General features: G+C 32.7%; 53 protein-coding genes (1 of these 53 running past the window's edge). 12 read left to right on the top strand and 41 right to left on the bottom strand.

Annotated elements, in window-relative coordinates:
* Positions 1-590 precede the first annotated feature (590 nt).
* The 3 genes from perR to KA893_RS12010 form a co-directional block, all read right to left on the bottom strand.
* Positions 591-1,037 (bottom strand): peroxide-responsive transcriptional repressor PerR, encoded by a 447-nt coding sequence (gene perR, locus KA893_RS12020; protein ID WP_002482869.1) that lies wholly within the window; start codon positions 1,035-1,037, stop codon positions 591-593.
* Between the two features lie 95 nt (positions 1,038-1,132).
* Complete coding sequence (locus tag KA893_RS12015) at positions 1,133-2,083, bottom strand: phosphoglycerate dehydrogenase (RefSeq protein ID WP_002482868.1); 951 nt, start codon at positions 2,081-2,083, stop codon at positions 1,133-1,135.
* 6 nt (positions 2,084-2,089) lie between these two features.
* Positions 2,090-2,545 (bottom strand): peroxiredoxin, encoded by a 456-nt coding sequence (locus KA893_RS12010; RefSeq protein WP_002482867.1) that lies wholly within the window; start codon positions 2,543-2,545, stop codon positions 2,090-2,092.
* Between the two features lie 82 nt (positions 2,546-2,627).
* On the opposite strand from KA893_RS12010, the gene KA893_RS12005 reads away from it, so the two are divergent.
* Both KA893_RS12005 and KA893_RS12000 read left to right on the top strand, forming a co-directional pair.
* On the top strand, positions 2,628-3,917 hold the full coding sequence (locus KA893_RS12005) for a glutamate-1-semialdehyde 2,1-aminomutase (RefSeq protein WP_210125843.1): 1,290 nt from the start codon (positions 2,628-2,630) through the stop codon (positions 3,915-3,917).
* A 75-nt stretch (positions 3,918-3,992) separates the two neighbouring features.
* Positions 3,993-5,087 carry an FUSC family protein gene (locus tag KA893_RS12000; protein WP_002482865.1) on the top strand — a complete coding sequence of 365 codons (1,095 nt, stop codon included), beginning with the start codon at positions 3,993-3,995 and terminating at the stop codon, positions 5,085-5,087.
* A gap of 283 nt (positions 5,088-5,370) precedes the next feature.
* On the opposite strand, the gene KA893_RS11995 is transcribed toward KA893_RS12000, so the two are convergent.
* From KA893_RS11995 to mutY, 3 genes are all read right to left on the bottom strand, one after another.
* A complete protein-coding gene (locus KA893_RS11995) occupies positions 5,371-7,107 on the bottom strand; it encodes an ABC transporter ATP-binding protein (RefSeq protein ID WP_037538138.1) in 1,737 nt (578 codons plus the stop codon).
* Positions 7,108-7,301: 194 nt separating this feature from the next.
* Positions 7,302-7,844, bottom strand: a complete 543-nt coding sequence (gene ntdP / locus KA893_RS11990; protein ID WP_002482863.1) for a nucleoside tri-diphosphate phosphatase — start codon at positions 7,842-7,844, stop codon at positions 7,302-7,304.
* Between the two features lie 70 nt (positions 7,845-7,914).
* The gene (gene mutY, locus KA893_RS11985; RefSeq protein WP_037538136.1) at positions 7,915-8,961 is read right to left on the bottom strand and encodes an A/G-specific adenine glycosylase; all 1,047 of its coding nucleotides are present in this window, start codon (positions 8,959-8,961) and stop codon (positions 7,915-7,917) included.
* Between the two features lie 119 nt (positions 8,962-9,080).
* On the opposite strand from mutY, the gene KA893_RS11980 reads away from it, so the two are divergent.
* Positions 9,081-10,058: a metal-dependent hydrolase gene (locus KA893_RS11980; RefSeq protein WP_002482861.1), complete on the top strand. Its 978-nt coding sequence runs from the start codon at positions 9,081-9,083 to the stop codon at positions 10,056-10,058.
* A gap of 74 nt (positions 10,059-10,132) precedes the next feature.
* Here the strand turns inward: KA893_RS11980 and KA893_RS11975 are convergent, their stop codons facing one another.
* The 7 genes from KA893_RS11975 to KA893_RS11945 all read right to left on the bottom strand — a co-directional run bounded on the left by KA893_RS11975 (position 10,133) and on the right by KA893_RS11945 (position 15,708).
* Positions 10,133-10,966: a sugar ABC transporter permease gene (locus tag KA893_RS11975; RefSeq protein ID WP_069825938.1), complete on the bottom strand. Its 834-nt coding sequence runs from the start codon at positions 10,964-10,966 to the stop codon at positions 10,133-10,135.
* Between the two features lie 9 nt (positions 10,967-10,975).
* Positions 10,976-12,508 (bottom strand): ATP-binding cassette domain-containing protein, encoded by a 1,533-nt coding sequence (locus tag KA893_RS11970; protein ID WP_041079974.1) that lies wholly within the window; start codon positions 12,506-12,508, stop codon positions 10,976-10,978.
* A 14-nt stretch (positions 12,509-12,522) separates the two neighbouring features.
* A complete protein-coding gene (locus KA893_RS11965; RefSeq protein WP_011302789.1) occupies positions 12,523-12,837 on the bottom strand; it encodes a YfhH family protein in 315 nt (104 codons plus the stop codon).
* On the bottom strand, positions 12,815-13,633 hold the full coding sequence (recX, locus tag KA893_RS11960; protein WP_115340508.1) for a recombination regulator RecX: 819 nt from the start codon (positions 13,631-13,633) through the stop codon (positions 12,815-12,817). The genes KA893_RS11965 and recX overlap by 23 nt, the downstream gene beginning before the upstream one ends.
* A 213-nt stretch (positions 13,634-13,846) precedes the next feature.
* On the bottom strand, positions 13,847-14,659 hold the full coding sequence (gene sgtB / locus KA893_RS11955) for a monofunctional peptidoglycan glycosyltransferase SgtB (protein WP_115338455.1): 813 nt from the start codon (positions 14,657-14,659) through the stop codon (positions 13,847-13,849).
* Between the two features lie 262 nt (positions 14,660-14,921).
* Positions 14,922-15,440, bottom strand: coding sequence for a type 1 glutamine amidotransferase domain-containing protein (locus KA893_RS11950; protein WP_011302786.1), 519 nt, complete (start codon positions 15,438-15,440; stop codon positions 14,922-14,924).
* A 91-nt stretch (positions 15,441-15,531) separates the two neighbouring features.
* Positions 15,532-15,708: an SE1561 family protein gene (locus KA893_RS11945; protein ID WP_002482854.1), complete on the bottom strand. Its 177-nt coding sequence runs from the start codon at positions 15,706-15,708 to the stop codon at positions 15,532-15,534.
* Positions 15,709-15,910: 202 nt separating this feature from the next.
* On the opposite strand from KA893_RS11945, the gene yfkAB reads away from it, so the two are divergent.
* The gene (gene yfkAB, locus KA893_RS11940) at positions 15,911-17,050 is read left to right on the top strand and encodes a radical SAM/CxCxxxxC motif protein YfkAB (protein ID WP_210125841.1); all 1,140 of its coding nucleotides are present in this window, start codon (positions 15,911-15,913) and stop codon (positions 17,048-17,050) included.
* 75 nt (positions 17,051-17,125) lie between these two features.
* Here the strand turns inward: yfkAB and KA893_RS11935 are convergent, their stop codons facing one another.
* The 3 genes from KA893_RS11935 to KA893_RS11925 form a co-directional block, all read right to left on the bottom strand.
* Positions 17,126-17,647 (bottom strand): acyl-CoA thioesterase, encoded by a 522-nt coding sequence (locus tag KA893_RS11935; RefSeq protein ID WP_037538134.1) that lies wholly within the window; start codon positions 17,645-17,647, stop codon positions 17,126-17,128.
* 213 nt (positions 17,648-17,860) lie between these two features.
* On the bottom strand, positions 17,861-19,099 hold the full coding sequence (locus KA893_RS11930) for an aminopeptidase (protein WP_041079969.1): 1,239 nt from the start codon (positions 19,097-19,099) through the stop codon (positions 17,861-17,863).
* A 13-nt stretch (positions 19,100-19,112) separates the two neighbouring features.
* On the bottom strand, positions 19,113-19,316 hold the full coding sequence (locus KA893_RS11925) for a DUF1128 family protein (protein ID WP_002482850.1): 204 nt from the start codon (positions 19,314-19,316) through the stop codon (positions 19,113-19,115).
* 134 nt (positions 19,317-19,450) lie between these two features.
* On the opposite strand from KA893_RS11925, the gene KA893_RS11920 reads away from it, so the two are divergent.
* From KA893_RS11920 to KA893_RS11910, 3 genes are all read left to right on the top strand, one after another.
* A complete protein-coding gene (locus KA893_RS11920; protein WP_037538133.1) occupies positions 19,451-19,915 on the top strand; it encodes a low molecular weight protein-tyrosine-phosphatase in 465 nt (154 codons plus the stop codon).
* 6 nt (positions 19,916-19,921) lie between these two features.
* A complete protein-coding gene (locus KA893_RS11915) occupies positions 19,922-20,206 on the top strand; it encodes a hypothetical protein (RefSeq protein WP_002482848.1) in 285 nt (94 codons plus the stop codon).
* Positions 20,207-20,617: 411 nt separating this feature from the next.
* Positions 20,618-21,790 carry a YihY/virulence factor BrkB family protein gene (locus tag KA893_RS11910; RefSeq protein ID WP_002482847.1) on the top strand — a complete coding sequence of 391 codons (1,173 nt, stop codon included), beginning with the start codon at positions 20,618-20,620 and terminating at the stop codon, positions 21,788-21,790.
* 156 nt (positions 21,791-21,946) lie between these two features.
* Here the strand turns inward: KA893_RS11910 and vraR are convergent, their stop codons facing one another.
* The 5 genes from vraR to map form a co-directional block, all read right to left on the bottom strand.
* Positions 21,947-22,576 carry a response regulator transcription factor VraR gene (gene vraR, locus KA893_RS11905; RefSeq protein WP_002482846.1) on the bottom strand — a complete coding sequence of 210 codons (630 nt, stop codon included), beginning with the start codon at positions 22,574-22,576 and terminating at the stop codon, positions 21,947-21,949.
* The gene (vraS, locus tag KA893_RS11900; RefSeq protein WP_011302781.1) at positions 22,566-23,609 is read right to left on the bottom strand and encodes a sensor histidine kinase VraS; all 1,044 of its coding nucleotides are present in this window, start codon (positions 23,607-23,609) and stop codon (positions 22,566-22,568) included. Before vraS ends, vraR begins: the two co-directional genes overlap by 11 nt.
* On the bottom strand, positions 23,606-24,307 hold the full coding sequence (gene vraT, locus KA893_RS11895) for a cell wall-active antibiotics response protein VraT (protein WP_011302780.1): 702 nt from the start codon (positions 24,305-24,307) through the stop codon (positions 23,606-23,608). Before vraT ends, vraS begins: the two co-directional genes overlap by 4 nt.
* Before the next feature lie 16 nt (positions 24,308-24,323).
* The gene (locus KA893_RS11890; RefSeq protein WP_041079966.1) at positions 24,324-24,710 is read right to left on the bottom strand and encodes a hypothetical protein; all 387 of its coding nucleotides are present in this window, start codon (positions 24,708-24,710) and stop codon (positions 24,324-24,326) included.
* Between the two features lie 103 nt (positions 24,711-24,813).
* Positions 24,814-25,566: a type I methionyl aminopeptidase gene (gene map, locus KA893_RS11885; RefSeq protein WP_210125839.1), complete on the bottom strand. Its 753-nt coding sequence runs from the start codon at positions 25,564-25,566 to the stop codon at positions 24,814-24,816.
* Positions 25,567-25,740: 174 nt separating this feature from the next.
* Between map and KA893_RS11880 the strand changes: the two genes are divergently transcribed.
* Entirely contained in the window at positions 25,741-26,727 is a 987-nt protein-coding gene (locus tag KA893_RS11880; protein WP_002482841.1) for an FUSC family protein, read from the top strand.
* A 138-nt stretch (positions 26,728-26,865) separates the two neighbouring features.
* Here KA893_RS11880 and gatD read toward each other — a convergent pair whose 3' ends face one another.
* Both gatD and murT read right to left on the bottom strand, forming a co-directional pair.
* Positions 26,866-27,585: a lipid II isoglutaminyl synthase subunit GatD gene (gatD, locus tag KA893_RS11875; RefSeq protein ID WP_002482838.1), complete on the bottom strand. Its 720-nt coding sequence runs from the start codon at positions 27,583-27,585 to the stop codon at positions 26,866-26,868.
* Positions 27,582-28,901 carry a lipid II isoglutaminyl synthase subunit MurT gene (gene murT / locus KA893_RS11870; RefSeq protein WP_041079965.1) on the bottom strand — a complete coding sequence of 440 codons (1,320 nt, stop codon included), beginning with the start codon at positions 28,899-28,901 and terminating at the stop codon, positions 27,582-27,584. The genes gatD and murT overlap by 4 nt, the downstream gene beginning before the upstream one ends.
* 166 nt (positions 28,902-29,067) lie before the next feature.
* Here murT and ftnA point away from each other — a divergent pair, with 166 nt between their 5' ends.
* On the top strand, positions 29,068-29,571 hold the full coding sequence (gene ftnA, locus KA893_RS11865) for an H-type ferritin FtnA (RefSeq protein ID WP_002482836.1): 504 nt from the start codon (positions 29,068-29,070) through the stop codon (positions 29,569-29,571).
* Positions 29,572-29,743: 172 nt separating this feature from the next.
* On the top strand, positions 29,744-30,298 hold the full coding sequence (locus KA893_RS11860) for a 3'-5' exonuclease (RefSeq protein WP_002482835.1): 555 nt from the start codon (positions 29,744-29,746) through the stop codon (positions 30,296-30,298).
* Positions 30,299-30,358: 60 nt separating this feature from the next.
* On the opposite strand, the gene dinB is transcribed toward KA893_RS11860, so the two are convergent.
* From dinB to gatC, 7 genes are all read right to left on the bottom strand, one after another.
* Positions 30,359-31,429 carry a DNA polymerase IV gene (gene dinB, locus KA893_RS11855; RefSeq protein ID WP_069821653.1) on the bottom strand — a complete coding sequence of 357 codons (1,071 nt, stop codon included), beginning with the start codon at positions 31,427-31,429 and terminating at the stop codon, positions 30,359-30,361.
* 195 nt (positions 31,430-31,624) lie between these two features.
* Positions 31,625-32,185: a DUF3267 domain-containing protein gene (locus KA893_RS11850; RefSeq protein WP_002482833.1), complete on the bottom strand. Its 561-nt coding sequence runs from the start codon at positions 32,183-32,185 to the stop codon at positions 31,625-31,627.
* A 224-nt stretch (positions 32,186-32,409) separates the two neighbouring features.
* The gene (gene rlmD, locus KA893_RS11845; protein WP_041079962.1) at positions 32,410-33,771 is read right to left on the bottom strand and encodes a 23S rRNA (uracil(1939)-C(5))-methyltransferase RlmD; all 1,362 of its coding nucleotides are present in this window, start codon (positions 33,769-33,771) and stop codon (positions 32,410-32,412) included.
* A gap of 85 nt (positions 33,772-33,856) precedes the next feature.
* Positions 33,857-34,774, bottom strand: coding sequence for a diacylglycerol kinase (locus KA893_RS11840; protein ID WP_002482831.1), 918 nt, complete (start codon positions 34,772-34,774; stop codon positions 33,857-33,859).
* Between the two features lie 158 nt (positions 34,775-34,932).
* On the bottom strand, positions 34,933-36,360 hold the full coding sequence (gene gatB, locus KA893_RS11835; protein ID WP_037538122.1) for an Asp-tRNA(Asn)/Glu-tRNA(Gln) amidotransferase subunit GatB: 1,428 nt from the start codon (positions 36,358-36,360) through the stop codon (positions 34,933-34,935).
* Positions 36,361-36,372: 12 nt separating this feature from the next.
* Positions 36,373-37,830, bottom strand: a complete 1,458-nt coding sequence (gene gatA, locus KA893_RS11830) for an Asp-tRNA(Asn)/Glu-tRNA(Gln) amidotransferase subunit GatA (RefSeq protein WP_210125837.1) — start codon at positions 37,828-37,830, stop codon at positions 36,373-36,375.
* 1 nt (position 37,831) lies between these two features.
* Positions 37,832-38,134 carry an Asp-tRNA(Asn)/Glu-tRNA(Gln) amidotransferase subunit GatC gene (gatC, locus tag KA893_RS11825; RefSeq protein ID WP_002482828.1) on the bottom strand — a complete coding sequence of 101 codons (303 nt, stop codon included), beginning with the start codon at positions 38,132-38,134 and terminating at the stop codon, positions 37,832-37,834.
* Positions 38,135-38,510: 376 nt separating this feature from the next.
* On the opposite strand from gatC, the gene putP reads away from it, so the two are divergent.
* A complete protein-coding gene (gene putP / locus KA893_RS11820; protein ID WP_210125835.1) occupies positions 38,511-40,046 on the top strand; it encodes a sodium/proline symporter PutP in 1,536 nt (511 codons plus the stop codon).
* A 122-nt stretch (positions 40,047-40,168) separates the two neighbouring features.
* Here the strand turns inward: putP and KA893_RS11815 are convergent, their stop codons facing one another.
* From KA893_RS11815 to KA893_RS11765, 11 genes are all read right to left on the bottom strand, one after another.
* Complete coding sequence (locus KA893_RS11815) at positions 40,169-41,377, bottom strand: CamS family sex pheromone protein (RefSeq protein WP_011302765.1); 1,209 nt, start codon at positions 41,375-41,377, stop codon at positions 40,169-40,171.
* 12 nt (positions 41,378-41,389) lie between these two features.
* On the bottom strand, positions 41,390-43,393 hold the full coding sequence (gene ligA / locus KA893_RS11810) for an NAD-dependent DNA ligase LigA (protein WP_210125833.1): 2,004 nt from the start codon (positions 43,391-43,393) through the stop codon (positions 41,390-41,392).
* Positions 43,394-43,396: 3 nt separating this feature from the next.
* A complete protein-coding gene (gene pcrA, locus KA893_RS11805) occupies positions 43,397-45,613 on the bottom strand; it encodes a DNA helicase PcrA (protein WP_037538117.1) in 2,217 nt (738 codons plus the stop codon).
* Positions 45,613-46,302 (bottom strand): heptaprenylglyceryl phosphate synthase, encoded by a 690-nt coding sequence (gene pcrB, locus KA893_RS11800; RefSeq protein ID WP_011302762.1) that lies wholly within the window; start codon positions 46,300-46,302, stop codon positions 45,613-45,615. Before pcrB ends, pcrA begins: the two co-directional genes overlap by 1 nt.
* A 118-nt stretch (positions 46,303-46,420) precedes the next feature.
* A complete protein-coding gene (locus KA893_RS11795) occupies positions 46,421-47,095 on the bottom strand; it encodes a M15 family metallopeptidase (protein ID WP_145437480.1) in 675 nt (224 codons plus the stop codon).
* Between the two features lie 248 nt (positions 47,096-47,343).
* Positions 47,344-47,646: a YerC/YecD family TrpR-related protein gene (locus KA893_RS11790; RefSeq protein WP_002482821.1), complete on the bottom strand. Its 303-nt coding sequence runs from the start codon at positions 47,644-47,646 to the stop codon at positions 47,344-47,346.
* Between the two features lie 86 nt (positions 47,647-47,732).
* A complete protein-coding gene (gene purB / locus KA893_RS11785) occupies positions 47,733-49,028 on the bottom strand; it encodes an adenylosuccinate lyase (protein WP_041079959.1) in 1,296 nt (431 codons plus the stop codon).
* A gap of 214 nt (positions 49,029-49,242) precedes the next feature.
* The gene (locus KA893_RS11780) at positions 49,243-49,431 is read right to left on the bottom strand and encodes an NETI motif-containing protein (RefSeq protein WP_002482819.1); all 189 of its coding nucleotides are present in this window, start codon (positions 49,429-49,431) and stop codon (positions 49,243-49,245) included.
* A complete protein-coding gene (locus KA893_RS11775) occupies positions 49,428-50,006 on the bottom strand; it encodes a DUF2179 domain-containing protein (RefSeq protein ID WP_037538142.1) in 579 nt (192 codons plus the stop codon). The genes KA893_RS11780 and KA893_RS11775 overlap by 4 nt, the downstream gene beginning before the upstream one ends.
* Positions 50,007-50,091: 85 nt before the next feature.
* Positions 50,092-50,913: an ammonia-dependent NAD(+) synthetase gene (gene nadE / locus KA893_RS11770; protein ID WP_002482817.1), complete on the bottom strand. Its 822-nt coding sequence runs from the start codon at positions 50,911-50,913 to the stop codon at positions 50,092-50,094.
* Positions 50,906-52,375 carry a nicotinate phosphoribosyltransferase gene (locus KA893_RS11765; RefSeq protein WP_037538105.1) on the bottom strand — a complete coding sequence of 490 codons (1,470 nt, stop codon included), beginning with the start codon at positions 52,373-52,375 and terminating at the stop codon, positions 50,906-50,908. The genes nadE and KA893_RS11765 overlap by 8 nt, the downstream gene beginning before the upstream one ends.
* A 223-nt stretch (positions 52,376-52,598) precedes the next feature.
* Between KA893_RS11765 and KA893_RS11760 the strand changes: the two genes are divergently transcribed.
* Positions 52,599-53,206 carry the 5' portion of a nitric oxide synthase oxygenase gene (locus tag KA893_RS11760; protein ID WP_011302756.1) on the top strand. It continues 457 nt past the right edge of the window, so the window shows 608 of its 1,065 coding nt (coding positions 1-608); it begins with the start codon at positions 52,599-52,601; the stop codon falls past the right edge of the window.

The raw sequence follows: 53,206 nt of genomic DNA, 5'->3' as shown, positions 1-53,206 counted from the left end.
ATTCAGTTTTCAATGTTCATTAATACGTTACAAGAATTTATTATAACATTAAGTTTTTGTTAAGTCAACAATAAATTTTTGTTGTTTTTTATTAAGTTTGTTGCGTTTTTTAACTCAACATTTAATATTGTATTATCTTTCAACTATATTAACAAGTGTCAAATTTACACTTTTGATAATTTCTGTTGATTCGATTTATATTGCAGTGCGTCGTGTTTTGACGACTTTTATATAATATCAAGATTATTTATAACCGTCAATAAAAAATACAGATCTTTTTAGTTTAATTTTACTACGGATATTACCAAATATCGTTTAAATGTATTTAAATTTTATTTTGTGTAAATAGATCGTGTAACCAATTTCACATTTTGATTACTTTATTACCTTTTCTTATTATCATTAAGTTAAATTCATATTAGTTAATGTTGAAAAATTAAATTCACCTTTTTAAAAATGCACTTTATTAAATCACTTACTTCTATAATAACTAAAAGTGAAAGAAGGGACTTACTGAATAGTAAGTCCCTTCTTCATGATTAAAATTGATTTTAAAAATAGCTTTGCTTAATTATTTCTCATCATCAAGTTTATTTATCTTGGCAATCTTTGCATAACCCATATATTTCCATACGGTGATGCGTTACATTAAAGTCTGTTACGTGTTGTGCTAACTGTTCCACTTCATCTAGTTGTGGATAATGGAAGTCAACGATTTTACCACATTGTTCACATATAACGTGATAGTGATTGTGTGTACTAAAATCAAAACGACTCGAAGAATCTCCATAAGGAAGTTCTTTAACGATACCAATATCTTTAAATACACGTAAATTATTATATATAGTAGCAACACTTATATTTGGAAAATCAGGTGAAAGTGCTTGATAAATTTCATCTGCTGTCGGATGAGTATGTGAAGCAATTAAAAATTTAAGAATTGCCTGTCTCTGTGGAGTGATTCTTACACCATTATTTCTCAATGAAGTAATCGAATCCTCTAATTGATGCTCTATCGTTTCCAACTCTGCACTCATTCCCCTCACCATCTTTCTATTTAAGAATTATTATTACTTAATATTAATATAACTGTTCACATGGGGAAATGTCAATAAACAAAGCTATAAACACATCAATAGCCATTCAAAGGATTTACGACATTCTCAATTAGTTCATTGTTATTGAGAATGGATTTTAAATTTTTCTCAAATATACCTGTCACTTCGCTTTTATTTTCATTACCATTACCTGTAATATGCGCTGTAATCGTTACATTATCCAATTGATATAGGTCATTACTCGGTTGCAATGGTTCATTTTCAAATACATCTAAGTATGCATGTCTAATTAATTTTTCTTTTAAAGCTTCTATTAAAATTTCTTCTTTAACTACTGTGCCTCTGCCTACATTGATAAAAAGACAATTATGGTCCATACATTCAAAATGCTCTCTTTCAAGTAGATGAATTGTACCTTTGGTTTCTGGCAAAGTGTTTATTACAATATTCGCTTCCTGCAACGCTTCTTTCAATTCATTGATTGGATATATCTCACTAAACCCTTCAATAGTATGTCCAGTTGTATTAACACCCATCACTGTCATGCCCATAACATTTGCAATTCTCGCTGTTTGTTGAGCTATGCTTCCTGTTCCTATAAACAATATCTTTTCTCCACTTAATCTTGATCCAGTTAACGAAGAATCATAATATTTATTTTTTTGATTTATGTAGGAAGTTCTCATCTTTTTATAATCATCTAATATGTACGCAAATATAAACTCCGACATCTGTTTTGCATGTACACCTTTAGCGTTCGTTAGTTTAATATTATGCTTGCTTATGTATTCTAAAGGCAAGTTGTTTACACCTGTGGCATACCAAGCAATCCAATTTAAATTAGGACATTGTTTTAAAAACGATTCATCCAATTTACCATCATAACCAAATAATATTTCTAAAGTTTCTCTGTCCTTGTCATCTATATCTGAGAGACCATTGCTAAACACAAAGTCTACATTTGGAAAGTGTGCTTTCAATTCATTTTCTAAATCGCCCAATTTCATTAGACTGACTGCTTTCATTTATGCTCACCCCAAGATTTGTTTTAATTCATCTATTTGCGTTTTCACTTTAACTTTTTCAATTATATCAATAATTTGACCAGTTTCATCTATTACAAAGGTTGTTCTCACTATACCCATGGATTCTTTTCCAAATGATTTTTTCAGTTGATATACACCAACCGCTTCAGATAATTTATAATCTGTATCTACAAGTAAGTCAAAATTTAGATCTAATTTGTCACTAAAATTCTGATGTTTCTTTTTGCTGTCACCACTAATGCCATAGACACTGGCATTAAGATCATTAAATAAAGCGATATTATCTCTAAAATCGCACGCTTCTGTAGTACATGTTGGTGTATTATCTCTTGGATAAAAATACAAAACTGCCTTTTTACCTTTAATCGTCTCATTCGTGATTAGCTCACCATTTTGATTTTCTAATTCAAATGAAGGAAATTGATCTCCTTTTTTCAACATATAACTCACCCTATTTCTTTTTATGATTAATTTTATGATACGATAATAAGCGAAAATATTAAATTAAAAGAGGTTGATAATAATGAAATTTACTGAAAGTGAAAAACTTCAGAAATTATCTGATGAATACATTTTGGGTGGCGTTAACTCTCCATCGCGTTCTTATAAAGCAGTAGGTGGTGGCGCACCTGTAATGATGCGTTCAGGTAAAGGCGCTTATTTATACGATGTGGATGGTAATAAATATATAGATTATTTACAAGCATATGGCCCTATCATCACTGGTCATGCACATCCACATATTACAGAAGCAATACAAAAACAAGCAGCGTTAGGTATACTATATGGCACGCCAACTGAATTAGAAATAGAATTTGCAAAAAAATTGCGCGATGTTATTCCTTCCTTAGAAAAAATCAGATTCGTCAATTCTGGTACTGAAGCCGTTATGACGACAATTCGTGTAGCACGTGCTTATACAAAACGTAATAAAATAGTTAAATTTGCTGGTCAATATCATGGACACTCTGATCTTGTTTTAGTTGCAGCTGGTAGTGGCCCATCACAATTGGGTTCGCCAGATTCAGCAGGTGTACCATTGAGTGTGGCTCAAGAGGTCATTACCGTTCCATACAATGATATAGATGCTTATAAAGAAGCAATCGATTATTGGGGAGATGAAATTGCCGCTGTTTTAGTTGAACCTATCGTTGGTAATTTTGGTATGGTTGAGCCAAAACAAGGCTTTTTGGAACAAGTTAACGAGATTACACACAATAATGGAAGTCTTGTTATTTACGATGAAGTCATTACTGCTTTCCGTTTCCATTATGGTGGCGCTCAAGATTTATATAAAGTTTACCCTGATTTAACTGCTTTCGGTAAAATTATTGGCGGTGGACTCCCAATTGGTGGTTATGGTGGCAAACAAGAGATAATGGAACAAGTAGCACCATTAGGTCCGGCATACCAAGCTGGAACAATGGCTGGTAATCCCCTTTCAATGAAAGGCGGTATTGCATTATTGGAAGTATTAGAACAAGACGGTGTTTATGAACAATTAGATGCACTAGGTAAACGATTAGAAGATGGTTTACTTTCTTTAATTAACAAACACAATATAACAGCAACAGTCAATAGAGTATACGGGGCACTTACGCTATATTTCACAAATGAAACGGTTGTTCATTATGACCAAGCGGAAAATTCAGATGGAGAAGCTTTCGCTAAATTCTTTAAACTAATGTTAAATCAAGGTATAAACTTAGCACCTTCTAAATTTGAAGCTTGGTTCTTAACTACTGAACATACAGAAGAAGATATCGATTCTACGTTAAAAGCTGTCGATTATGCTTTTAGTCAAATGAAATAAACTTGAAATTTACTGCTAATAATTGTATAACAAGTATAAACACAATTATTATTAATATATTAAGGAGCGGTACATTTGAAATTAGGAGCCCGTATTCTCAAGACAGGTATAGCCATTATACTTGCTTTGTTTATCGCTTCTCTACTACCTAATGAAGCTGGTTTGAAAGCAATTGCTGGGGTCAGTGCGGTTGTTGCAATGCAGCCTAGCGTATTTCGATCAATTAAAACTGTCTCTGACCAAGCAATAGGTAATGTTTTTGGTGCATTACTTGCTGTAGCAATGGTTACGGTATTTGGAGATAATGTTGTAATTATGGGTGTAACCGTAATATTATTAATTGCTGTACTTTTCCGCTTTAATTTAGCACATGTTGCTACCTTAGCTAGTGTGACAGCATTAATTATTATGGGACAACACACAGGAGATTTTTATGTTTCTGCATTTTATCGTTTTGTGCTCGTTATGATTGGTGTAATCAGTTCTTCAATCGTTAACCTAGTATTCTTACCACCAAAATTTGAATCAAAAATTTATTACAACTCTTTAAATATTTGTTCCGATATATTTGTTTGGTTCAAATTAGTCTTAAATGATACATCTGAATACCATCATATTAAAGAAGATAGAGGCGTAATTAGTGATAGAATTAAAAAACTAGAACAAACATTTGTTTATTATGAAGAAGAACGACCTTTAACTAAAAAACAAAGGTATGCCCAAAACAGGAAAAAAATACTTTTTAAAGAAGTGGTTAGAAGTACGCGTCATGCCTATGACGTGCTGAAAAAAATGAATCGCTACCAAAACGATTTACACAATTTGAATCATGAATTGCTATTACAGATTAAATTAGAAATTGATACGTTGATTGCATATCATGAACAAATATTTATTAGCCTTTCTAAAAAAGCAAAGTATGACGTTGGCCAATTTGAAAATCAAATTGAAAATCCACAAAAGAAAGAACTAATGGATGCCTTCCAAAAGGAACTTATTAGAAATCCTTATCAAACGATGTATTCATACGCAAATGTCATGCAAATCATTTCAGCTATTGAAGAATATCGTTACACATTAGAACATTTAGACAGATTACGTATTAGTTTCTTCTCATACCATAACAATGACAATGAAATTGATATTTTAGACGAAGATTTTGATTTATAACTAATTATCGCATAGTGCAGCTAACATAAGCTGTACTATGCGGTTTTTTTATCAAGCGTCATTCCACAATGATATGCCATGTTTAAAATACCTTATTATCTAGTTAACAAAGATAAAACGAACGATTTTTGTGTATAAAAAAGCGAGACAAATATCAAAACTGATTCAGTTTGATTAGTTTGCCTCGCTTTTTTTAATTTTTATAAACATCATTAACATAATTAAATATAACTTATAGATTTAATTGTTCACATATTAATTGATTATTTCGAATAACGAATATTTATAAATTTTGAATACTATATAAATGTTCGTAAGCACCTTTTTTAGCTAATAAAGCTTCATGGGAACCCACCTCTACAATTTCACCATTTTCAACTACCACTATTTTATCTGCATGTGTGATCGTCGACAATCTATGTGCCACAATTAATGTTGTTCTATTTTCACTTAATACTGTCAATGCATCTTGAATGATAGATTCACTTTCTAAATCTAATGCACTTGTTGCTTCATCTAGGATAATGATTGGAGGATTATTCAAGAAGATACGCGCAATGGATACACGTTGTTTTTGTCCTCCTGACAATTTAACGCCTCTCTCCCCGACTTCAGTATCGTAACCCTCAGAAAGTTCCATAATAAAATCATGTGCGTTAGCCATTTTCGCTGCTTTAATAACCTCTTCATCCGTAGCATTCGGTCTACCCAGTAAGATATTTTCTTTAATTGTATCTGAGAATAAGATATTATCTTGCTGTACTAATCCAATTTGATTTCTCAAACTGCCAGTTAAATAAGATTTAATGTTCGTACCATCTATCTTAATTTCTCCCCCTGAAACATCATAAAATCTCGGAATAAGATTAATTAATGTCGATTTACCACCGCCACTCATGCCAACGAATGCAACTGTTTCACCTTTATTAATCTTCAAATTAATATTATTTAATATAGTTGCTTCTTCTAAATTATACTTAAAGCTCACATCGTTTATCTCGATATCGCCTTCTTTAATTTCAAGCGGAAGTGCGCCTTTTTTATTTTTAATATCATAACCTTCATCCATCAATTGAAAAACACGATCCATGGATGCGAAACTTTGCGTTAATGTAGTAAATGATGACACTAATCTACGTAATGGACCAAATAATTGTTCTAAATATCCTACAAACGCAGCTAAAGTACCAACCGTGATAGATCCATTAATAGCTAAGAAAGCGCCCGAACCAATAACAATTAATGGGCCAACATCTGTCACAGTATTAATTGCTGAAAATGAATACGCATTCCAACGCGTATGATTAAACGCTCTCTGCAAGAAATTTTGGTTATGTTTATCAAAATTTTGTGCTTCATTATCTTCAATTGCAAAGCTTTTAATTACTGACATACCTTGAACACGTTCATGTAAGAATCCTTGAACTTCAGCCAACGCCTGTGATCTTTTTCTGGTTAAATTTCTTAAACGCCCAAAGAAGAAATATACAGTCAATATATACACAGGGAAAATAACTAATGCTGCTAACGTCAGTTTTACATTTAAATAAAACATAATCGTCAATGCGATAACTATCGTTATACAATCTAGCCATATATTCATTAGACCAGTTAATATAAAATCTTTTGTTTGCTCTACATCATTAATCACTCTTGAAATAACTTGACCTGCTTGATTATTAGCATAGAAACGTGCGCTTAATGCTTGTAAATGATTATATAATCTTTTCCGTATATCATATAAAATTTTGTTACTTGTCCATTGCGCCAAATATTGTCTTAAAAATTCAATTGGTGGTCTCACAATTACAAAGATGAATACTGCAATGCCCAATGCAATACCTAATCTAGTGAATTTTTCCTCCGCTGTAATCGCTCCATTATTTATGATATCGTCAATAACGTACTTTATTAATAATGGAATTAACATTGGAATACCGAATTTTAAAATTCCGACAAGAATTGTAGCAATGATTCGCCATTTATATGGTTTTACAAATTGTAAATATCTTCGAATCATAAATTTATTTCCTCCCCACACTTACTCGCAAATGAAACAGCCTGCGCTGAATTTCAACGAGGCTGCTATAAACGGACGATCTTTAATTGTTTATGTTCATTTGCCATACCATTTTTCAAATAAAAGATTTTGGTTGCTATTAATTACACGCATACCACTATATAGGATAATTTAATTAAAAACATTAAATGTGCTTAATAATTTCTAATTTTTTTATATCGTTCACGCCAAACTTTTATAAAATCAGGAGCAAATGGACCTTTTTTCTGTTCAATCCATTGTTGTAAGATATCTACATTGCGCCTTAAAATGACATCAATATCTGAAGAATAATTCATCTGTCTCATATGTTGTTCATATTCATCTTCATCTAATAAATGATACTTACCATTTGGATATACTTTAATATCTAAGTCATAGTCAATATATTTTAACGCTTCATCATCACACACAAACGGTGAAGATAAATTGCAATAATAATAGACGCCATCTTCTCTAAACATACATATCACATTAAACCAAAATTCTGAATGGAAATATACAATTGCTGGCTCACGCGTAATCCAAGTACGACTATCACTCTCTGTGACAAGCGTATGATCATTTCCACCTATTACAACATGTTCCGTACCTTTTAATATAGTAGTTTCAGACCAAACACGATGAATATTCCCATCATGTTTATAACTTTGTATTTTTATTGTCTGACCTTCTTTAGGTATGGATTCTTTTACCATGCTCCACACCACCTTTTCTTAATTTCACATTATAAATTATAACATAACTAAGTAGACTACACCGAGTCTATCAATGCGATAATAAAAATTTATATATTTTTGTCATGCTCACTGGAAAATTATAATCTTCTTTTTCATCTAAATTCATCCACTTCATATTGTTAGGTAAACTTATTTCATCTTTGTTATTAATTTCCTGGTCTGCTAAATAAACTTCAATGTCCCAAGTTAAATGTGTAAATTGATGTTTCAATTTATAAGCTGGTTGTTCTGAAAATTGGATATTTGTATTTAAAATTGAATTAATTTGATGTTCCGCTTCCGCTTCATACATCGGAAATTCCCACATATTATTCAATAATTTTTGCATACGTTTTTCAATTAATACTTCATTATCTTGCGTTTTAATGATGTAAACATGTTGCTTAATATGTTTCTTTTTAACTTTAGTGGTTTTCACAGGTAATGTTTCAACTGTACCGTTTAAAAATGCTTCGCAATGCTCTTGTACGGGACAAAACATGCACAGCGTATTTTTCGGTGTACAAACCAATGCGCCTAATTCCATCATAGCTTGATTAAATGTACCAGCGTCACTTTCGACATAAGACTGTAACTCTTTTTCAAATGCCTTTCTAGTAGATTGTAATTTAATATCTCGTGTATCATTATTTAGCCTCGACCAAACTCTAAATACATTGCCATCTACCGTTGCTAGAGGTAAATCAAATGCGATACTCATTACAGCAGCTTGAGTATATGGCCCTACACCTTTCAATTTCCCGAACGTTTCTGGATGATTCGGTACTTCTCCATCAAAGTTATGATGTACATCTTGAATGGCAGTATGAAAATTTCTAGCACGACTATAATAACCGAGCCCCTCCCAATATTTAAGCACTTCATCCTCCTGTGCATTACTTAAATCTGCAATAGTAGGAAATCGATCAATAAATTTATGATAATAGTCTATTACCGTTTTAACTTGTGTTTGTTGGAGCATAACTTCACTTAACCAAATATAATATGGATTTGAGGTTTCTCGCCATGGCATCTTTCTCTGATTTTTATTAAACCAGTCAACTAGATTTTTTTTGAATTTTGGTTCATTAAGCATAAAGCACATCACTTTCTATTTTCTAAAATTTTTCTATATGATATATAGTGTGTTATTTTTAATATTGGACGTATTAGATTATAATGAATATATTATAGACATGAAATGAGTGAATACTTATGGATACAGGAACACATATTGTCATGGGTATCGGACTCACAGCATTAGCGACCCAAGACCCTGCCATGGCGGGATCTTTTGCAGCCACTGCTACAACTTTAATAGTTGGTTCATTAATTCCGGATGGTGACACCGTTTTTAAATTAAAAGATAATGCTACTTATATATCAAATCATAGAGGCATCACACATTCAATCCCTTTTACAATTTTATGGCCTTTGTTCATTACATTATTAATATTTACATTCTTTAAAAATGTAGATACGACCCATGTCTGGTTATGGGCGCAACTTGCCGTATTTCTTCATGTATTTGTGGATATATTTAATTCTTATGGTACACAAGCACTTAGACCCATTACAAATAAATGGATTCAACTCAGTGTTATTAATACATTTGATCCAATCATATTTGTATTATGGTGTATAGGTATATTACTGTGGATTGTTGGCGTACATCCATATCTCGCATTTTTCCCAATCGTTGGCATACTTGTTGTATATTATATTATTCGCTTTAGAATGCAAGCGATTATAAAACAACAAGCATTGCGACAAATTAAACAAGAACACAATCCTGTAAAAGTATTTGTTGCACCAACAATAAGGTTTATGCAATGGCGCGTCGCAGTACAAACGGAAATGCATGATTATGTTGGTCGTAGCTATGGAAGAAACATCGTATTTAGTGACAAATCGAAACGTCAATCATTCCCAAGTGATGATTTAATGCAATATGTAAAAGACGATAAAAATATTAAAACATTTCTTAATTTCTCGTCAATATATCGTTGGCAATCACGCAAATTAAATGATAATACCACAGAAATTAGATTAATCGATTTACGTTATCTAAAAAATGGTCATTACTCATTTGTTGCAATTGCACATTTAGATGAACATATGGTTATCGATCATTCTTATATTGGTTGGGTTTTCAGTGAAGATAAATTACAACGTAAATTATTTGCTAAATAAAGTAATTAAAAACTGGAGGTACGCGTTATTAGTAACGTAAACCTCCAGTTTTTTTATCTTTTAAGTAACTAACATTATTTATTTTCATCTGCTTTATCTTCTAGATTTTCAGAATTTTCGTTCTCTGCTTGTTGCTTATATGAAGCAACATATGAATATTTTTTATGCGCAATACTTCTATATAATGCATAAATAATGACACACACTATTGCTAAAAATAATAGGAAGTATATATGCTGTGGTATATTATTTAGACTCAGCGTTCCTAATACAACCGACTGTGAAATCCCTTCAATTATATAATATAAGGGATTGAGCATTAAAATATGCGACACTAATGTCGTATTTGTATTAGGTATGAAAATAATTGGAACAATGAAAAACATGACTGCACTTACAATATAATAAATTATATTGATTTTGTTACTCACAATTGCTATTAAACCTAGTACTGTAGAAATAACTACAATAAATACTAATGACATAGCAACAAAGAATAATGTAGATAGCACCGAACTTTCAATATTTACGGGTGTAGCTAAAATTATCATTATAAGTGAAATGAACATCACCAAACTAAACAATAGCGCTATGATAATATTTTGAAAAATTGGATTGATATTAAATAATTTTCCAGTAAAGTAATCACGTTTAAATGTGTTAAAACTTTGATATATCGCAATCCAAATATATGCAAAACTCATCACCGCTGCTAATCTAAAAAAGCCTCGTGCTTGTTTAATTTCTTCCGTACCATTCATTTTAAATATCAACATCATTATTAAGAGTACTAACATACTTACTATAAAGGGTATTACTAACCACATCCATTGCGATTTCAAACGCTGGTACGCATGTTTAATGAGATGTGGTGTATTTATAAAATAGTTAATCATACTATCAATCATTTTTCACACCTACAATTCGATATAAATCCATTTATTATTTTTCATATCTGCCATAAAATACCCATCACCCGATTTTGTTATCCAAAAATTAGTTTCAATATTAAATTTTTCTTTTAGTTTTTGTTTATCTTTTATAGGAATCGTAAAACCAACTAATTTATTTTGATCATTAAATAACATCGATATCGGTTGTTGAACGATGGGTACAACAAAACGGTCATCTTTACCACTTTCAGGTACGAGCGAATCGGTCACCGTGCTATGTTTTTTATGCAAATGGCTATTAAAGAACTCATTATAGTTACTATAATTTTTATGCATATAGGGTGCTAATGCACTTGCACTATGTTCTTCAAACAAGCTTGCTGGATCAAAATAGCGTAACTTGTTCTTTGCAACTTTATAGTTATTGTTATCAATTTCAATACGATAATTTTTTGTGTTTTCACCTGTTATCGTAACAAAAGCATATTTATCTGCTTTTATTTTTTTACCATTCGACATATTTTCTAAACTTATCGCATCTTTTAAAACAATGCCATATGCTAATTTTTCTTCATACGGATTTTTTTGTTGGTTTTGTATTGTCGTTTGATCATCATTTTTGCCTATTTCAAGCTTACCTAAATCATTAAACATTAATAATGCCATGATGACCATACCTAATAAGAACACAATAAACAATGTCCAAAAACGGACAAGTGCTACTGGTGGCTTAGCATGATTATAGCGTTCAATACGTTTGAAATTATAGGTTAACTCAGGGATTCTTGTTCTGCTTTTTTTCCAATCAACGTCAAAATTAGATTTTTCTTCTTCACTCGTCAATGATAGCCGATCTTTTTCATGTTCTCTAAAAGCAGGTAATACTTGGTTAAGCGATCCATCCATTCTAAGCTGACCATGTGAAATCCACGCAATATAATTACTCGTTCGTGAAATTCGTTCTATATTGTCATCGATAAGTATTATGGTCAAATTTTCATTTATGTATTCGTTCGTTAGTTCAATCGCTTTTTCAAAGTAACTTTCATCTAAATAACTCAGTATTTGGTTCATTACAATAATACTGGATTTTGATGTTCTCGCTAATGTGAATTGCAATCTCGCATAGGCTTCATCCGTCAAACTTTTAATAGGTGTATTTATATCTTCTTGAAGATGGGCAAACTTAATAATCTGTTCTACTTTATGATCAGATGTTTTATAAGGAAATAACGTGGTTACATTTTTCACATAATCTATCACCGTCGTAGATTGAAGCAATTTATCTTCGATATCTGCAAAGAATATATCTTTCTTTCTAACAACTTTACCCTTATCTGGTTTCATTTCACCACTTAATAAACGCCCTATCAAAGATTTTGAGGAGTCGCCTTCACCAATAATACCTAGTGCTTCTCCCTGATAGATATGTAGATTAATATTATTCAATTCAATATCTTCTGCATCATATCCAAATGGTAAATACCATTTTTTAGATTTTTTATTTCTATAATAATGAGTTACATTGAGTAACTTTAATATAATTGAACTACCCATCTATCGTCATCCTTCTATAATTTTAATAATGCAATTGGTAAACCTTCTTCAGGTTCTGCACTTTTTATTCTAAAGCCCCAAGCAAAAACACCTTTTAATCTTTCAACTTTAAAATAATTCTCAGTCCCGTCATTTAACTTATAAATTCTACCGATTTCTATTTTTGTTCTATCTACCAAATAGCTCTCGGCAATGATGACCTTACTTTGATAAACATCATATTCATTAAATATCCCATTCATCTCTGCTTTTCTCATTTTTTCTTTGTAACCTTGAATTTCGTGACGTAACTCAACCTCACTCATTTCACTCAATTTCTTCTGTTCCATCTACAATACCACTCTCTTCCAGTTTAGCTTTAATTTTATCATATTTATAGCCTTTTCTCATAAGACCTTCTATTGTTTTATTAATTAATTTTCTGCCTGAAAATTTTCTTGAATATTTATTGTAAACCTTCTCTAGTTCTTGTTGTAACAAACCGTCTAATTCTGCTTCAGGTTGTGAGAAGTCCATTTCATCCATCACTACTTTTATTATTTCAAAGCTATAACCTTTTTGCATCAAAGCTTGCGATAGTTTTTCTTTCCTTTTAACTGTAGGACCTTTTTTTTGTCTTAATATTTTATTTGCAACTTTAATAATATCTTCCATTGGTTGTTCGTTCTCATAACGCTCAGCATATACATCAATAATTGTTTGTTCAACACCAGCATCTCTCAATTTTTGTCTGAAAATACCTGGCCCCTTATCTGTAGTAAGTATCATAGTGTTTTTTAAACTATTAGCATAGTCTTCATGATCGATTAGTCTTTGCTCATGACAATAGCCAATGACACTTGCTATAACAGATTCGGAAATTTCTTTCTTTTGTAAATGTTGTATCACTTCATGATCTGTTCTTTTTCTATAAGATAAAAATTGGATTGCTACATTCACTGCTTGTCTATATTGGTCATACTTTTGGATTTTTTCCATGTCAGCAGCATCAACGATTTGACCTTTTTTTAAATTGAAATGTACATAAGTATCCATATCGATACCCATTTCAAATTCCTCATCTAAATATAAATTAAAACGCTCTTTATTTTTCTTTTGTACTTCTATTTTTGTAATTTTAGGCATTATCCTCACTCCACTTCTAAGGATAACGCATATTGTTTGGTAATGGAATCATAGTGACTAGCTTAATTAAAATGCTTAAAGATTTATTAATCTAAAAAGTGTGAGGATACAAAATCAATCACTCTTTTTGATTTCGTACCCTCACACTTAGTTATTTTTATTTTTTTAAATCTCTCTTATAAATACCATTAAAAATTAAGCGCTATTTTGATATTAAACACCTAGTTCTTGAATTGCATTCTCGTATTGACTATTTGAAATATAACCTTGCTGCTTCATTTTTTCTAAATCTGTTTTAACACGGTTAGTAAAATTATCTGACATGTCATTGATATTATATACACTTGGGGCATTTATCTTGCTTGCTAATATAGCACTTTGTAATACCGTTATTTGTGGTAAATTTGGATTGTTTTTATCAGTCGTTACCCCAAAATAGTGATTAGCAGCAGATTCAATCGTGTATTGGTCACTCCCATAATAGATGTTATTCATATAAAAACTTAAAATTTCATTTTTATCATATTCTTTCTCTACTCTATGTGCCACGAACAACTCTTTAATTTTTCTAGTAATTGACTGTTCATTATCATAGTAATAGTTTTTAACTACTTGTTGGGTAATGGTACTTCCACCTTGGACACTTTTGTCACTCAATGTTGAAAATAATGCACGTGAAGTTCCTTTCACATCAAAACCATGGTGTTTATAAAAGCGTTCATCTTCCATAGCAATGAAAGCACCTTTTGTATAATCTGGCATATCTGATGCAGAAACAAAAGATTCTTTTTCTGTTATATTCTTCAACTCATCTGTATCAGCACTAAGTGATAATGCATACATGACGCCGATGATTATTCCAATAATAATTAAGATGGGAATGAGTAGTTTTAAAATGATACCTTTACCTTTTTTCTTTTTCTGCGGTTTATTCACAGGTTTAAAATACGTATTATGATGTAATTGATTTGAATCATTTGAGTCGTTTGGTTTGTTGTACGTTTTATAACGATCGCTTCTTTTCATGCGGTAGCTCCTTTACGTTGCTCTCATATCATTATAAGTGAGTGTATCAATAGTTTAAATGTTTATCTATAGCTAATTGCAAAAATCGGTCCAAGGGTGTATGAATGTGTCCACATGAAGTTTTACAACAATGCGTTTTTGGTTATTATGTCTAACTTAGACAACAAAAAAACTGGAAAACGACAGGTATTTTATACTACCTATCGCTTCCAGTTATGAAACTAACTCACGAAAAACTATTTTAATTACTTACCTATACATATTAATCGTTTAATTGATTTACAATTTCTCTATTAAAATCATCTAAATCATCTGGTGTACGGCTTGTAACGATATTTTTATCTACTACAACTGATTCATCAACGACTTGTGCGCCAGCGTTTGCTAAGTCTTTACGCACATTTAATACTGCAGTTAAAGTACGTCCATTTAAATCATCTGTATCAATTAAAATTTGAGGTCCGTGACAAATTGCGAATGCTGGTACATCATTTTTAGTAAAGTATTTCGCAAAAGTACCATATCTGCCTTCAGCATCGCCACGTAAGTGGTCAGGAGAAAAGCCACCAGGAATTAATAAACCATCAAAGTCTTCAGGTTTTGCGTCAGCAATACTAACGTCTACCGCAACTTTTGTGCCATGTTTACCTACGACTTCACTATTCGCTTGATCACCTATAACAACTGTTTCATGTCCCGCTTCTTCAATCGCTTCTTTAGGACTAGTTAATTCAATATCTTCAAATTCATTTGTTAAAATGATTGCTACTTTTTTAGCCATTAATAATCACCTTTCTCTATTTATGTTCTACGTTATATATAGACTAAAACTTGAAAGTTTAAACATCGGCCTAAGATAGCATTCAATTAACTTATTTATCTTCTGATGATTTTGAAACAGTTTTAACTTTTTCTTCAAGTTGATCGAGCAAACCAATCCACTCATCTATATCTTCTACGCGCACTTCGTCCGGATTTACGTGATCGATATCATCAATAAATTTTTCTAATCTTGCTCTAATTTGATCAATTGTTTGATTTTCATTCATTTTAAAAATGACTCCTTTTTATAAGATAGTATAATCCTAACATGGATTTGACAAAATTTGGTATAGTCTTAATAATATTAAGGTGAAATATTAGATGTGAGACACATACGATTATTCATAAATTTGTATACACCGTTCCCTATACAAATAAAGTTTAGTATATACTCATAGCAGATAAAAGTTAAAAAAGGAAGTTTTAATTATGTTGAATTTGTATGCATCAAATGTTAAGAAACCAATTTCAATTCATAACGACCCGTGGGAAGCATACAATGATATGCAAGAACACGATCGTTTGACGTTAAGTAATATCGAATTTACGACGACGAATTTATGTAATATGCGTTGTAGTCATTGCGCTGTCGGTTATACATTGCAAACCACAGACCCAGACCCGTTACCTATGGATTTAATTTATCGCCGTTTAGATGAAATTCCAGACCTTAAAACCATGTCTATCACAGGTGGCGAACCTATGTTTTCAAAAAAATCCATAAGAAATGTTGTAAAACCCTTGTTAAAATATGCACATAGCCGTGGTATCTATGTTCAAATGAATTCTAATTTAACTTTACCATTAGATCGTTATTTAGATATTGCTGAATATATTGATGTCATGCATATTTCACATAATTGGGGAACAATTGATGAGTTTACAGATGTAGGATTTGGTGCCATGGACAAGCAACCTCCATTAAAAGCAAAACTGAGACTGTATGAACAAATGTTATCTAATTCCAGTAACTTATCTCAACAAGGTATGTTTATTTCTGCCGAAACGATGTTAAATCAAAGCACTGTACCCCATCTTGAAAAAATACATAATGAGATTGTCCATGATATGAAATGTCAAAGACATGAAATTCATCCCATGTACCCTGCTGATTTTGCTAGCCAACTAGAAGTGCTTTCTCTTAAAGAGATGAAAACAGCAATCCATCATATTTTAGATATTCGTGATCCAAATTTATGGATGCTATTTGGTACATTACCTATTTATCCATGTATCAAAGATGAAAATGATCAAGCCTTATTGCAAAGACTGAGAGATACACCGAATGTAACGATGAGAAATGACCCTGATGGACGCAATAGATTGAATGTGAATGTTTTTACAGGTAACGTCATAGTTACTGACTTTGGTGATGAAAATGGTACTATTTCTAACATTAAGCATGATAAATTACCAGACGTATTTAACCATTGGCTTGCGACACCTTTAGCTCAATCACTTAATTGTCATTGTTCCGAATTTAGTTGTCTTGGACCCAATGTACTTGTTAAAAACATGTACTACCCTAATACGGATTTTAAAAAGAAGGAGAAAATCATGCACCGTTGAAATGCAACGTATAACTAAAAAAGCGAAAGTTGTTATTTAATCTAAAGTGATTAACTGTACAACTTTCGCTTTATTTTATTCTATATTTTGTACATTGGATAAAAATTCTATCGTTTCTTTACTTTCTTGTCTGCGCTCTTTCCTACGTTTTACCCTAGCAAGTGCTGTGTCATGAAACCATTTTTCTGTTTGTGTTTCTGGATATACTTGTGGGACTTCTTGTGGTTTCCCATTTTCATCTAAAGCAACAAATGTTAAAAAGCTAAGTGCCGCTAAATGACGTTCGCTCTTAACAACACCTTCAATAATGATTTGTACACAAACTTCCATCGAAGACTTACCAGCATACGAAACCATTGCTTCGTAAGAAATGATATCCCCTGTTTTAATAGGTTTTAAAAAGTCGACTGAATCTGTTGACGCAGTTACCACTTGTGAATTGCTATGCTTCGTCGCCGTAATAGCAGAAATCTCATCTACATTAGCCATCAATATGCCACCAAACATCGTGTGAAGATGGTTCGTATCTTGTGGGAATATTTGTCTTTCTTTTATACTTCTAGATTCCGACATTGATTTGCTTGCTACATTTCCCATAATTTTAGCTCCCTTTTCAATTCTCAATGACATAAACTAAGGAGTGAGTCCGAAATCAGCATAATATAGATTTCATATCCTCACTCCTAATTTAAATAACATCAGACTTTATCATTTTTTGTAAATGTATTTAATATGATTTAACACCTATGCTTACTTTAATCGCTTATTAGCACTTATTTGATTTATAAAATAAAAAATGTTTCCATTACATTATTTTGACCAATTACCATTTTCAAATACAAGTTCTTTTTCATCATCTTGTGTTATTCCATAAATAGTTAGATCAGGGCTTCCAATCATAAAATCTACATGAATTAATGAGTCATTCAACCCATGCGCTAATTTTTCTTCCGTAGTCATTTCTGTGCCACCTTCAACATTAAATCCATAAGCTGAACCTAATGCAATATGACAAGATGCATTTTCATCAAATAATGTATTGTAAAAAATAGTGTTACGATTTGAAATTGGCGAATCATCAGGTACAAGTGCGACTTCTCCTAATCTTCTTGCACCTTCATCGGTATTTAGTAAATCTCTTAATACATCTTCGCCTTGATCAGCTTTAAAATCAACAACCTCACCATCTTTGAACGTTAATGTGAAGCCGTCAATGATATTACCATTATGACTAAGTGGCAACTTATTTGTGACATGACCATTTACATTTAAGCGATGTGGTGCGGTAAATACTTCTTCAGTTGGGATATTAGCAACAAAAGCTTGGCCTTCACTCGTATAACTCGTAGCATCTTCCCAAATATGTCCTTCCGGTAGTCCAATAACTAAATCCGTACCTTCTGAAATGTAGTGCAGTGCTTTATAATTTTTATCTTGTAATTTACGCGCGTGAATACTTAAATTTTCTACATGGTTTTTCCAATTTTTAACTGGATCATTACCATCTACACGCACGATGTCTAATACTTCATCAATAAATTTACTATATGCTTCTGTTTCAGTCAGGTCAGGATATACGCGTTGTGCCCATGCTTTTGAAGGGAATGCTGCCACACACCAAGGGAATTGATTCTTTTGACTTGCTTCCATATAACCTTTATAAGCAGTAGAATATTGTCTTTGATATGTCGATAACTTTTCACTATCAATACCATTCAATAGATCTGGATCTTGTGTAATGAGTGCTAAGTTGGCTGCACCACGTTTCACATAGTCCATACGTTTTTCAACTTCATATGATTTCACAGCGTCTTTCTCAAAAAATTCAACAGATTCATATTCAAATTTCAAACGCGATAACTTGTCATCGCTATATTCTACTTTAACGTCAGAAGCGCCACGTTTATATGCCGCTTCAACTATGTAATATGTTAGTTCTAATGCATCGACACTAGAGCGAATAAATACTGGTTGATCCTTTTGAACATTCATGCCCACACCAACTAATAGTTCGGCATATTGTTGAAGTTTATCTTGTAATTCTGTCATATGGTAACTCCCCCTATTTACGAATTTGACCAAGTGCATCAGCGATTGCCGATGCTTCACTCGGTGTAAATGATGCTTTTGATGTTACATATTCATGAATTTCACGAATTTCTTGTTCATCTGCTGATTTATAATTATCTGGATCAATCAAACTTTGATTCACAAGATTTAATCTATCTCTTATTTCTTCTATCATTTGTTCTATACTTTTTGCCACAAAATTCACCTCTTTTTCAATTTATTTTATCAAATTTACCTATCTTGTAAAACTTTTATGGCAATTACCCTTTTGAAATGATTAAAAAAGCTTTAAAATGGGAAAGAGGAGTATATAAATTTGGAGGTACACAAATGATTACAGTAGCATTCGTATGTTTAGGAAATATTTGTCGTTCACCTATGGCAGAAGCAATCATGCGACAAAAATTACTTGATAGAAATATAAAAGATATAAAAGTTACCTCTAGAGGCACAGGGCAATGGAACTTAGGTGAGCCACCTCATGAAGGTACACAAGCCATTCTATCTGAACATGACATACCTTTTGATGGTATGATTAGTGAACTGTTTGAATCAAACGATGACTTTGATTACATTATTGCAATGGATCAAAGTAACGTTGATAATATCAAACAAATTAATCCTAATATTAAAGGTCAATTGTTTAAACTATTAGAGTTTAGCGATATGACTGAAACAGACGTTCCAGATCCTTATTATACAAATAATTTCGAAGGCGTCTATAAAATGGTACAATCATCTTGTGATAATTTAATCAATTTTATAATTAAAGATGCAAATTTAAGAGAGGAGTAACACATCATGCAAAACAAACTCATTCCAGGAATTTTATTAGGTGCCGTAATTGGAGGCGCAGCAACATTAGCTGATAAATCAACACGTCAATCTTTAAAACAATCTATTAAAGACAGAAAAGAAGGTACGCGTTCTCAAAAACCTTCTGCAATCAATAACATTAAAGACGAAGTGTTATATTGGAAAGACGTTGTAGAAGAAATCAGACGTAACAATCCAGAATTAGAACGTTCAATCAAAGATGCAAAAAATACTTTTGTAGAGCGTAAGAATAATCGTTTAAACGGCTAATTCTACTTATTTTTGTATTTCAAACATAAGCTTCAATAAATGATTTAAGAGCCTGGGATGTATGACATATCTCAGGCTCAATCATTATGTTAACTTTGCTTTGTAATATCAATTTTGTGTTTATATACGAATTTACAAACGGTTGCATGCATTTATATCATTGTCTTAATATTATGTAGGTTTAATTATTATGATGCATTACCGTATTTTCACATTAATAACACTTCATTATTTACTTAGGTTTTAACATTCATTTGATACTTACGCATACACATATGCATTATTCTATTTTTTTATTAATCTAATTATCTATTTTTCCGAAAGAAAATAGCGTCACATATTTACCTAAACTAGATTTTAAAGTATATTAAAATGTATATTGAAAAATATCAATACATAAGGAGATTAGATATGTCTAAAAAAGATAAAACAACTTCTAACTTTTTGAATGAGGCAAAAAGTGTAGAAGAAAATGACAAACAGTCTAATGAAACAAATGGTCAACAAATCAAACGCGACCGCACTTACATCACACCTGATGAATTTAAATCTAAGTCACCTAAGAAAGATAACCAAGCATTCTTTGTTTCACGTATCAATAAACCAGCAAAATATACTAAAGATTCAAATTTTTTCTCATATCTTGTATATAGAATTGGTAAAGATGACGCATCAGGACTGTCAGCACAGTTATCTTATTATTTCATGCTTTCATTGTTCCCAATGCTACTATTCTTACTCTCTATCGTACCAGTTGTTGGTGTGAAACAGTCGACGATAAGAGATTTAATAAAAGATCATGTGCCATCTGATTATGCACCTCAAGTTTCAAGTATAATTGGTGATATTATGGACAATGCGAGCGGTGGATTACTATCTATCGGGTTAATCGCAGCATTATGGTCCGCATCTAACGGAATGACTGCGCTAATGAATGCCTTTAATGTTGCTTATGACGTTGAAGATAGCCGAAATTTTGTAGTTGCTAAACTTTATAGTGTATTATTCACGCTTGCCATGATTATCGTTATGCCAGTTGCACTCGTGTTACCTACATTTGGGCAACAAATTGGTGATCTGCTATTCGGCCCGCTAGGCCTTGGAGATCAAGTAAAGTGGCTGTTTGATACAATACGTTTTGTATTACCTGTAATTGTTGTTCTTATAGCATTCATGGTGTTATACACATTAGCTCCTAATGTTAAAATTAAATTATTGTCTGTTATTCCAGGCGCTATATTTGCAACAATCGTCTTCTTAGGTGGGTCATATTTATTTGGATTTTATATTTCAAACTTTGCTAATTATTCTAAAACATATGGTAGTATTGCCGGTATTATCATCTTAATGTTATGGTTATACATCACAGGTTTCATCATCATCATTGGTGCTGAAATCAACGCCATCTTCCATCAACGTAAAGTGGTACGTGGTAAAACACCTGAAGAACAAACCTTGGACGATATCGAACATAATAGAAATACATCTATTGCAGATAATCAAGATTCTGAAAATAAAAATACTGATATTACATCATCAAACAAAGCAGTTAATGATGTAGATACATCGAAAAATAACGGATAATATTAACTAATCCCCCTCAAACAAATGAGATGTCATTGTTTGAGGGGGATTTTAATAAATATAAAAACTTTTATTGTTGCATAAAAATTAAAAAGCTAAAACAGCGTGTATGTCTACCATACGCGTTTGTTTTAGCTTGCTAGATTTATATTCCCTTTATTGAATTAAATTGTGCTGGAATGCATATATGACGGCTTGAGTTCTATCTTGAACTTCTAATTTACTTAGGATATTACTTACATGCGTTTTCACTGTTTTAATCGTAATATGTGAAGCGCTGGCAATCTCTTGGTTAGAGTAACCTTTAGCAATCAGTAATAAAATCTCCATTTCACGTTCTGTGAGCATTTCATACAATTCAGCTCGTTGTTTCATCCTATTTCTCATTTTAACTAGGACTTCTGCTTCAAATACTGACTCATTATTGTAAGTCTTACGAATCGCTTCAGCAATATCACTAGCACTTGTTGTTTTCAATATATAGCTATCTACACCGGAATCAAGTGCACGATAGACTTCGTTATCTTCAATATAACTCGTAAGCATGACAACTTTAATATTTGGCAAGTCTTTTTTAACTTGTTCAGTTGCTTCGACACCATCCATATCGTCCATAAGTAAATCCATTAAAATTAGGTCCGGTTTCAGTTCATGTGCTTTTTCGATTGCATCTTTTCCTGACTTACCTTCCCCTACGACATCTATATCAGATTGTGTGGATAAATAACTAGAAATACCTATTCGAACCATTTCATGATCATCAACAAATAATACTTTAATCGGCATTTGAATCCTCCTTATTTAATGGTGCCTTCACTTCAATTCTCGTACCTGCATCAGGCAAAGAAACGATATGAAATGTTGCACCTATTTCTAGTGCACGTTCGCGCATATTTTTTAATCCATAACTTTGTTCTACCTTATCATCTACATTAAACCCTTTACCATTATCTTGTATACGCAATAACAAATATTCTTCCCTATTAAATAATTCAATTGTGACCTTCGTTCCTTTAGAATGTCTTAGCGTATTAGAAATGGCTTCTTGCGTAATACGGAATAAATGGTCCTCGATACCTTTTGGTACTTTGAATTCTTCAATATCATGTACCACTTTCATTGGTACTTTTTTCTGTAAATCAACGACTAAATCTTTAATACCCTCACCTAAAGATTTATCTTTCAAACCAATAGGTCTTAAGTGTAATAGTAGTGCTCTCATTTCTAATTGGGAATCTTGAATCATTTTTTCTAATACTGGTATTTGTTGGTCCAATGGGGCCTTCAATTCTGTCTCTTTAATTGCTGATAACATCATACTTGCTGCGAATAATTGTTGACTAACTGAATCATGTAATTCACGCGCTAAACGTTGACGTTCGTCTTCTATAATTTTCTTAACTTTAACATCATTGATATTATAAGATTCATTCGTCAGGTTCTGTGTTTTCATTCTTAATTTATGTACTTCTTGATTTAACGGCACAAGCGTTTGATATAGTTCGATTGTTTCGTTGTATAATTCAATATTTTGATCATTGATACCCACTGTTTGACCTTCTATTGAACGTTCAATTTGATCTTTTAACCAATGATTTTGCTGATTGATTTTATATGCTAAGACAGAACCTACAATAATACAGAGTAAAATCACCATTAGATTTAAAAAAAGCAGTACAGGTATGCCAAATATTTGAGTATAAAACATACCTTGAAAATACATTATATTAACAAACACTTTATCAATAAAGAATATGGCAAAAAACGTACTATATACTAATATCAACATGGACCCGATCGCTCTAAAGTAGTGATTCATTTATAAATCACCTCAACATCACCTAAAAATGAAGAGACATAAATATTTACAGCATAGTTCTCTGCTTTTGTTTCTTCTACTACCTTAATATTATTATTCTCAACTTTATAAGAGGTTTCGTTTACATAGGCATTCCCGTATAACGTTGTGAAATGTAATATAATATTATAGTTAAGTGGTACCACGATTTGAACTTTTCCAATGATATGTCGAATAACGATTGTATTATTTTCTTTAATGTTTGCTGCTTTAGACATATCAATATGAATATCACCAATGCCATGTTGAATTTGTAAATCTTCCCATTTATAAACATATACAGGTGATCGTTGCTCGCCAAACCATTTTTGTTTTATAAATTCCGGTGAGTCTACTTCTTCTTCTGTTGCAGTAATTTTTAAAGGTTTAAATTTATAAATAATATATCTAACGATGAGTACTATTAAAAATATAAATAATATGATAATCGTATACTTATTAGATAATAAGGTAAATGCTATTAATAACGCACCAATCCAAAAAGCTAATAAACCACGTACTTTATGAAAATAGATATAACCCACATAAACTAAAATACAACCCAATAATAACACAAGTAAAAAGCCAATTTTTTCAAAGAAAATATAATAAAAATTGGCAATAATCATTAATGCTGTAAATACGATAAGCATCTCTGTGGATATATATTTATGAGTCATGTTTCGCCACCTTTCTTTAAGCGACTAAACTGATACGTTCGATTAAATCACATTCAGTTTCAATGTTTGCACGTTCAACTGCCTGATGAGATAAATCGGATTCAATTCTCGCATAGTCTGCTTCCATTTCGTTTAATTCTTTTTTAATTTTTTCTATTTCAGAATGTTCTATTTCTTGAGCACAGTAAATGTAATATTCATCTATCATATCAATATATTTATTTTCTAGCGTTAAAGTTAAGCTGTCTATTAATTTTTCAACATACGCTTTTCTTTCAATTAAATATTTTATGTACATTTCAATGCTTCTCATTTTTTTATCTAAATACTGTCTATATTCTACTAAACTTGTATAAAAAGTGTTTTTAGTCATTTTGTCTAAATAAGTCGTAATATAATTCATAGAATCACCTCATGATTGATTAGATTCCATTATAAAAAATTTCCGGAACCATTGGTATAGGCTCCGGAACCATCTTATATTAGGACTTTAGACCGAAACAAGATTAATCTATTTTAGTAGTTAATAATGGTCCATCTTTTGTCACAATAACCGTATGTTCAATTTGAGCAACAAAACTTTTATCGTTTGTTTCAAATGCCCATTCATTTTTATCTTCTGTTACAAAAGTTGCCTTTGTAGAAATGAATGGTTCAACAGCGATTACTGTGCCTTCTTTTAATAGTGTTTTATCTTTAGGTTCATAATAATTCATAACATGGCTTGGCGCTTCATGTAGAGATTGGCCTACGCCATGACCTGTTAGGTTTTTAATTACTGTAAGGTTATTTTTTCGTGCAGTCGCATGTACTGCTTTACCAATTTGGCTTAATTTAGCACCAGGTTTTACACGTGTCATTGCGGCTTCGAATGCTTCTAATGCCACATCACACACTTTTTGTTTTAATGGATTGTCCGGTTCACCAACAACAAATGAAATCCCTGTGTCTGCATAGTATCCGTTTTTAAGCGCAGACACATCTATATTCACTAAATCACCTTCACGTATTTTACGTTTACCAGGTATACCATGAGCTACTTCTTCGTTTACACTGATACATGTTTGACCTGGAAAGTTCTCATCATGAATTGGCGCTGATATCGCTCCATGCTTTTCAAATAAGTCCTTTGCAATATCGTCTAGTTCTTTTGTTGTAATTCCTGGCTTAGTTGCTGATTGCATTTCATCTCTTACTAGCGCGCAAATATAACCAATATCTTTTAATGCTGTTAATTCTTCTTCTGTTTTTACAATCATATTATCCCGTTCCTTTTTGTAATTTATATTCTTTATTATTATAGCAGACTTTTTTTGATATAATAAATTAGAAAATTTTATCAACTATAGTTTAACATTTCACAGATATTAATAATACGACTACTCACCATTTTGAGCAGTTATTTGACTATACATCACATTAGGAGTTTTTAAATGAATGATAACTGGTATAAAAAAATTATCGGTGCTCGTACAATTAAAACGGGTCTAGCCACATTTCTGACTGCATTATTTTGTTTAGCTTTAAACTTAAATCCGATATTTGCTATATTAACGGCTATTGTGACGATTGAACCTACAGCTAAAGCTTCATTAAAAAAAGGCTATCGTCGTTTGCCAGCAACCATTATTGGGGCATTATTTGCAGTCATATTCACATTTATATTTGGGGACCAATCCCCTTTCGCATATGCATTGAGCGCTACGTTCACAATTATTCTATGTACCAAACTTAATTTACATGTGGGTACTACGGTAGCTACATTAACAGCTATGGCTATGATTCCAGGTATTCATGAAGCCTATTTCTTTAATTTCTTTTCTAGATTATTAACTGCTATCATCGGACTCGTAACAGCTGGATTAGTAAACTTTATTATTTTACCTCCAAAATATTATGATCAAGTTGAATCATCTATTAATTTGACTGAATCAAAAATGTACGAACTCTTTGAATTACGTATGCGTCAATTATTACTTGGTAAATTTACAAAAGGCGCGCCTTATCGTCAATTAAATCAATTAATCGATTTAAATCAAAAAGTGGAAACCTTACTTTCTTATCAAAAAGATGAACTAAGCTATCACAAACACCATGATTCAGAATGGATTCAACTTAAAGCACTAACTACGCGCGCGCATACTAATAGGTTGTTTATTACCCATTTATCTAATTTAGTTTATTTACCGAAAGATACGATAATTACTTTTACAAACGATGAAAAATTGGCGATTTTAAGTATCGCACAAAGTATAAACAATATATATTCGACTGGACACTTCGAGCGTAAGAAACAACATGCCTCTTTACTAAAAATGTCTGTGAAAGGTTTAGATGAGTTTGATAGCAATCAACTTAAAAGTCATGTCATTTATGAAATTCTATTGATTTATCGCATATTAGATCATCGTTTTGCATAAATCTAAATTTATTCTTAAATAAAAAGCACACTCCTATAAGCATACATTGATGTGCACCCCTAAAAGTTAGATTTTTAGTCCAACTTTTGGGGTGCACATCAACATTCATATCGCTTTACGAGTGTGCTTTTTTATAATTTAATTTTTAGCTACGCGATCAACAATAACTTGTTTAGCAGCTTCTTCTTCAGTATTATCTACTTGTTTAGGCTCAAAAGCAATGCCTTTACGTTCACATGCTTTTTCTAATAAATAATCAGTAATTTCATGGTTTTTTGGTAAAATTGGACCATGTAAATATGTACCTAATAGATTTTTATAATGAATACCTTCTTTTGCATCTTCATCATTATTTCCATATCCATGTGTAACGTGACCTAAAGTACCAAACTTATGATATGTACGGCCACCATGATTTTCAAAACCAACTATTGTTCCAAAAGTTTTACTTTCAATCACAATATCGCCTGTAAGACGATTTGTTTGTGACTCAGTATAAAAGTCTAAAATATTTAAACCAGCTAATTCTGTACCATCTGGTGTAATGTATTTACTCCCCAAGAACTGATACCCACCACAAATTGTCAGACCGGGCATGCCTTCTTCAATGGCATCTTTCAATACCGTTTTTATTTTGCTTAATTCTTTCGTAGCCAAGGCTTGTTCTCTATCACTGCCACCACCAATGAAAAATATATCACAGTTATCTAGCGTGATACCTTCTGTTTCATTGATATCAACTACATTTAATTGGATATTCCTCAATTTAGCACGTTGTCTTAACGCAATGATATTACCAATATCACTATATAAATTTAATTTATCAGGCATAAAATGATAAACAGTTAATTCATTCATTTCGCTTTGACCTCCTCAAAAGAGTGGTTTAATTGTTCTAACATAGGTGCGAGCGAAGTATAATTTGGAATTGCTACAGTAAAGCTCTCTTTATATTCCATAGATTTAGCAGTCGCTTTGTAAATATCGCGCTCTAAGATAACAGGTACTGTAACACCAGCCAATTTTAATCTTAATTGAAGTTCTTCTGCTCTAGTTCCTGTAACAATAATTGTCTCTATTTGTTGTCTTGTTAATTTTTCAAAATCTGCATCATATATCCACGATGTATCTCTACCATCTGCAGCATTATCATTTAAACTGATAAGGTAAACCTTACTACCGCTTAATTGTTCACCTACTGAGAGACTTGCGTTCATCCCTGCAGGATTTTTGGCTAAGTTTATCATAGCTTCTTTGCTATCTTGTTTAAAATATTGCATACGGCCGTTGTCTGATGTATACGTTTCAAAACCTTTTCTGATGCCGTCATCATTAATGCCTAACTCTCTTAATACAGAATATGCAGCAATCGCGTTATAAGCATTAAAATCACCAGCTATTTTCATATTAAACGTTTTAGAACCAATATTTAAGTTTATAAACGGTGTCAGTGTAAATGAGGATACTTCATATTGTGTATCCTCACGTTTAAAACCACATTCACAGTGATAATGACCAATTTGGTTATATTGGATATAGTCATAATGGAGTAAACGTCCGCAGTTTGGACAATAACGGCTTTCATTCATTGTACTTTGTTCAAATTTGTGTGCGTGTGCCTTCATGCCATAGTAAACCACCGTGTCACTCGCAATTTTCAACCTACTCACAAATGGATCATCTGCATTCAATAATAATTTAATGCCTTTATTATTAATCGCCTTTGCTATGTTATTAACCATAATATCAATTTCACCAAAACGGTCCATTTGATCTCGGAAGAAATTCGTAACAACCATCATCGTTGGTGTTACTTCGTTAAGCACTCTCGGAATAGAGCCCTCGTCAATTTCAATGACTGCGATTTTTGTATTTTTCTTATTTTGCAAAATAAAAGCAGATGTAATACCTGCAGCCATATTTGCGCCTTCATTATTATGTATGATTTCTATATCATTAGCTTTTAATGTATGACCGATTAGGTTTGAAGTGGTTGTTTTCCCGTTCGTACCACTTATAAAAACAATCTCATCAACTTGAGATGCTAACTTTCTTAATATATTTTTATCTACTCTTCTAGCTACTTGACCGGGCAAGTCTGTGCCTTTTTTGCCAACAGCTTTACTTGCTTGCCTTGCCAATTTTGCTAAGCGGGTTGCAGTCCAGTATCTCATTTAGCTCCTCCTCTACTCTTCACTCAAATATTATAACACGATTATGTTGTATTCCAAACAATTCTCAACCCAATTTACATGAGTCTTTTTCAAATAAAGTAGCGTATAATTTACTACTAAGTCTAGTTTTGCTATACTGAAAAAAAGTATAGGAGGCTTATTAATTATGTTAAACAAAGAACTATTAGATGCTTTAAATGAACAAATGAATCATGAATTTTATGCTGCTCACGCTTATATGGCTATGGCTGCCTTTTGTGACGACAATTCTTACGAAGGTTTTGCAAATTTTTATATTCAACAAGCTAAAGAAGAAAGATTCCATGGTAAAAAAATATATGACTATATTAACGACCGTGGAGAGCATGCTTTATTTACAGCAATTCCTGCACCAAAAACAGAGTTCAGCAGCATCTTAGAAACGTTTGAAGATGGTTTGGCTCAAGAACAAGACGTTACACGTAGATTCTATAATTTATCAGATTTAGCTAACAAAGATAAAGATTATGCTACGATTTCATTCTTAAATTGGTTCTTAGACGAGCAAGTTGAAGAAGAAGCTATGTTTGAAACGCATATCGATTACTTAAATCGTATTGGTGATGATAGTAATACACTTTATCTTTATGAAAAAGAGTTAGCTGCACGTTCATTTGATGAATCAGAATAATTAATAGGTAATACTCATGAATTTATATATCAAAAAAGTCTGGGACATCAATAAATGTCCCAGACTTTTTTGAATTAGGCAGTAAATGTTAGTTCAATCTCATTAACTTGACTGTCTTTCATTTATTCTATAAAGTCATAACATATTCAATTATAGAAAGGGAACTTGCTCCATGAGTAACGATGCATTTATAGCTTTAGATTTTGAAACTGCCAACGGTAAACGTACAAGTATTTGTGCTGTTGGTATGGTTAAAGTAGTCAACCACCAGATAACAGAATCTTTCTATACACTTGTTAACCCTAATGACTATTTCTCACAACAAAATATCGCAGTCCACGGCATACATCCTGAACAAGTTGAAGATGCGCCTACATTTCAAACAGTATATCCCTATATGTTGCAATTTATCGGGGATTTACCCGTCGTTGCGCATAATGCAGCATTCGATATGAACGTTCTACATGAAAGTATTAGTGCATTTGGTTTTGATACCCCTAATATGACTTACTTTTGCTCTTTACAACTTTCAAGAAGAACAGTAGAAAATCATCGCTATGGTCTAAATTACATGATGCAATATTATAATTTAGATTTTCATGGACATCATGATGCGCTCAATGATGCTAAAGCATGTGCTATGATTACGTTCCGTCTCTTAAAACATTATGATGATTTACCTAGTATGTTAAATATCTACGGCAAGGATTTAAAAGATAAAGATTAATTCTATTTCCTTGATATGTCTGTAAAATAACTTAGCTACTATAAATCAATTTCTATCTTATTAAATATAATCGTATATTGTCATATTTTCATATGTCGCTTTTTCAAGATTACCAACAGTCACCCCTACAAGACGAATAGGCGTTTCAGGATTTTTTAATTCTGTATATAAATCATAAGCAATATTGTATATGTCAGTTTCTGAGCGAACCGGGTATCTAAGACTACGTTGTTTCGACAAAGATTCAAACTTAAATGTTTTAATTTTTACCGTTATTGTTTTTCCAGATTTTTGTAATTTAGCTAGACGTTCTGCTGTTTTATTACTTAATTCCCAAATTTTTTGTAAAATTTCTTCATCATCATTCATATCTGTGGCAAATGTTCGTTCTGTACCAACAGATTTCCTGATTCTAGTAGGCTTTACTGGATTATGATCTATCCCCCTCGCTTTATTGTACAAGCCATGTCCACGCTTACCAAATAGTCTAATAAGGTCCCGTTCACTTTGATTATATAAATCCTGTCCTGTATAAATCGCTTCTTGATGCATTTTTTGTTTTGAAGCTTTACCAACACCAGGAAAATCTCCAATGTCTAAGCCCATTAAAATATCATGAACATTTCTATAGTCAATAACTGTTAAACCGTTGGGCTTGTTCATACCACTTGCTAATTTAGCTAAAAATTTATTATATGATACACCTGCTGACGAAGTAAGCATTGTAGCTTCATAAATATCTCTCCTGATATATTGAGCGATTCGAGAGGCTGGTAAATCAGGTCTGACAAGATGTGTGATATCCAAATATGCTTCATCCAAAGACAAAGGTTCAACAACCTCTGTATAACTTTTAAATATATTCATAATCTTTTCCGATGCAGTTTTATAAGCTTCGAATCTTGGCGTCACATAGTACCCGTTAGGACATAATTTATGCGCTTGTGCAGTGGGCATCGCAGAATGTACACCATATTGTCTTGCCTCATATGATGCCGTTGATACGACCCCTCTTCCACTAGCTTTACCACCAACAATGACAGGTTTTCCTTTTAGTTTAGGGTTATCCCTCATTTCTACTTGTGCGAAAAAGTAGTCCATATCCACATGTATAATCCGTCTTTCTGACAATGCCCTCACCTCCTGTATTCGATATAATTTATAATTGTGTTGTTTTTATCTTACATCCTCCATCATCATTTTTCTTTGAATTTGCTCAATAAAAAAAGGAACAGTACACGTTTAAGTGAATCAGTTTGAATTTAATATTCAAATGATCATTTACTCAAACGGAGCTGATCCTTTATCAAAGTTACATTTATCATATTATGATTTCAATTCAGTTCGAAATTCTTGAGCAGGGGCATGCGCTTGTGTATAAAATTTAATCCCTTCTTCTGTATCTTCAATAAGTTGTACATGTTTATTTAATAAACCTGTAAGGAAATACATATCCATTACGCAATATCCTATGTGAAAACATGCAATAAAGATAATAGATGAGTAAGCAAAATACGAAAATATTACTAATAATACGCTTGTGATAATGACTAAAGGGGCTAACATAATTGTCATGTATTGCCATTTTTTAAAATAAACATTTGGCATATGTGTTGTAATCAAACCTGATTTAATACGATATGTAGGTTTATTACCTTTTGACATTACTCTGAACATTATATTATGAATAAATTCATGCAAGAAATACACTGCTGCAAAACCAACAATACCAAAAATAATATTAAAAATTATGTTTTGTTCTATAATATGGGTCATAGAATATGCCATTTTATAAGAAATCAAAATGCTAATCATCACAATAGTTAATTGAAATAAAATAAAACCTTCAACTGCTTTCTTATTAGAAAACAAATCAATTTTAAACATTAGACGCCCTCCTCGTCACTCGTTATTAACTAGAGTATACAACGATTATCACCACTATGAAAGGGGTTAAAGTGAAAGTAAGTTGCTTGTAATTGAATTTTAACAAACTTACTCATTTTGCAATATTTTGCAATGTTTAGCAAACAAATTATTAATTATTTTTACACAAGTCATATATATAAAACGTATTTAATTATAAGTAATACAGTCTTTGCATCAATGCTTTATATACGTTCAAATTGTGCCACTGTTTCAACATGCGTAGTATGTGGAAACATATCAACCGGTGTAATTTGTGTTAACTTATATTGGTTTGCTAATAATTGTGCATCACGCTGTTGCGTTGATGGGTTACATGATATGTAGACAATTTTTTGAGGATTTAGCTCTAATAATGTCTTCAAAAATGTTTCGTCACAACCCTTTCTAGGTGGATCAACCATTACAACATCTGGTCTTATTCCTTCTGATTTCCATTTTAAGATAACTTCTTCTGCCTTACCACAGACAAAAGTAGTATTTTCAAATTGGTTTATAGTCGCATTTTGTTGAGCATCTGTAATGGCTTCTGGCACAACCTCAACACCATAGACATGTTTTGCTTTGGGAGCCATATATAAACCAATGGTACCAATACCGCAATAAGTATCCAACACTGTTTCTTCTCCCTGTAGTTCAGCATAATCTATAGCACGTTGATATAGTTTTTCTGTTTGGATAGAATTAATTTGATAAAATGATTGGTCATTAATTTTAAATGTCACATCTGACAACGTATCGACAATCTCATCTTTACCATAAAGTGTATATGAATTTTGTCCCATTATAACGTTGGAATGTGTATCATTTACATTTTGTTTAATACTCACTATTGCTGGAAAATGTTGTTTTAAACGTTCTGTTAGGATGTCACCTTGTTTAAATTTTTTGCCATTTGTTACAAAAATGACCATGAGTTCTCTAGAATGATGCCCTGTTCTTATTACAACATGACGCATCATGCCTTGCTTTTTACGCTCATTATAAACACTGATGTTTAGTTCATTGAACCACGCTTTTAATTTATTTATAACTTCTTGGTGTAGTTGGTCTTGAATCAAACATTCATCCATATCAATAATATCGTGGCTACGTTGACGATAAAATCCTGTTATAACTTTATTCTCATTGTTTTTACCCACTGGAATTTGTGATTTATTTCTGTAGTACCAAGGATTTTCCATACCAATCGTGTCATGAATGATTGTATCTTTAAATCCAGCTTTACGTTGAAATAAATTCACAACTTGTTCTTTTTTCATATTTAACTGCGCTTGATATGTCATGTGCTGCAACTGACAACCACCACATTTATAATAATATATACACGGTGGTTCTACTCGATCAGTACTTTTTTCTTTAATTTCAACCAGCTTACCAATTGCGAAGTTCTTTTTCACTTTGATTACTTTAAACGCTATCACTTCATTAATGAGTGCATTGGGCACAAAAATTGGATAACGATCAAATTTCACAACACCATGACCTTCATGTGTTAAATCTATCACTGTTCCTTCAATTATTTCATTTTTTTGTATCGCATTCATTACTTCACCCCACATTAAAAGAGGTTAGGATGTATGTTGACTGACCTAACCTCGTAGTTTAATCTAAATTGTATTTTTATTTGTATCATTGTTCTATAATTTCTTCATTTTTAATATCATTTGGTGTGAATACTTCAATATGTTGTTTCAAGTTTAAAAAATTACCAGGTAATTTGCCTCCATATTCACCATCTACATTTAATTGCATATCGGTGAATGATGAAACGCTAATAGATTTGGCCTTCTTGTAATGTACTTTAGGATGCTTGGTATGTTCACCTCTTGATGCTAACGTCATAATGTGGCCTAATTCAGCTAAGTTAGCTTTTTCAACGATAATTAATGTAAAATAACCATCGTCCAATTTAGCATCGGGGACTAATTTTTCAAACCCAGCCATTGAATTCGTAAGCCCTAGTAAGAATAACAAGGCTTCTCCTTGGAATACTTCGTCATCATATTCAATACGAATATCCACGGCTTTCATTTGAGGTAACATTTCAAAACCTTTGATATAATACGCGAATGGTCCTACAATGGATTTCAACTTACTCGGAGTTTCGTATGATACTTGAGTTAGTTGTCCACCTGCAGCTAAGTTAATAAAATAACGACTATTCATCTTACCAATATCCACACGTGTCATATGTCCCTCAATAATGACATCTATCGCACTCATGATATCTGTGGGTAAATGTAATGCACGACCAAAATCATTCACAGTGCCCATCGGTATAATACCTAAACTTGGTCTATTTGGCTTTTCAGCAATGCCATTTATGACTTCATTTAAAGTACCATCTCCACCAGCTGCAATCAGTACATCGTAATTTTGTTCTAAACTACGTGCTGCTTCTGTAGTTGCGTCGCCTACTTTTTCTGTGGCATATGCACTTGTTTCAAATCCAGCTTTTTCTAATTTAATTAAAACATCTGGTAATGTGCGTTTAAATAATTCCTTTCCAGATGTTGGATTATAAATGATTCTAGCTCTTTTTCTCATAATTTATCCCTCTACTTCATATACTCAATACCTATATTATATGATTTACATAGATGTTAAAAGCATTTTAGGTTAAATTCCAAAGAAAATATTTAAGGCACATCGCATTTAAAAGACCCTGTAGCATAATTTGAGCTACAGGGTCTAGATATATTGAATTATCGTTTATCCAATTCTTGTTTTAACAATTGGTTAACTAACTGTGGATTAGCTTGACCTTTAGAAGCTTTCATAATTTGTCCAACTAAGAAGCCCATAGCCTTACCTTTACCATTCTTATAGTCTTCAATAGATTGCTCGTTATTATCCAATGCTTCATTTACAAATTTAAGCAATGTTGCTTCGTCAGAAATCTGCACTAAGCCTTTATCTTCCATAATTTGTTTTGCATCCCCGCCATTTTCAGCTAGTTCAGGGAATACTTTTTTAGCTATTTTACTACTCATTGTGCCATCTTCAATTAATTTAATCATACCCGCTAAGTTTTCTGGTGTTAACTTAGTATCTAATAAATCAATTTGATTTTTATTTAGATATTCGTTTACGCCACCCATTAACCAGTTAGATGTCAATTTAACATCTGCACCTTCTGCAACTGCACCTTCGAAGAAATCAGACATTTCTTTTGTCAGTGTAAGTACGTGTGCATCGTAGGCAGGTAAACCATATTGATTTACATACTTTTCTTTTCTTTCATCAGGTAATTCAGGAATCGTTTGACGAACGCGTTCTTTCCATTCTTTATCTACATATAAAGGTACAATATCTGGTTCTGGGAAATAACGGTAATCGTCAGATCCTTCTTTAACACGCATTAATAATGTCTTACCATTAGACTCGTCAAACCGACGTGTTTCTTGTAAAATTTCTCCACCATTTAACAATTCTTCTTCTTGACGTTTTTCTTCGTATTCAAGACCTTTACGAACATATGTGAAGGAGTTTAAGTTTTTCAACTCAGCTTTTGTACCAAATTCTTCTTGACCATACGGACGTAATGAAATGTTGGCATCACAACGTAATGAACCTTCTTCCATCTTACAATCTGAAACGCCTGTATATTGAATGATTGAACGTAGTTTTTCTAGGTATGCGTATGCTTCTTGAGGAGAGCGAATATCTGGTTCCGATACGATTTCAATTAATGGTGTACCTTGTCTATTTAAATCAACTAAAGAATAACCATCTTTATGTGTTGATTTACCAGCATCTTCTTCCATGTGTAAACGCGTGATACCAATGCGTTTTGTTTCACCATCAACCTCGATATCGATATAACCATTTTCACCAATTGGTTGATCAAATTGTGAAATTTGATAAGCTTTTGGATTATCTGGATAAAAATAGTTTTTACGGTCAAATTTAGATTCTGTAGCAATTTCCATGTTCAATGCCATTGAAGCTCTCATGGCCCAATCAACAGCACGTCTGTTTACAACTGGTAATACACCTGGATATGCTAGGTCGATAACATTTGTGTTTGAGTTCGGTTTTGCTCCAAAATGCGCTGGCGCTGGAGAAAACATTTTAGAATCTGTTTTTAACTCAACGTGGACTTCTAGTCCGATAACTGTTTCAAAATGCATGATTTCCACTCCTTATAGTTTTTCGTATTCATTATGAAAATTAAATTTTGTTTCATATTGGTAAGCGACACGATATAGTGTTTTTTCATCAAATGGTTTACCTATAAATTGTAAACCGATTGGGCGGCCATTTGATTGTCCACAAGGAACAGAGATACCTGGTAAACCAGCTAAATTAACTGGCGTTGTTAATAAATCGTTCGCATACATTGTAAGTGGATCATCTATTTCGTCACCTAAATTGAAAGCTGTTGTAGGTGTAGTTGGACCAACGACAACATCATAATTTTCAAATATACGATTGAAATCATCTTTGATTAATGTTCTAACTTTTTGTGATTTTTTATAAAATGCATCATAATAACCTGAACTTAATGCAAATGTTCCCAAGAAGATACGGCGTTTAACTTCCTCACCAAAGCCTTCACTTCTAGACATTTTATATAATTCTTCTAATGAGTTCGCTTCTGGAGAATGATATCCATATCTAATACCATCGAAACGAGACAAGTTAGAAGAAGCTTCAGAAGATGCAATTACATAATAAGAAGGAATCCCATACTTCGTATTCGGTAATGATACTTCTTCTACAGTGGCACCAAGACCTCTTAAAGTTTCGACTGCTTCTTTTACAGATGCTTTGACTTCATCAGAAACACCTTCACCTAAATACTCACTTGGAAGTGCGATTTTCAATCCTTTAATATCTTTACCGATATCAGAAGTGTAATCAGCATCTTCAACTGGCGCACTTGTTGAATCACTTTCGTCTACCCCAGTAATTGCTTCCAAGACTAATGCATTGTCTTTAACTGTACGTGTCAATGGTCCAATTTGATCTAATGACGATGCAAAGGCTACTAGACCAAAACGTGATACACGGCCATATGTTGGTTTCAAACCGACAATTCCACAATAAGCTGCTGGTTGACGAATTGAGCCACCAGTATCAGAACCTAAACTGAAAGGAACTAAACCAGCTGCAACTGCTGCGGCAGAACCACCCGAAGAACCACCAGGTACTGCAGTATGATCGAAAGGATTTACAGTTTTTTTGTAATATGATGTTTCAGTAGAACCACCCATAGCAAATTCATCCATATTTAATTTGCCGATAAGCACTGCTTGTTCATTTCGTAATTTATTCATCACAGTTGATTCATAAATTGGTACAAAGCCCTCTAACATTTTACTAGCACATGTTGTTTCTACACCTTCAGTAATAATGTTATCTTTAATACCCATTGGAATACCAAATAACTTGCCTTCCATTTGGTCTTTTGCTTGTAATTCATCTAATTCTTGTGCTTTTTTAATAGCATTTTCTTTATCTAATGCAAGAAACGATTTGATCGTTGGATCAGTTTCTTCAATTGCATCGTAAATATCACTTACAACTTTAGATGGTGTAATTTCTTTGTTTTTGATTAAGTTGATCAAATTCTCAACAGATTCATAACGGATGGTCATCTTAAGCGTCCTCCTCATTCATGATAGATGGTACTTTAAACTGTCCATCTTCCGTCTCTTTAGCATTTTTTAATGCAAGCTCTTGAGGGATGCCCTCGATTGCTTTATCTTCACGTAATACATTTTGTAAATCTAGTACGTGATATGTTGGTTCAATTTCACTAGTATCCGCTGTATCTATTTGATTAGCAAAGTTTAAAATGCTTTCTAATGTATTTTGCATTTCAGTCGTTTCATCTTCAGTAATTTGAAGTCTTGCTAAATTTGCTATATGTTCAACTTCTTCTCGTGTAACTTTAGCCATTAAATAAAAGCCTCCTTTTTACTCATTCATTACAAAATTGTACCAAAATTTCGTTGAAAAATCTAAGTTTTTCAATAATAACAGTAAATTAAAACTTTAAATTGCTATTATTTGCTTGTCATTCATACGTTAAAAATGGCCATTGTTTAAATTTTACCACCTAAATCACGCACGATTTATTTTTTAAAATGCATAATCAATCATTGTACTTTATATTTCATGTAACTATACATCATTTAATGGAAGCGCTTAACAAAGCATGGATAAAATGTATTTTTTTATTAAACTAAAATAATACTATTCTATTTATAAATTACATTGTATAATAATTCATGTAGTACAATAGAATCATTTAAAACAAAGGGAGATGAGGACGATGCTGATATTAGGCACTTCATTGACCAACCAAGTACATGCAAGTTGGCAAACATATATAATGATCATCATATATTTCATTATATTATTATTTATCGGTTACTACGGATACAAACAAGCTACAGGTAATTTAAGTGAATTTATGTTAGGCGGTAGGAGCATCGGTCCTTATGTGACAGCACTTTCAGCAGGTGCATCAGATATGAGTGGCTGGATGATTATGGGGCTACCAGGATCAGTTTATAGTACTGGGTTATCTGCTATGTGGATTACCATTGGTCTTTCATTAGGCGCCTATGTAAATTATTTTGTCGTTGCACCTCGTCTACGTGTCTATACAGAATTGGCTGGTGATGCGATTACATTACCAGATTTCTTTAAAAACAGATTAAATGATCACAATAATTACATAAAAATTATATCCGGCTTAATTATTGTTGTTTTTTTCACTTTATACACACATTCCGGTTTTGTATCAGGTGGTAAATTATTCGAAAGTGCCTTCGGTTTGAATTATCATTGGGGATTACTAATGATTGCATTTATAGTCATATTTTATACATTTTACGGTGGTTATCTTGCTGTATCTATCACCGACTTCTTCCAAGGAGTGATCATGTTAATCGCTATGGTGATGGTCCCTATCGTTGCACTTATCGATTTAAACGGCATCGATACGTTTAAACAAGTAGCAGAGATGAAACCAACAAATATGAATCTATTTAAAGGCACAACCGTTTTAGGTATCATTTCACTGTTTGCTTGGGGATTGGGTTATTTCGGACAACCTCATATTATTGTTAGATTTATGTCTATAAAATCGCACAAATTATTACCAAAAGCACGAAGATTAGGTATTAGCTGGATGGTGATTGGGTTATTAGGTGCTGTTGCAGTTGGTTTAACAGGTATTGCCTTTATTTCTGAACGCAACATCAAGTTAGAGGATCCTGAAACTTTATTTATCGTTATGAGCCAAATTTTATTCCACCCTTTAGTTGGAGGCTTCTTATTGGCAGCAATTTTGGCAGCCATCATGAGTACAATTTCTTCACAATTACTGGTAACTTCAAGTTCCTTAACGGAAGACTTTTATAAACTCATTCGTGGTGAAGATAAAGCTAAAGCACACGAGAAAGAATTCGTAATGGTTGGTCGTTTATCTGTATTAATTGTAGCGATTGTGGCTATATGGATTGCTTGGTCGCCAAACGATACGATACTAAATTTAGTTGGTAATGCTTGGGCAGGATTTGGTGCCGCATTTAGTCCATTAGTTATTTTCTCACTCTATTGGAAAGGTCTATCACGTACTGGTGCACTTGCAGGCATGATTACCGGCGCATTGGTCGTAATTATTTGGATTGTTTGGATTAAACCATTAGCTTCTATCAATGAGCTATTTGGTATGTATGAAATTATTCCTGGATTCTTAGCAAGTGTGATTACTACTTACTTTGTTAGTAAATACACTAAAAAACCTGGTTCATTTGTGACACATGACCTAGATAAAGTAAAACAAATCGTAAAGGAATAGTTTGATATTATAACTGTTAATTCAATACAAAACGCCAAACTGGTATATCATTATAATTGATATCAGTTTGGCGTTATTTTTTGTCTATGCAAGATTGTCATTATCTTGGTTAATTGTTTCGGTTAATTGTTGTTTTTATAAATATGAACTTGTGGTTCTTTGTCGTCTTTCGTTTTACTTATAAGTGCTTTCGGATTATTACCATCTTTAATATGAATTTCATATTCATCAATACCATCAAAATATTTATCAGCTTGTTCTGTTACATATTGAGTGATACCAATCGTTTCTGCTTTACCATAATAATCTATAGGTAAATCAACGGATAGTTGTTTCGCTTTTTTATTATCAAATTTAACTGTACCCACTGCTTGTGTGAAATTATTAAAATAGGTTTGTAGGTTGTCATTAAATTGTTTGAAATCGGAATTTAAATTTTCATCAAGCTCTCCCGCTTCTTCAGAAGGTAATAAGGCTGTTTTTTGATTAATATCTTTCCAATCATTAATACGTGTCTTACCATCTTCAACCGTTGTCCCTGCAATAAACTCACCTGGAACAATTGAATTTTCACCAGATTGTTTATAAATAGCAAAATGTATAGGTATTTCTTTCAAATCCTTATTTTCCCGAATTCGAGAAAGTAATTCTTCTGCCATTTGTTTACCTTGTTTTTCAATTTCTTTATCGTCGAGGTCTTTGCTATAGGTTTCACCGTCTTTTTCTTTTTGATAATAATATGTACTATTCATAGCTAAACCTATTGTCATACCTTTTATTTTTTTACCTTTTGTATCACCACTCGCATAAAAATCTTGTTCTAAAATATTAGATAAATATGCAGGTGATTGTTCAGCAATTTTTTCAGGATCTGTTTCACCTTTATGAGATGGATTTAGCCCCAAGTTTTCATTTGCTTTTTTCTCTTTTCTATCACTTTCATCCATTTTGTTAACTTCATCTTTAGTATACTTTGGATTTAGAAAAGCATTAATCATATCTTTATCTAAGTATTGTCCATCTTGATATAAGTAGTCATCCGTTGGAAATACACTTTTACTTAAATCTAACAAACCATTTTCAAAGTCTTCACCATTGTAACTGTTCGCCATGTTATCTTGTAATAATCCACGTGCTTGGCTCTCCTTAAATGGTAAAATCGTTCTATAATTATCACCTTGCACATTTTTATCCGTTGCAATTTCTTTTACGGAACCTGACTCTTTTTGTTGCTCTTTTTCATTAGATTGTTCTTTTGATTTTTCATCATTATTTCCACAAGCTGTTAATACCAAAATTGCTGAGATGAATAGTATAATCGTTCGTTTCATGCATTATCTCCTCTATCCCTCTATTTCATTTTGTTTCTGAACAAAAGCTTCTTCTGACCAAATTTCTGTACCAAATTTTTCTGCTTTAGCTAGTTTAGAACCAGCATCTTCACCTGCTATGACCAAATCGGTATTTTTTGTTACGCTATTGGTTACTTTTGCACCTTGTAATGCTAACCAATTGGATGCTTCATTTCTTGTCATTTGATATAACTTACCAGTTAGGACAATTGTTTTATCTTTAAAATCTGGGTGTCCTTCTAATTCTGTTGTCTTAACACCTTTATAAATCATATTAACATTTTTTGCTTTTAATTTATCAATTAATGCACGTATATCTTCATTTTCTAAATAAGTTACTACAGATTGAGCTAGCTTATGCCCCACATCATGAATATCCATTAACGCTTCTTCCGTCACATGAAACAGTTCATCTATCGTTCCATATTTTTCAGCAATCACTTGGCTAGCTTTAACGCCTAAATGTCGAATACCAAGACCAAATAATAATTGTTCTAATGAATTCGATTTAGCTTTTTCAATAGCATTGAGTAAATTATCTACTTTTTTCTCGCCCATACGGTCCAGTGGTAAAAGATCTTCTTTCGTCAAATAGAAAATATCAGCTACATCTTTTATTTTCTCATTTGCATATAACTGTTGGATTATTTTAGTTCCTAAGCCATCTATATTCATCGCTTGTCGTGAAACAAAGTGAATTAATCCTTCTACTAATTGCGCTTGGCATTTAGGGTTAATACAACGTAATGCCACTTCGCCTTCTATTCTAACTAATTCATGTTCACAACTAGGACAATGTGAAGGCATGTGATAGATTTCTGCATCATCAGGTCGTCTGTCTAATACACTTTTAATTACTTCAGGTATGATGTCGCCTGCTTTTTTAATTACAACGCTATCACCTATTCTTATATCCTTATCATGGATTAAATCTTCATTATGTAGTGAAGCGCGAGAAACGGTTGTACCTGCTACCCTAACTGGTTCAAGAACAGCTGTGGGTGTAACAACACCTGTTCTACCAATACTCAATTCAATATCTAATAATTCCGTAACCACTTCTTCAGCGGGAAATTTATATGCAATAGCCCAGCGCGGTGATTTTTGAGTGAAGCCTAATGTTTCCTGTTGTTCTAAAGCATTGACTTTAATAACAATACCATCAATATCATAAGGCAAGTTTTCACGTTGTTCTGTCCATTTGTCAATGTAAGTCATAACTTCTTCTATCGTTTGAACGCGTTGACGTTCTTGGTTTGTTTTAAAGCCTAGTTGGTCAAGTTCATCTAATGCTTCACTTTGAGTATCTGCATTAAACTGGGTAAAATCATTCACACTATATAAGAAAACGCTCAGTTTACGTTTGGCAGCTAACTTTGAATCTAATTGTCGTAATGAACCAGCTGCTGCATTTCTTGGATTAGCAAATGGCTGTTCTTCATTCGCAGCTTTCGCTTCATTTAAATTAACAAAAGACTTTCTAGGCATATACGCTTCGCCTCTGACTTCAAAAGTTCTACTTTCATTAATTTTTAATGGTATCGCGTGTATTGTCTTTAAATTTTCAGTAATGTCTTCGCCCGTGGTGCCATCCCCACGAGTTAAACCTTGAACAAATCGACCGTTCTCATATTTTAATGAAACTGCAAGTCCATCAATTTTCAATTCACACATGTACTCAACATTTCCTATATTATCACGTATACGCTGATCAAATTTTCTTAAATCTTCTTCGTTAAACGCATTACCTAAACTAAGCATAGGCGTATCATGATTCACTTTTTCGAATGTGGACTGCGCACTACCACCTACTCTAACTGTAGGTGAATCCGCAGTACGATATTCTGGATGTTGCGTTTCTATATCTATCAATTCATGGAGTAATTTATCATACTCACTATCAGGTACTGATGGATTATCTTTCACATAGTACTCATAGCTATATTGATTTAATAATCTATGCAACTCATCTACACGCGATTGTATATCAGCCACTTGTTACTCCCCCTTTTTTTCAATAGGTGCAAATTGTGCTAGCAAGCGTTTTGGTCCTTCAGATTTAAAGATAATATCTAATTCGACAGAACCATTTTTTTCTTTTACATTACTTACCATGCCTTCGCCCCATGACTTATGCATTACTTTATCACCAACATTCCAATTGGTAGCTGATTGCTTTTGTTTTGTTGCAGTAGCACGTTGGCTGTGCGCTCGTTTAGCAGGTTGTTTGGTAGCATTCTGGAAACGATTGCTCGTTGCCTGTGCTTGAGATTTTGATTTACCTTTAGATTCAATTTCCAATAAATCTTCAGGAATTTCTCTTAAAAATCTCGAAGGCATATTGGATTGAGGACGACCAAATAACATTCTAGATGTTGCATGTGTTAAGTATAAGGTCTCCTCAGCACGTGTTATTGCAACGTAACAAATACGTCTTTCTTCCTGCATTTCATGTTCATCATCACTCTTAATCGCTCTGATATGTGGGAATAAAGATTCTTCCATACCCATTATAAATACAATTGGAAACTCAAGACCTTTGGCAGAGTGCATCGTCATGAGCGTAATACCATCTTCAATTTGAGCATCATCAATATCAGCAACCAGTGATAAATCAGTTAAAAAGTTAATTAGCGATTGCTCTTCTAGGGGTGTGTTTTCTTCATAATCTTTAGGTACAGACATAAATTCATCGATATTTTCTAATCTACTTCTAGATTCGAGCGTTTGTTCACGTTCTAACATGTCTCTAAAGCCTGTCTTAGTCAATACTTCTTCTACAATCTCTGTAATTTCAAGAAATTCTTGTTGTTTAATTAAATTTTGCATAACATCATAAAAACTAATACATTCTTGCGTCACTTTTTTAGATAGTCCTATAAAATCAACCTCTGCTAATGCATCAAACATACTTAAATCATTTTGTGCCGCATATGCTTGAATTTTATCTACAGATGATGGACCGATGCCGCGTTTAGGAATATTGATTACTCGACGTAAACTAATGTCATCATTACTATTTGCAATAATACGTAAGTAACTTAATAAGTCTTTAATTTCTTTTCTGTCATAGAACTTTTGACCACCAACCATAGTATACGGTAAGTTCGATTTCATAAATGTTTCTTCAAGTACACGTGATTGTGCGTTTGTACGATATAAAATGGCCATATCTTGATACTTTTTACCATTTCTTTGGTGTTTCATAATTTCACGCACGACGTATTCAGCTTCATCTCGCTCAGTCGTAGCTTCATAGTAATGAATTTTATCGCCACTCGTATTACCAGTCCATAACCCTTTCGGTTTACGTTCTGAATTATTTTTGATGACTTCATTCGCTGCATTTAATATATTTTTTGTAGAACGATAATTTTGTTCTAAGAAAATCGTTTTGGCTTCTGGATAATCTTCTTCAAAAGAAAGAATATTTTGGATATCTGCACCACGCCAACCATAAATTGATTGATCTGAATCTCCAACAACGCATAAATTTTTAAATTTAGCGGCAAGTAATTTAACTAAAGTATATTGTGCTTTATTCGTATCTTGATATTCATCGACATGAATGTATTGAAATTTATTTTGATAATAATCTAATACATCTGGTACACGTTCGAATAATCGAATCGTCACCATGATCAAATCATCAAAATCAAGTGCTTCATTTCTAGATAATTGTCTTTGATAACCTTTATAAACGGTTGCAACCATTTGTTCATGATAGTCATTTGCTTCTTTTTGTGCATCCTCAGGTGTTTTCAATTCATTTTTAAGGTTACTTATCGCCCCGATAAACATTCTAGGTTCGAATTTTTTACTATCTATATTTTCATTTTTCAGTACATCTTTAATCACTGATTTTTGGTCAGTTGGATCAATAATTGTAAAGTTACGTTCTATACCAATACGGTCTGCATCTCTTCTTAAAATCCTCACGCACATTGAGTGGAATGTAGACATCCACAATACCTGAGCTTGTTCTCCAACTAATGTTTCAACACGTGCTTTCATTTCTTTTGCTGCTTTATTAGTAAAAGTAATCGCTAAGACGTTATACGGAGACACGTCTTTTTCATCTAGCAAGTATGCGATACGATGGGTTAACACACGTGTTTTACCTGAGCCGGCACCTGCCATAATTAGTAGTGGCCCCTCTGTCGTACGTACTGCTTGACTCTGTTCATCATTCATCTTGTTTACTAATGCATTCATTAATGTGTCTCCTTTACTTTAACTGTTTTTAGTGCTTTGTTTATATCTTCGTATATAATATTTCCGACAATGATTGTATCTGCAATAGAAGCCATCATTTCTGCTTCTTCGTAGTTACTAATACCGCCACCATAAAATAATTGTGTTTCCGTTAACATGTCTGCTGCTGCCTTTACCAAGTTAGTTTCGCCATACACACCACTATACTCTATATACATAACTGGTAGTTGATACATATCATTAATCATTTGTGCATAAGCTTCAATATCTTCATCATCTATCATCGTGTCAGCTTGCGTTAATTTGGCTACCTTGCAATCTGGATTAAGTACCACATATCCTTCGAACACAACTTCATTAAAATCTATCAATGTACCATATGACTTTAACGCTTCTAGTAATAAACCATTATGGTATTTTACATCTCTACTGTTTAAAACAGTTGGAATAAAATATAAGTCAAAGCCAGGTACAACACTTTCAAGATTAGATATTTCAAGTACTATTGGTAATGAATAACATTTAACTTTATGCATTAAGTGCGCAACATTTTCTTCAGTGATGTCATCCGTTCCACCAATCATAATTGCGTCCGTATCTGATGTACAAATTTTCATTAAATCTTCGTCACTGATGGGCTTTGCGGGGTCCAATTTAAAAATATGTCTCCACTTATTCATGTCAGTCATGATATGTTTCTCCTTCTTTTAGCATACATATGATTATATCATTTTTATGTCTCGAGTTCTAAAATACTGAAGAAAAAATCACCCCAAATTTCTGAGGTGATTTTGCATCATCTTGATATTACTTATTAAGATGGTAATAGCTTTCTAAATTTGTATTTTTCTCATTGATTGTTTTTGCCAATTGAGGTCCTACATACCTTAAATGCCATGGTTCATAAGCATAGCCAGTTTGTTTTGATTGGTTCTTAGGATACCTAATAATAAAACCATAATTGGCTGCATGTTTAGCTAACCATTGTGCTTCTTTAGTTTTTTCAAAATCTGTATGAAAATCATTTAATGGTTGGCTTGTTCCTACATCAAATGCTAAACCTGTTTGGTGTTCAGAATGTCCAGGTTTAGCAGCATATTTAGTTGTCTTTTGCTTACCATCCTTCTCAACAAAAGTATCTACCACTTTTTCTTGATTCTCAAAATTTCTATATCCACTTGTCATGGTCAAATCTAAATTTCTTTTTTCTGCTTGCTTCAATAATTTGTTTAGTTGCTTTTTAGCTATTTTATTTTCGCCTGGTTTATATTTCGCCGGAAGTGCAAGTTGTTTATTCACAATGACATGACCATTGACATAAGTTACACCATTGTTTTCATATTTGAGTGGTAAGGCATTCTTGGGTTTACCAATATTGTCATTAGTTGGTTTAAAATTATTAGCTGATAGAATCATAATAAAAATAACAATAAGACATAAACATACTAAAATGAACAGAAAAAGCATCACTTTTTTTGACATAGCTCTCTTCCTTTCATTCTATAAAAACCATCGCCTATTTTAAAATGGAATCCCATTTTCATAAATGTCTGCTACATATTTCATTACCCTTCTTCAATGTTATAAACCGCAAAAATAATACAAAATGCCAGACAATCAAATCGTTATAATATCTCATATTTTAAAATCAAATCCATCATTGTATAAAAAAATGACGACTTTGGTTACTATACCTAGTCGTCATTTGATAAAATTTATGGTTTAAATCATTAATCGGCCGTTTCTATATTCATACGATCAAGAATCATCGTGTAAGCATCATTACCCCATTGTAGTGATCTCTTCACACGAGAAATTGTCGCTGTTGATGCACCTGATTCTTGTTCGATGGTTGCATATGTGTAACCTTGTTTAATCATTTTTGCAACTTGTAATCGTTGTGATAATGATTGGATTTCGTTCACTGTACATAAATCATCAAAGAATTCATAACACTCTTCTCTATTTTCAAGTGTCAATATTGCATCGAACAGTTCATCTAATGCTTTTCCTCTAAGTTTTTCTATTTGCATTTAAAACAACCCCTGTATTTTTCAATATAATCTTATTTTAACGTATTAGTACATTAAAGTGTAACGATTTCACTTGAAAAATTTTATTATTCTAAACCAGCTCTTTGGAAAATTGTATCCACTTGATTTAGATGATGCTTTGGATTGAAACACTCATCTAAATCTTCTTTTGTTAGTAAGTCTGTAATTGTTGCATCTTCTTCAATTAAAGTTCTAAATGGTGTTTTTGTTTCCCAAGATTCCATAGCCTTTGGTTGTACTTTATCATATGCAGCTTCACGTGCCAAACCTTTGTTAATCAATGCTAATAATACGCGTTGAGAGTATATTAAACCAAATGTTTTATCTATATTCGCTAACATATTATCTTCGAAGACAGTTAGTCTTTCTACAATATTTGTAAACCTATTCAATCCATAATCTAATGCAATGGTTACATCTGGTAACATAATTCGTTCTGCAGATGAATGAGAAATATCTCTTTCATGCCATAATGGCACGTTTTCATATGCTGTTGTAACGTATCCTCTGATTACACGTGCAATACCAGTGATATTTTCTGAACCAATCGGATTACGTTTATGTGGCATGGCAGATGAACCTTTTTGACCTTTTGCAAATGCTTCTTCTACTTCACGTGTTTCTGTTTTTTGTAAATTACGAATTTCTACAGCAAATTTTTCCATTGAAGTGCTAATTAAAGCTAATGTTGCAACATAATATGCGTGACGATCACGTTGTAGTGTCTGCGTAGACACTGGTGCGGCATCTAATCCTAAATGCTCACACACATAGGCTTCAATTTCTGGAGGAATGTTCGCAAATGTACCAACTGCCCCGCTCATTTTACCAACTTCAATCTCTTTTCTTACTTGTTTAAAACGTTCTAAATTACGTTTCATTTCTGTATACCATAAGGCCATTTTCACACCGAAAGTAGTTGGTTCAGCATGAACACCGTGTGTACGTCCCATCATCAAAGTATATTTATAGTCTTTCGCTTTTTGTGCTAATACATCAATAAAACGTTCCAAGTCTTTTTCAATAATTTCATTTGCTTGTTTGATGACGTAACTTAATGCAGTATCAACTACATCTGTTGAAGTTAAACCATAATGGACCCACTTGCGCTCTTCACCTAATGTTTCAGAAACTTGTCTTGTAAACGCAACTACATCATGACGTGTTTCTTGTTCAATTTCTTGTGCGCGAGCGACGTCTACTTTAGCATTTTCACGTATTTTCTTAACATCTTCAGCTGGAATATCACCTAATTTGCTCCATGCTTCACATGCAAGTATCTCTACCTCTAACCATGCCTCATAGCGATTTTGATCCGTCCAAATATTAGACATTTCTTCTCTAGAATAACGTTCAATCATTGAAATAAGCTCCTATCATACATAAATTTAGTTTGATTCCATTAAAACATGTACATTAATAAATAATTCAGACTAAAAGTTCGTGTTTACCTTTTCAGTAATAGTTTAACAGAATTATATTAAAAAGTATAAGGCTTTTAAGTCATCTTTATAAAATATTTACACATTCCAAAAATAACCGCTACGGATACGATGATCCATAACGGTTCATAAATTATTGCTCTATCATTTTTCCTACAAATTCAATTTCTTGCTTCAATACTTCTAAACTGCCATCTTTATTCTCTTTATAAATTGGCTTTTCGAACCGTTTGACCGGCGCATACCCCGCTTCACGCATACGTTGTAAGCAATCTTGAATCGTCTCGTTATCTGCGACTTTAAATTTTTGCTGTTTTTTCATATACTTTCAACTTCATCCGTATCGTATTGCTTAAGTTTTTTACTTCTAACACCTTTCGCCCAGAAACCACCGTGTATTTGACGTGGTTCATATGCCACAATAAATGCTTTTTCATCGATTTGCTTAATGGTATCTATTAATTTAAATTCAAAACGTCTTGGCGTTAAAATTTGTAATATTAAGCGTTTGCCATCTCGACCATATGCTGTATTGTGGGTTACACCATAACCTAAATCTCTTAATTGTCTTGGTAAGTCTAACTCATATTCTGATGATGTCACATTTACAACAGTGTAGCCAAGCGCAAGTTTTTCTTCTATCTTCATGCCTACTATGATACCAATTGAAAATCCAAAAGCGTATGCGAACACATTTTGAATTTGATCTAAACTAGACATGACCATACCTAATCCAACAACATATACAAGTACTTCTAAGAAACTGACAATGGCAGCTACATAGCGATATCCTTTAAGTGTTAAGATTGTTCTCATTGTAAGACACGTCACATAAGCAACGTTTATAATAAAAATTGCTAAAACCATTAACCATGGATTAGATGTTATTACTGACATGACCATTTTCCTTTCTCTTACATTAAATTCAAGTAATTTTATCAACTACGATTTCGTTTGTCACTAAAAAGTTATCGGAATTAAATTAATTTTTAGGCCATGTGTATCTTGTATAAGCTAATTCTCGTTTATGCGCATTTTTTATATAATGATTTTCTATTATTTCTTTAGATTCACTTGGTACAGATTTGCCTTCTAGATAATCATCAATATCATCATAACTTACACCCAATGCTTCTTCATCAGGCAATTGTGGTTTGTCATCTTCCAAATCAGCGGTTGGCGTTTTTTCATACAAATGCTTAGGCGCTTCTAAATACGCTAAGAGCTGTTTCCCCTGGCGCTTATTCAAACCAAATAAAGGTGCAATGTCTGCAGCCCCATCACCATATTTTGTGTAAAAGCCTGTGACATTTTCAGCGGAATGATCCGTACCAACGACAATCCCTTTTTGGTTAGAAGCAATAGAAAATTGAACTTTCATCCGTTCTCTTGCTTTTTCATTGCCTTTTTGAAAATCTGTTAGATTCACACCAGCTTCTTTCAACGACTGAATACTTTGATCCACAGCTGGTTTAATATTTACAGTTATAATTTTGTCTGGTTGGATATAAGTTAATGCGTCTTCTACTTCTGCAGCATCTTTTTGCTCACCATAAGGGAGTTTAACAGCTATAAATTCACAATCATTGCCGTCCTCTTTCAGTTCGTTTACTGCTAATTGACATAATTTACCTGCTAAAGTTGAATCTTGACCACCAGAAATACCTAGTGTTAAAGATTTAATAAACGAATGCGATTGAACATAGTTTTTTATAAATTGGATAATATGTCGTGTTTCACTTTTACTTTCAATCGATGGTTTCACTTTCATTTCTTTCACAACTATATCTTGTAAATTACTCATTTTCTTCCTCCATCTCTTTAACATGTTCTGCAACTTCAAAGATACGTTTGTGTTTATTTTCCCAACATAACGTACTTAAATCAACCGGATATTCCTGTGGGTTTAAGTGACGTTTATTCTCGTCCCATAAATATGCGAGACTATCTTTCAAATAGGCTTGTGCTTCATTTTCATTTGGTAAATCATATACAAGTTCTCCATCTATGAAGATGTCATGATGTAAGTCTTTAGCAATAAATGATTTTATGAATTTCATTTTATATGTGTGTACTGGGTGGAATAATTTCAAAGGCGATTCATCGTATGGATCTTCATGTTCTAAAGTAATGTAATCTCCTTCTGCCTTATTCGTTTTTTTATTTATTATGCGATACACCTTTTTCTTACCTGGTGTCGTTACTTTTTCTGCATTATTTGATAACTTAATGCGGTCAACGTATGATCCATCACTGTCTTCTACAGCAACGAGTTTATAAACAGCACCTAATGCTGGTTGATCGTAACCCGTGATTAATTTAGTTCCTACACCCCAAGAGTCTACTCTAGCGCCCTGTGATTTTAAACTCGTAATCGTTTGTTCATCTAAGTCATTAGATGCAATAATTTTTGCATCAGTAAATCCTGCTTCGTCTAACATACGTCGTGCTTCTTTTGAGAGGTAGGCAATATCACCTGAATCTAGTCGAATACCAACAAAATTAATCTTATCGCCTAATTCTTTAGCAACTTTAATCGCTGTTGGCACACCAGATTTTAATGTATGGAAGGTATCTACTAGAAACACACAATCTTGATGTCTCTCAGCATACTTTTTGAATGCTATGTATTCATCACCATATGTTTGAACCATCGCATGCGCATGCGTCCCTGAAACAGGTATCCCAAATAACTTACCAGCGCGTACATTACTAGTTGAGTTAAAGCCTCCTATATATGCAGCTCTAGCTCCCCACAATGCTGCATCTGCTTCTTGCGCTCGGCGCGTACCAAATTCCATTAACATATCATCATGTGCAACTTGTCTAATTCTGCTTGCTTTTGTCGTAATTAATGTATGAAAATTAACAATATTTAAAAGCATTGTTTCTATCAATTGAGCTTGGATGAGTGGTGCTTCTACTCTAAGCAATGGCTCATTTCCAAAGCAAAGTTCTCCTTCTTGCATTGAACGTATGCTTCCAGTAAAACTCAAGTTTTTCAAATAATTTAAGAAGTCGTCTTGATACCCTATTGATTTTAAATATTCAATATCTGACTTTGAAAAATGAAAATTATTAATATATTCGATAACACGTTTTAATCCATTAAACACTGCATACCCACTATCGAATGGCATACTTCTAAAATATAGATCAAACACTGCCATACGCTCATGGATCCCATCATCCCAATAACTTTCTGCCATATTTATTTGATATAAATCATTATGCAACACTAATGTATCATCTTCATATTGGTACACAACCATCTCTCCAATCAGCTTTTCCATCATTTTAGCATAAATGAAGTATTGTTAGCACTTTAAATAGGACTGATTTACGAATTCAAAATAGAAGTAAAGATATCAGTTATTTATTTAAAATTTGTTTAAAATGTGACATGGTTAACGACAAAGTCATAACAGTTATATGTTTTATCATTTTATAAATTTAAAAATGATATATAATATTTATGAGGTGTTTTTAATGCTAAATGAAGCTAAGTCTTTTATAGAAACCATGTATAATGAATTAAATTATGATAAAAATAAAATAACAGAACGAATTGCTGAAATTGAGTCAGCTATCCTTTCTACTGGCACTTATGAGCATACATTTGAAGAATTGAATTATGGAGCCAAAATGGCATGGAGAAATTCCAATCGTTGTATCGGACGATTTTTTTGGGATTCTTTAACTGTGTCTGATGCAAGACACATACAAAGTGAAGATGAATTTATAGAAGCAATTGAAAACCATATTGACATTGCGACTAATAATGGAAGAATCAAACCTTACATCACAATTTTCTCAAAAGATAACCCCCCGCAAATTTATAACAATCAATTAATTAGATACGCAGGGTACGAAACATGTGGAGATCCAGCTGAGAAAAAGATTACCAAATTAGCACAACATCTTGGATGGCAAGGTCAGTATACACATTTTGATATTTTGCCCTTAATTTACAAAATGCCGAATAGCAAAATAAAATATCATGAATACCCTAAAAATTTAATTAAAGAAGTATCTATTACACATGACAGATTCCCCAAACTGCAACAACTCGGTTTAAAATGGTATGCCGTCCCTAT

The organism is Staphylococcus sp. GDY8P126P (assembly GCF_017891965.1).
In the GTDB taxonomy this organism is placed as follows: domain Bacteria; phylum Bacillota; class Bacilli; order Staphylococcales; family Staphylococcaceae; genus Staphylococcus; species Staphylococcus saprophyticus.
Note: the sequence above shows the minus strand (reverse complement) of the source record. Positions and strands in the feature narration are given on the sequence as shown.

Coding starts and splice junctions, on each gene's coding strand:
- perR (WP_002482869.1), bottom strand. CDS start 1,037: ATGAGTGCAGAGTTGGAAACGATAGAGCATCAATTAGAGGATTCGATT.
- KA893_RS12015 (WP_002482868.1), bottom strand. CDS start 2,083: ATGAAAGCAGTCAGTCTAATGAAATTGGGCGATTTAGAAAATGAATTG.
- KA893_RS12010 (WP_002482867.1), bottom strand. CDS start 2,545: ATGTTGAAAAAAGGAGATCAATTTCCTTCATTTGAATTAGAAAATCAA.
- KA893_RS12005 (WP_210125843.1), top strand. CDS start 2,628: ATGAAATTTACTGAAAGTGAAAAACTTCAGAAATTATCTGATGAATAC.
- KA893_RS11995 (WP_037538138.1), bottom strand. CDS start 7,107: ATGATTCGAAGATATTTACAATTTGTAAAACCATATAAATGGCGAATC.
- ntdP (WP_002482863.1), bottom strand. CDS start 7,844: ATGGTAAAAGAATCCATACCTAAAGAAGGTCAGACAATAAAAATACAA.
- mutY (WP_037538136.1), bottom strand. CDS start 8,961: ATGCTTAATGAACCAAAATTCAAAAAAAATCTAGTTGACTGGTTTAAT.
- KA893_RS11980 (WP_002482861.1), top strand. CDS start 9,081: ATGGATACAGGAACACATATTGTCATGGGTATCGGACTCACAGCATTA.
- KA893_RS11975 (WP_069825938.1), bottom strand. CDS start 10,966: ATGATTGATAGTATGATTAACTATTTTATAAATACACCACATCTCATT.
- KA893_RS11970 (WP_041079974.1), bottom strand. CDS start 12,508: ATGGGTAGTTCAATTATATTAAAGTTACTCAATGTAACTCATTATTAT.
- KA893_RS11965 (WP_011302789.1), bottom strand. CDS start 12,837: ATGGAACAGAAGAAATTGAGTGAAATGAGTGAGGTTGAGTTACGTCAC.
- recX (WP_115340508.1), bottom strand. CDS start 13,633: ATGCCTAAAATTACAAAAATAGAAGTACAAAAGAAAAATAAAGAGCGT.
- sgtB (WP_115338455.1), bottom strand. CDS start 14,659: ATGAAAAGAAGCGATCGTTATAAAACGTACAACAAACCAAACGACTCA.
- KA893_RS11950 (WP_011302786.1), bottom strand. CDS start 15,440: ATGGCTAAAAAAGTAGCAATCATTTTAACAAATGAATTTGAAGATATT.
- KA893_RS11945 (WP_002482854.1), bottom strand. CDS start 15,708: ATGAATGAAAATCAAACAATTGATCAAATTAGAGCAAGATTAGAAAAA.
- yfkAB (WP_210125841.1), top strand. CDS start 15,911: ATGTTGAATTTGTATGCATCAAATGTTAAGAAACCAATTTCAATTCAT.
- KA893_RS11935 (WP_037538134.1), bottom strand. CDS start 17,647: ATGGGAAATGTAGCAAGCAAATCAATGTCGGAATCTAGAAGTATAAAA.
- KA893_RS11930 (WP_041079969.1), bottom strand. CDS start 19,099: ATGACAGAATTACAAGATAAACTTCAACAATATGCCGAACTATTAGTT.
- KA893_RS11920 (WP_037538133.1), top strand. CDS start 19,451: ATGATTACAGTAGCATTCGTATGTTTAGGAAATATTTGTCGTTCACCT.
- KA893_RS11915 (WP_002482848.1), top strand. CDS start 19,922: ATGCAAAACAAACTCATTCCAGGAATTTTATTAGGTGCCGTAATTGGA.
- KA893_RS11910 (WP_002482847.1), top strand. CDS start 20,618: ATGTCTAAAAAAGATAAAACAACTTCTAACTTTTTGAATGAGGCAAAA.
- vraR (WP_002482846.1), bottom strand. CDS start 22,576: ATGCCGATTAAAGTATTATTTGTTGATGATCATGAAATGGTTCGAATA.
- vraS (WP_011302781.1), bottom strand. CDS start 23,609: ATGAATCACTACTTTAGAGCGATCGGGTCCATGTTGATATTAGTATAT.
- vraT (WP_011302780.1), bottom strand. CDS start 24,307: ATGACTCATAAATATATATCCACAGAGATGCTTATCGTATTTACAGCA.
- KA893_RS11890 (WP_041079966.1), bottom strand. CDS start 24,710: ATGAATTATATTACGACTTATTTAGACAAAATGACTAAAAACACTTTT.
- map (WP_210125839.1), bottom strand. CDS start 25,566: ATGATTGTAAAAACAGAAGAAGAATTAACAGCATTAAAAGATATTGGT.
- KA893_RS11880 (WP_002482841.1), top strand. CDS start 25,741: ATGAATGATAACTGGTATAAAAAAATTATCGGTGCTCGTACAATTAAA.
- gatD (WP_002482838.1), bottom strand. CDS start 27,585: ATGAATGAATTAACTGTTTATCATTTTATGCCTGATAAATTAAATTTA.
- murT (WP_041079965.1), bottom strand. CDS start 28,901: ATGAGATACTGGACTGCAACCCGCTTAGCAAAATTGGCAAGGCAAGCA.
- ftnA (WP_002482836.1), top strand. CDS start 29,068: ATGTTAAACAAAGAACTATTAGATGCTTTAAATGAACAAATGAATCAT.
- KA893_RS11860 (WP_002482835.1), top strand. CDS start 29,744: ATGAGTAACGATGCATTTATAGCTTTAGATTTTGAAACTGCCAACGGT.
- KA893_RS11850 (WP_002482833.1), bottom strand. CDS start 32,185: ATGTTTAAAATTGATTTGTTTTCTAATAAGAAAGCAGTTGAAGGTTTT.
- rlmD (WP_041079962.1), bottom strand. CDS start 33,771: ATGAATGCGATACAAAAAAATGAAATAATTGAAGGAACAGTGATAGAT.
- KA893_RS11840 (WP_002482831.1), bottom strand. CDS start 34,774: ATGAGAAAAAGAGCTAGAATCATTTATAATCCAACATCTGGAAAGGAA.
- gatB (WP_037538122.1), bottom strand. CDS start 36,360: ATGCATTTTGAAACAGTTATCGGACTAGAAGTCCACGTTGAGTTAAAA.
- gatA (WP_210125837.1), bottom strand. CDS start 37,830: ATGACCATCCGTTATGAATCTGTTGAGAATTTGATCAACTTAATCAAA.
- gatC (WP_002482828.1), bottom strand. CDS start 38,134: ATGGCTAAAGTTACACGAGAAGAAGTTGAACATATAGCAAATTTAGCA.
- putP (WP_210125835.1), top strand. CDS start 38,511: ATGCTGATATTAGGCACTTCATTGACCAACCAAGTACATGCAAGTTGG.
- KA893_RS11815 (WP_011302765.1), bottom strand. CDS start 41,377: ATGAAACGAACGATTATACTATTCATCTCAGCAATTTTGGTATTAACA.
- pcrA (WP_037538117.1), bottom strand. CDS start 45,613: ATGAATGCATTAGTAAACAAGATGAATGATGAACAGAGTCAAGCAGTA.
- pcrB (WP_011302762.1), bottom strand. CDS start 46,302: ATGACTGACATGAATAAGTGGAGACATATTTTTAAATTGGACCCCGCA.
- KA893_RS11795 (WP_145437480.1), bottom strand. CDS start 47,095: ATGTCAAAAAAAGTGATGCTTTTTCTGTTCATTTTAGTATGTTTATGT.
- KA893_RS11790 (WP_002482821.1), bottom strand. CDS start 47,646: ATGCAAATAGAAAAACTTAGAGGAAAAGCATTAGATGAACTGTTCGAT.
- purB (WP_041079959.1), bottom strand. CDS start 49,028: ATGATTGAACGTTATTCTAGAGAAGAAATGTCTAATATTTGGACGGAT.
- KA893_RS11780 (WP_002482819.1), bottom strand. CDS start 49,431: ATGAAAAAACAGCAAAAATTTAAAGTCGCAGATAACGAGACGATTCAA.
- KA893_RS11775 (WP_037538142.1), bottom strand. CDS start 50,006: ATGTCAGTAATAACATCTAATCCATGGTTAATGGTTTTAGCAATTTTT.
- nadE (WP_002482817.1), bottom strand. CDS start 50,913: ATGAGTAATTTACAAGATATAGTTGTGAAAGAAATGAAAGTGAAACCA.